The 57,671-nt window shown below is 37.0% G+C and carries 49 protein-coding genes, 3 tRNA genes, 1 pseudogene and 3 riboswitches; of the genes and pseudogenes, 9 read left to right on the top strand and 44 right to left on the bottom strand.

Annotation, left to right across the window (positions count from 1 at the left end):
- Nucleotides 1-11: 11 nt before the first annotated feature.
- The 18 genes from ACFQ18_RS09775 to nhaC all read right to left on the bottom strand — a co-directional run bounded on the left by ACFQ18_RS09775 (nt 12) and on the right by nhaC (nt 17,403).
- A complete protein-coding gene (locus ACFQ18_RS09775) occupies nt 12-935 on the bottom strand; it encodes an ABC transporter permease (RefSeq protein WP_047184281.1) in 924 nt (307 codons plus the stop codon).
- Nucleotides 935-1,870, bottom strand: coding sequence for an ABC transporter permease (locus ACFQ18_RS09770; RefSeq protein WP_047184282.1), 936 nt, complete (start codon nt 1,868-1,870; stop codon nt 935-937). The genes ACFQ18_RS09775 and ACFQ18_RS09770 overlap by 1 nt, the downstream gene beginning before the upstream one ends.
- Before the next feature lie 268 nt (nt 1,871-2,138).
- Nucleotides 2,139-3,812 (bottom strand): peptide ABC transporter substrate-binding protein, encoded by a 1,674-nt coding sequence (locus ACFQ18_RS09765; protein ID WP_204798195.1) that lies wholly within the window; start codon nt 3,810-3,812, stop codon nt 2,139-2,141.
- Nucleotides 3,813-4,197: 385 nt separating this feature from the next.
- Nucleotides 4,198-4,758: a GNAT family N-acetyltransferase gene (locus tag ACFQ18_RS09760; protein WP_047184284.1), complete on the bottom strand. Its 561-nt coding sequence runs from the start codon at nt 4,756-4,758 to the stop codon at nt 4,198-4,200.
- Between the two features lie 370 nt (nt 4,759-5,128).
- On the bottom strand, nt 5,129-5,428 hold the full coding sequence (locus ACFQ18_RS09755; protein ID WP_047184285.1) for a hypothetical protein: 300 nt from the start codon (nt 5,426-5,428) through the stop codon (nt 5,129-5,131).
- Between the two features lie 31 nt (nt 5,429-5,459).
- Nucleotides 5,460-5,918 (bottom strand): hypothetical protein, encoded by a 459-nt coding sequence (locus ACFQ18_RS09750; RefSeq protein ID WP_047184286.1) that lies wholly within the window; start codon nt 5,916-5,918, stop codon nt 5,460-5,462.
- Nucleotides 5,919-6,202: 284 nt separating this feature from the next.
- On the bottom strand, nt 6,203-6,496 hold the full coding sequence (locus ACFQ18_RS09745) for a hypothetical protein (RefSeq protein ID WP_052771648.1): 294 nt from the start codon (nt 6,494-6,496) through the stop codon (nt 6,203-6,205).
- Between the two features lie 74 nt (nt 6,497-6,570).
- Nucleotides 6,571-7,500: an RpnC/YadD family protein gene (locus ACFQ18_RS09740; RefSeq protein WP_047184287.1), complete on the bottom strand. Its 930-nt coding sequence runs from the start codon at nt 7,498-7,500 to the stop codon at nt 6,571-6,573.
- Between the two features lie 379 nt (nt 7,501-7,879).
- The gene (locus tag ACFQ18_RS09735) at nt 7,880-8,008 is read right to left on the bottom strand and encodes a PD-(D/E)XK nuclease family protein (RefSeq protein WP_204798194.1); all 129 of its coding nucleotides are present in this window, start codon (nt 8,006-8,008) and stop codon (nt 7,880-7,882) included.
- Nucleotides 8,009-8,031: 23 nt separating this feature from the next.
- Complete coding sequence (locus ACFQ18_RS09730) at nt 8,032-9,234, bottom strand: SEC-C metal-binding domain-containing protein (protein WP_379566249.1); 1,203 nt, start codon at nt 9,232-9,234, stop codon at nt 8,032-8,034.
- A 269-nt stretch (nt 9,235-9,503) separates the two neighbouring features.
- Entirely contained in the window at nt 9,504-10,706 is a 1,203-nt protein-coding gene (locus ACFQ18_RS09725) for an amidohydrolase (RefSeq protein WP_204798192.1), read from the bottom strand.
- A 79-nt stretch (nt 10,707-10,785) separates the two neighbouring features.
- Entirely contained in the window at nt 10,786-11,619 is an 834-nt protein-coding gene (locus ACFQ18_RS09720; protein ID WP_204798191.1) for a MetQ/NlpA family ABC transporter substrate-binding protein, read from the bottom strand.
- A 16-nt stretch (nt 11,620-11,635) separates the two neighbouring features.
- Entirely contained in the window at nt 11,636-12,286 is a 651-nt protein-coding gene (locus ACFQ18_RS09715; protein ID WP_204798190.1) for a methionine ABC transporter permease MetI, read from the bottom strand.
- Nucleotides 12,276-13,307 (bottom strand): ATP-binding cassette domain-containing protein, encoded by a 1,032-nt coding sequence (locus ACFQ18_RS09710; protein WP_204798189.1) that lies wholly within the window; start codon nt 13,305-13,307, stop codon nt 12,276-12,278. The genes ACFQ18_RS09715 and ACFQ18_RS09710 overlap by 11 nt, the downstream gene beginning before the upstream one ends.
- A gap of 162 nt (nt 13,308-13,469) precedes the next feature.
- A riboswitch (SAM riboswitch) is annotated at nt 13,470-13,571 on the bottom strand.
- Between the two features lie 248 nt (nt 13,572-13,819).
- Entirely contained in the window at nt 13,820-14,476 is a 657-nt protein-coding gene (locus tag ACFQ18_RS09705) for a LiaF transmembrane domain-containing protein (RefSeq protein WP_047184288.1), read from the bottom strand.
- A 204-nt stretch (nt 14,477-14,680) separates the two neighbouring features.
- Nucleotides 14,681-15,010, bottom strand: coding sequence for a branched-chain amino acid transporter permease (locus tag ACFQ18_RS09700; RefSeq protein WP_338113679.1), 330 nt, complete (start codon nt 15,008-15,010; stop codon nt 14,681-14,683).
- Nucleotides 15,007-15,714 (bottom strand): AzlC family ABC transporter permease, encoded by a 708-nt coding sequence (locus ACFQ18_RS09695; RefSeq protein ID WP_047184289.1) that lies wholly within the window; start codon nt 15,712-15,714, stop codon nt 15,007-15,009. Before ACFQ18_RS09695 ends, ACFQ18_RS09700 begins: the two co-directional genes overlap by 4 nt.
- Nucleotides 15,715-16,017: 303 nt before the next feature.
- Nucleotides 16,018-17,403, bottom strand: a complete 1,386-nt coding sequence (nhaC, locus tag ACFQ18_RS09690; RefSeq protein ID WP_204798188.1) for a Na+/H+ antiporter NhaC — start codon at nt 17,401-17,403, stop codon at nt 16,018-16,020.
- A 502-nt stretch (nt 17,404-17,905) separates the two neighbouring features.
- Here nhaC and ACFQ18_RS09685 point away from each other — a divergent pair.
- The 4 genes and pseudogenes from ACFQ18_RS09685 (at nt 17,906) to ACFQ18_RS09670 (ending at nt 22,627) form a co-directional block, all read left to right on the top strand.
- Nucleotides 17,906-19,906 (top strand): methyl-accepting chemotaxis protein, encoded by a 2,001-nt coding sequence (locus tag ACFQ18_RS09685; RefSeq protein WP_225344095.1) that lies wholly within the window; start codon nt 17,906-17,908, stop codon nt 19,904-19,906.
- A gap of 520 nt (nt 19,907-20,426) precedes the next feature.
- On the top strand, nt 20,427-20,555 hold the full coding sequence (locus tag ACFQ18_RS09680; RefSeq protein WP_255449150.1) for a hypothetical protein: 129 nt from the start codon (nt 20,427-20,429) through the stop codon (nt 20,553-20,555).
- A gap of 123 nt (nt 20,556-20,678) precedes the next feature.
- Nucleotides 20,679-22,145: pseudogene (locus tag ACFQ18_RS09675) on the top strand (sodium/proline symporter); the annotation flags it as partial.
- Nucleotides 22,142-22,627 carry a hypothetical protein gene (locus ACFQ18_RS09670; RefSeq protein ID WP_060668045.1) on the top strand — a complete coding sequence of 162 codons (486 nt, stop codon included), beginning with the start codon at nt 22,142-22,144 and terminating at the stop codon, nt 22,625-22,627. The pseudogene ACFQ18_RS09675 and the gene ACFQ18_RS09670, both read left to right, overlap by 4 nt.
- A gap of 206 nt (nt 22,628-22,833) precedes the next feature.
- On the opposite strand, the gene ACFQ18_RS09665 is transcribed toward ACFQ18_RS09670, so the two are convergent.
- The 6 genes from ACFQ18_RS09665 to ACFQ18_RS09640 form a co-directional block, all read right to left on the bottom strand.
- Entirely contained in the window at nt 22,834-24,006 is a 1,173-nt protein-coding gene (locus ACFQ18_RS09665; protein WP_052771649.1) for a M20 family metallopeptidase, read from the bottom strand.
- A gap of 740 nt (nt 24,007-24,746) precedes the next feature.
- Nucleotides 24,747-26,237, bottom strand: coding sequence for a sodium:solute symporter family protein (locus ACFQ18_RS09660; protein ID WP_204798187.1), 1,491 nt, complete (start codon nt 26,235-26,237; stop codon nt 24,747-24,749).
- A complete protein-coding gene (locus tag ACFQ18_RS09655; protein WP_060668047.1) occupies nt 26,234-26,434 on the bottom strand; it encodes a DUF3311 domain-containing protein in 201 nt (66 codons plus the stop codon). Before ACFQ18_RS09655 ends, ACFQ18_RS09660 begins: the two co-directional genes overlap by 4 nt.
- A gap of 95 nt (nt 26,435-26,529) precedes the next feature.
- Nucleotides 26,530-28,041: a CoA-acylating methylmalonate-semialdehyde dehydrogenase gene (locus ACFQ18_RS09650; protein ID WP_060668048.1), complete on the bottom strand. Its 1,512-nt coding sequence runs from the start codon at nt 28,039-28,041 to the stop codon at nt 26,530-26,532.
- Between the two features lie 26 nt (nt 28,042-28,067).
- The gene (gene ald / locus ACFQ18_RS09645; protein ID WP_047184298.1) at nt 28,068-29,207 is read right to left on the bottom strand and encodes an alanine dehydrogenase; all 1,140 of its coding nucleotides are present in this window, start codon (nt 29,205-29,207) and stop codon (nt 28,068-28,070) included.
- A gap of 25 nt (nt 29,208-29,232) precedes the next feature.
- On the bottom strand, nt 29,233-30,588 hold the full coding sequence (locus ACFQ18_RS09640) for an aspartate aminotransferase family protein (RefSeq protein WP_060668050.1): 1,356 nt from the start codon (nt 30,586-30,588) through the stop codon (nt 29,233-29,235).
- A gap of 182 nt (nt 30,589-30,770) precedes the next feature.
- Between ACFQ18_RS09640 and ACFQ18_RS09635 the strand changes: the two genes are divergently transcribed.
- Nucleotides 30,771-32,393 (top strand): PucR family transcriptional regulator, encoded by a 1,623-nt coding sequence (locus ACFQ18_RS09635; protein ID WP_047184300.1) that lies wholly within the window; start codon nt 30,771-30,773, stop codon nt 32,391-32,393.
- Between the two features lie 82 nt (nt 32,394-32,475).
- Here ACFQ18_RS09635 and ACFQ18_RS09630 read toward each other — a convergent pair whose 3' ends face one another.
- The 7 genes from ACFQ18_RS09630 to ACFQ18_RS09600 form a co-directional block, all read right to left on the bottom strand.
- Nucleotides 32,476-33,474, bottom strand: a complete 999-nt coding sequence (locus tag ACFQ18_RS09630; protein WP_047184301.1) for a zinc-dependent alcohol dehydrogenase family protein — start codon at nt 33,472-33,474, stop codon at nt 32,476-32,478.
- Between the two features lie 166 nt (nt 33,475-33,640).
- Complete coding sequence (locus ACFQ18_RS09625) at nt 33,641-34,879, bottom strand: Zn-dependent hydrolase (protein WP_204798186.1); 1,239 nt, start codon at nt 34,877-34,879, stop codon at nt 33,641-33,643.
- A 24-nt stretch (nt 34,880-34,903) separates the two neighbouring features.
- A complete protein-coding gene (locus ACFQ18_RS09620; RefSeq protein WP_047184303.1) occupies nt 34,904-35,113 on the bottom strand; it encodes a hypothetical protein in 210 nt (69 codons plus the stop codon).
- 18 nt (nt 35,114-35,131) lie between these two features.
- Nucleotides 35,132-36,607 carry an NCS1 family transporter gene (locus ACFQ18_RS09615; RefSeq protein WP_060668053.1) on the bottom strand — a complete coding sequence of 492 codons (1,476 nt, stop codon included), beginning with the start codon at nt 36,605-36,607 and terminating at the stop codon, nt 35,132-35,134.
- Nucleotides 36,608-37,325: 718 nt separating this feature from the next.
- Nucleotides 37,326-38,747 carry a dihydropyrimidinase gene (hydA, locus tag ACFQ18_RS09610; protein ID WP_047184305.1) on the bottom strand — a complete coding sequence of 474 codons (1,422 nt, stop codon included), beginning with the start codon at nt 38,745-38,747 and terminating at the stop codon, nt 37,326-37,328.
- 334 nt (nt 38,748-39,081) lie between these two features.
- Nucleotides 39,082-40,356 carry an NAD-dependent dihydropyrimidine dehydrogenase subunit PreA gene (gene preA / locus ACFQ18_RS09605; RefSeq protein ID WP_047184306.1) on the bottom strand — a complete coding sequence of 425 codons (1,275 nt, stop codon included), beginning with the start codon at nt 40,354-40,356 and terminating at the stop codon, nt 39,082-39,084.
- A gap of 31 nt (nt 40,357-40,387) precedes the next feature.
- Nucleotides 40,388-41,755 (bottom strand): NAD(P)-dependent oxidoreductase, encoded by a 1,368-nt coding sequence (locus ACFQ18_RS09600; protein WP_244987007.1) that lies wholly within the window; start codon nt 41,753-41,755, stop codon nt 40,388-40,390.
- Nucleotides 41,756-42,090: 335 nt separating this feature from the next.
- Here ACFQ18_RS09600 and ACFQ18_RS09595 point away from each other — a divergent pair, with 335 nt between their 5' ends.
- Nucleotides 42,091-42,423: a hypothetical protein gene (locus ACFQ18_RS09595; protein WP_047184308.1), complete on the top strand. Its 333-nt coding sequence runs from the start codon at nt 42,091-42,093 to the stop codon at nt 42,421-42,423.
- Between the two features lie 104 nt (nt 42,424-42,527).
- On the opposite strand, the gene ACFQ18_RS09590 is transcribed toward ACFQ18_RS09595, so the two are convergent.
- The 8 genes from ACFQ18_RS09590 to ACFQ18_RS09555 form a co-directional block, all read right to left on the bottom strand.
- A complete protein-coding gene (locus ACFQ18_RS09590; protein ID WP_052771650.1) occupies nt 42,528-44,396 on the bottom strand; it encodes a serine hydrolase domain-containing protein in 1,869 nt (622 codons plus the stop codon).
- Between the two features lie 198 nt (nt 44,397-44,594).
- Complete coding sequence (locus tag ACFQ18_RS09585) at nt 44,595-45,056, bottom strand: hypothetical protein (protein WP_047184309.1); 462 nt, start codon at nt 45,054-45,056, stop codon at nt 44,595-44,597.
- Nucleotides 45,057-45,239: 183 nt separating this feature from the next.
- The gene (locus ACFQ18_RS09580; protein ID WP_222115734.1) at nt 45,240-45,365 is read right to left on the bottom strand and encodes a DUF6254 family protein; all 126 of its coding nucleotides are present in this window, start codon (nt 45,363-45,365) and stop codon (nt 45,240-45,242) included.
- 162 nt (nt 45,366-45,527) lie between these two features.
- A complete protein-coding gene (locus ACFQ18_RS09575; protein WP_204798185.1) occupies nt 45,528-46,787 on the bottom strand; it encodes a cation:dicarboxylate symporter family transporter in 1,260 nt (419 codons plus the stop codon).
- 268 nt (nt 46,788-47,055) lie between these two features.
- Nucleotides 47,056-47,203, bottom strand: a riboswitch (cyclic di-AMP (ydaO/yuaA leader).
- Nucleotides 47,204-47,339: 136 nt separating this feature from the next.
- A complete protein-coding gene (gene gnd / locus ACFQ18_RS09570; RefSeq protein WP_047184311.1) occupies nt 47,340-48,746 on the bottom strand; it encodes a decarboxylating NADP(+)-dependent phosphogluconate dehydrogenase in 1,407 nt (468 codons plus the stop codon).
- Between the two features lie 20 nt (nt 48,747-48,766).
- A complete protein-coding gene (locus tag ACFQ18_RS09565; RefSeq protein WP_204798184.1) occupies nt 48,767-50,125 on the bottom strand; it encodes a gluconate:H+ symporter in 1,359 nt (452 codons plus the stop codon).
- Between the two features lie 220 nt (nt 50,126-50,345).
- The gene (gntK, locus tag ACFQ18_RS09560; RefSeq protein ID WP_047184389.1) at nt 50,346-51,878 is read right to left on the bottom strand and encodes a gluconokinase; all 1,533 of its coding nucleotides are present in this window, start codon (nt 51,876-51,878) and stop codon (nt 50,346-50,348) included.
- Between the two features lie 10 nt (nt 51,879-51,888).
- Nucleotides 51,889-52,614, bottom strand: coding sequence for a GntR family transcriptional regulator (locus ACFQ18_RS09555; protein WP_047184313.1), 726 nt, complete (start codon nt 52,612-52,614; stop codon nt 51,889-51,891).
- Between the two features lie 148 nt (nt 52,615-52,762).
- On the opposite strand from ACFQ18_RS09555, the gene ACFQ18_RS09550 reads away from it, so the two are divergent.
- Nucleotides 52,763-54,211 (top strand): carbon starvation CstA family protein, encoded by a 1,449-nt coding sequence (locus tag ACFQ18_RS09550; RefSeq protein ID WP_204798183.1) that lies wholly within the window; start codon nt 52,763-52,765, stop codon nt 54,209-54,211.
- Between the two features lie 59 nt (nt 54,212-54,270).
- Here ACFQ18_RS09550 and ACFQ18_RS09545 read toward each other — a convergent pair whose 3' ends face one another.
- The gene (locus tag ACFQ18_RS09545; protein ID WP_047184315.1) at nt 54,271-55,437 is read right to left on the bottom strand and encodes an MFS transporter; all 1,167 of its coding nucleotides are present in this window, start codon (nt 55,435-55,437) and stop codon (nt 54,271-54,273) included.
- 145 nt (nt 55,438-55,582) lie between these two features.
- Nucleotides 55,583-55,644, top strand: a riboswitch (Fluoride riboswitch).
- Nucleotides 55,645-55,687: 43 nt separating this feature from the next.
- Here ACFQ18_RS09545 and crcB point away from each other — a divergent pair.
- Nucleotides 55,688-56,080, top strand: a complete 393-nt coding sequence (gene crcB / locus ACFQ18_RS09540; protein WP_047184316.1) for a fluoride efflux transporter CrcB — start codon at nt 55,688-55,690, stop codon at nt 56,078-56,080.
- Nucleotides 56,077-56,445 carry a fluoride efflux transporter FluC gene (locus tag ACFQ18_RS09535; RefSeq protein ID WP_047184317.1) on the top strand — a complete coding sequence of 123 codons (369 nt, stop codon included), beginning with the start codon at nt 56,077-56,079 and terminating at the stop codon, nt 56,443-56,445. The genes crcB and ACFQ18_RS09535 overlap by 4 nt, the downstream gene beginning before the upstream one ends.
- 240 nt (nt 56,446-56,685) lie before the next feature.
- Here the strand turns inward: ACFQ18_RS09535 and ACFQ18_RS09530 are convergent, their stop codons facing one another.
- The 4 genes from ACFQ18_RS09530 to ACFQ18_RS09515 form a co-directional block, all read right to left on the bottom strand.
- Nucleotides 56,686-56,799: a putative holin-like toxin gene (locus ACFQ18_RS09530; RefSeq protein ID WP_222115733.1), complete on the bottom strand. Its 114-nt coding sequence runs from the start codon at nt 56,797-56,799 to the stop codon at nt 56,686-56,688.
- A 514-nt stretch (nt 56,800-57,313) separates the two neighbouring features.
- Nucleotides 57,314-57,398 (bottom strand) — tRNA-Leu (locus tag ACFQ18_RS09525).
- A gap of 11 nt (nt 57,399-57,409) precedes the next feature.
- Nucleotides 57,410-57,483 (bottom strand) — tRNA-Cys (locus ACFQ18_RS09520).
- Nucleotides 57,484-57,519: 36 nt separating this feature from the next.
- Nucleotides 57,520-57,594: transfer RNA gene (locus ACFQ18_RS09515), tRNA-Gly, on the bottom strand.
- Nucleotides 57,595-57,671 lie beyond the last annotated feature (77 nt).

Genomic DNA, 57,671 nt, shown 5'->3' with positions numbered 1-57,671 from the left:
TTATCCTCCCATTATTTCCTTACTTTTGGATCCAGTGCATCCCGCATGCCATCACCAATCACATTAAATGCCAACATCGTTAAACAAATAAAAAACGCTGGGAAGAACAACTGGAATGGATAATATTGCAATGCTGGTAACGCATCAGATGACATCGTACCCCAACTGGCAAGTGGTGCTGGAACACCAAGTCCAAGATAACTTAAAAATGCTTCCGTAAAGATCGCATTTGGAATCGTCAATGTTAATGTAACTAAAATTGGCCCTAATGTATTAGGTACAAGATGTTTAAACATTAATCTTGTATTACTTGCCCCAAGTGATCTTGATGCCATAACATATTCTTCTGACCGTAGCTGCATAACTTGTCCGCGTACAATCCGAGCCATATTGATCCAACCGGTAATGGTCATCGCGATAATTAATGTCCAAAGTCCTTGGGGTAAAATAACCATCAATAAGATAACGACTAGCAAATACGGAACACCATATAAAATATCAGCAATCCGCATCATATATTCGTCAACCTTACCACCAAAAAAGCCGGCAATCGCTCCCCAAATCACTCCAATTACAAGGTCGATAAAGGCAGCCATCAGTCCAATAAATAACGAGATCTTTGCTCCATACCATGTTCTAGCAAAAACATCACGACCAAGATTATCCGTTCCGAACCAATGTTCAGCAGAAGGAGATTGGTTCGCATTCATTAGGTCATTTTGATAATAGTTTTGACCCGAGATCGGCCCACCAATAAACGACAAAATTCCAAGTATAATGATAATAAAAACACCAAAGATAGCTAATTTATTTTTACGAAAGCGACGCCAACCATCTTTCCAATAAGATGTACTCTCACCAGCTATTTTTTCAGCGTCGGAATGATCAACTTGTAGGGGCTCAAAGTCAGATTGGTTTAATTGTACTTGTGACATTATTTTTCGGCCCCCTTATCCGTAACTTTAATTCGTGGGTCAACTAACCCATATATTAAGTCAACAATAAGAATCGATACTAATAGTAAGACACTAAAGAAGACTGTCGTTCCCATAATAACGGTATAATCCCGGTTTGTAACACTAACAACAAATTCGTTTCCTAATCCCGGAATACCAAAGATTTTTTCAATAATAAAACTTCCTGTTAAAATAGACACAACCAATGGGCCAAGGTACGAAACAACAGGCAAGATCGCATTGCGAAGACCGTGTTTATATGTAACAACTCGACTGCTCAATCCCTTTGATCTAGCTGTTTTAATGTAATCAGCATTTAAGACTTCTAGCATGCTTGAACGCATTAACCGAGCAATAAATGCTAATGGTGTTGTAGCAAGCGCTACTGCTGGTAGAATCGTATGGGCAAAAGATTCAAATCTAGCTACAGGTAATGCTTGTAGTTTAATCGCAAAGATATATTGTAAGATTGTTGCCATAATAAAACTTGGAACGGATATACCAAGTACAGCGATAACCATTGCAGCATAGTCCCCAAATTTATTATGTTTAAGCGCAGCAATAACACCTAATAACACCCCAAACGATAGTGCCAGTAAAATAGCTTCAGCCCCTAAAATTAAGGAATATGGAAAACTTCTAGCAATAATATCGGTAACTTCCTGTCCAACATATTTAAATGATGGACCGAAATCTAATGTAATTGCTCGTACTAGATAATCGAAATATTGTACATGTATCGGATCGTTCAATCCATAAGCTTCATTCATTTGTGCTTCAATTTCTGGTGGTAACTTTCTTTCTGATGCAAAAGGCCCCCCTGGCGCTGCCTGCATAAGAAAAAATGTTATGGTAATAATAAAAAATAGTGATACGATGATATAGCCTATTCGCTTTAGTAAATATTTGGCCAAGAGCTTACACCTCCATATTCCCTTGTTAACTTTTTGTATAGCAAGGGATGATATAAGAACATCCCTGCAAATTGGCTAACTATATCTAAAGATCCATAGATAAAGAAAGATATAGTAATAGAGGGATGCTAGATAAATAGCTTTAGTATGTGAAGATTTTTGAAAGGGGTTAACCGTTTGCTTTATTTGAACATTACCAATAGGGTTAATGGTTAATACAAGGTATACAGAAAAATCTATATACCTTGTATCTCTAATTCAGTCACTCTTATTCAGAAATATATCCCCATTTAAATTGCATCGTTCCAATTGGAGAAACAGTAATATCTTTGACATTATCTTTATTTACCCAAACGTTCGTATAGAAATAAATTGGGGCAATTGGCATTTCATCCATAAAGATTTGTTCAGCTTGACGAAGAATGTCTCTACGTGCAGCTTCATCTGTTTCAGCTCTCGACTCTTTAATCAATTTGGCATAATCTTCATTTTCCCAGTTCGTGTAGTTATTACCACCAACAGATTCAAAGATTTCTAAGAAATTGATGGCATCATTGAAGTCGGCATTCCAACCCATTCGGCCTACTTGGAAGTTACCTTCACCCATCGTATCAAGGAATACGTTCCACTCTTCATTATTTAGTTCAACTTCTACACCAAGGTTTTCACGCCATATATCTTGAACAGCTTGAGCGATTGCACCATGTGCTTCACTTGTATTATAGGAAATTTTAATTTTAGGTAATTCTTCTAAACCTAACTCTTCCAGACCTTTTTCAAGATACTCTTTCGCTTGTTCAACATCGTTATCCTTGAAATAGCCTTCATTATTTTCTTCAAATATTGATGGAGGTACTAGTGCCGTTGCCGGTTGTTGTTCACCTTTTGTAATGTTTTCTACAATCCCTTGACGATTCAGAGCAAGTGAAAATGCCTTACGTATATTCACATTATCAAATGGTTCTTCTTCCGTGTTAAAAGCATAGTAGTATACACTAGCTAATGGAGTAATATTTAATGTTCCCTCATCTTTTAATGCCGGAATTGCAGATAAAGGAATTACATCTGTTGGTGATCCAGTCCAATCCAATTCATCATTGTTATACATTTGTAATGCTGTATTTTCATCGTCAATCATATACATGTTAATTGTTTCCAATTTAACTGTGTCGGCATCCCAATATTCCGGATTTTTCTTAAGTACAATTTGGTCTTTATGTGCCCAAGAATCAAGCAGGAACGGGCCATTTGTTACATAATCCTCCGAGACGTCCAGAGCCCAATCGTCTTTACCATCGACAACTTTATGGTTTACTGGATAATACGTGTAAAAAGCAGTTAAATCTAGGAAATATGGTGTTGGATGTTCAAGTTCGACAACTAATGTTTTATCATCCTCAGCTTTAACACCTACATCATCTAAGGAACCGCCATTTTCTTTGGCATCTTCAGCACCTTTAATAACATAAAGCTGATATGCATAATCAGTATCTGCGTTATTTGGATCCAATACCCATTTCCATGCATATTCAAAGTCCTTGGCTGTTACAGGATCACCGTTTGACCATTTCGCATCTTCACGAATTTTAAATGTGTATGTTAACTTGTCTTCGGAAACCTCATAGGATTCTGCCATCGCTTCTTCAGGTTCATCATCCTGATTCAACCGCATTAAACCTTCAAATATTTGTGTAAGAACAGCATTTGACGTTGTATCTGTTGCCTTACCTGGATGTAACGAAGGCGGTTCGGTTTTAATATTTATATTCAATGTTTGGTCGGCAGCCAATGCCGTACTACCTTCATCCTTGGAATCTTCTTCCTTAGCCGAATCTTCTTCCTTGGCCGATTCTTCCTTACTAACATTTCCACCACAAGCTGCTAGAACCATGCCTATGGCTAACATAACTACGATAAGAAAAGACCACTTCTTCCATTTCATAGATTTATCCCCCTTATGTAACCGTTTTTATTTTACAGATAATTTAGTGTTATTAAATTAATCTGTATTTATATTATACTATCATTTCCCAAATATTCCACCACTTTTTTAAAAAATGATTGACCATTCATTCATAAATTTTATATTCTACCAAATATGTTTTACAAAAACGTTGATTTATCAATACTTTTTATAAATTAAAGGGTAAATCTATTATCGTACTATTCCCTTAAATTACCATTTTGTATCTGAAGTCTAATTTACTTATTTAGCGACATAAAGTGATTTATGGTAATAAAAAAAAGCTTCATTGCTACGCGATAGCGACGAAACTCTTTTTCTATTTAAGTATGGATTTTTAAAAAGTAGAGTATTATAAATAACGCTACATATTACTGACTGATAGTTCATTCCATTCACTTGCTAAAATCCCATATACCGTATGGTCAACATAATGGTCATATAGCCACTCTACTTGTCTAATAGTTGCTTCATTTACAAAACCCAATCTTTCTGGAACGCTCCTGCTCTTTTTATTCTCCACGGCAGCTCGTATTTCCACTTTATTTAAGTTGAGGTGATTAAAAGCATAGTCGGTCAATGCTTTAGCAACTTTCGTCACAATCCCTTTTCCTTGAAATTCTTCTCCAAGCCAGTAGCCAATATATGCCGTCTTGTTGGACCAATTTACACTGTTGAAGCCCGCTACACCCACAATTTCTCCATTGAATAAAATAACGGTATTTAAACTTTTATTTTCGGCATAACCTTTTAAACATCCTCGGATAAATTCTTTTGTATCTTCCACATTCTTGGTGAAGTCAAGCCAAGGCAACCATTCTTTTAAATAATTTCTCGATTTGTCAGTTAGTTCAAAAATACTTTCAGCATCATTTAATTCAATTAATTTTAGTGAAACATTCTTGTCAATATTATGTATGAACATAATCTGTCCCCCTATTTTTGCTATTTTTTACTTACTAGCATTGTATAAATATAGTTTAAAAATCCTGCAAAGTCTATTCCAGAAATTTTTGCCAAAAAGGCAAAGGTCAACTAAAGTTTAGGATGAAACCTCTGAATCTGATAGACAAGATCCAGAAATATGGTAGACAAGATAGAAGGAGCGATTTCGTTATTCTTACACGATAGTCGTGACGCACTGATGGATTCAAAACCCAGCAACTTGGAAAAATATTTTTCTATTTTTCATTATTTATATTGATAGTTTTTTCTTAGGTAGATACATATTGTTAGGATTATGTATCAAGGAGAGATAAAGAACGGATACGTTTGTATCCACTCTAAAACTGAAGTTAATACATCCATCGCTGATATACTTCATTCTCTAAATCTTTTTCATTGAACATATTTAATTCCCTTTTTGCAATAAAAATCAGATATTCATCGTCGCCATAATTGAAAGTCTTATATATTTCCTGATTCTTTTTATGGAACTCGTGAATCAACTCTGTTAACTCAAAATACGTTAATTCTCCGGATTTCCATTGTTTAAATTTCTCAAATAGAGGTTCAAGTTCTTTTTCAGTCAAATGTCGATGGTATAAATCTAATATTTGGCGATCACGTTTCCGTTCTTCTTTTGTTTTTTTCATTTTAAATAGGATCCTTTCTTTTCTATTTCTTTTAAAATGGTAGATCCCAATTATCAGAATATATTGGTATGAAGTTTTTTTCAGGTTCTGTCACTTTCGACTGTTCTCGTTCTTCCCATGTTATCCCAAAAGGAGCACCGCCATCCGTATATCCTGCAATAAATGCAAAAGTTTCATCGCTATCTTCCCAAAGGTCTTCTTCCATAAATTCCTGTTTTCTCTTCCTAGCTTTACGCTTTTCTGCTTCCTGTTGTTTTTGAACAGCCGCTCTCTTCAACTCTCTTTTATAATGTTCGCTAGTACGAAATCCTAATAATTCCAATTCTTTTACTGCACATAGCTTATCAACGGCATAATGTTTACTATACCCATAAACTAGATTTTTTCCTTCGTATTTTGGAACCCAATGCCTAGCAGACTGCAAACGGCTATTACGATTCATGCGTTTATGACGTGGAATATTTGTCTTTTTTCTTTTTAATTTCCCCATATGCATATCACCTTAATCTTAATTGAAACATTCACTAAAGTGGAATTATAACATTTGTAAAAAGCGCTGGGAAACGATATAGTTTTACCGCCTTATTGAGAAAAGGGGGGCATACAGGATGGATAGTACGGAGACCAAACTTTAGAAAGTATTCCAGGAAATAAAACAGCTGAAAGGGGAAAGCAATCATTTAGTACAGAAAAACCACTTATTAAAACACCATTACAAACATATTCAAACAGAATAAATTTTTCAAGGATTGCTCCAAGCTACCATACCTAAAGTTACAATTCCTTCAATTCTTCTACTTGTTCCTTAGATAGATGAGTAACCTTTGCTACAAATTCAACCGGTGATCCTTGTTTTAATAATTCTTTAGCAATGTTCTGACGCTCTTCCATTTTTCCTTTTTCAATACCCTTTTCCATACCTTTTCTTTCCCAGGAATTTGACAGTTCAAAAATCTCCTCTGCATTATCCAATTCTTTAATTTCTTCCATTAATTGCTCCTTCTCTTGGTTATTCAGGGTTAAATATACATCAAAGAATAAAGAATCTGGATTTTTATGATTAGACACCTAATTTCCTTTTGTTGTTCGACCAGTACCTTATTTCACTTTTCCGGAACCCCGAAAGACTATCATACTTAAAGTTACAATTTTCCCTTTAATTCTTCTACTTCTTCCTTAGATAAATGCGTAACCTTTGCTACAAATTCAACCGGTGATCCTTGTTTTAATAATTCTTTAGCAATGTTCTGACGCTCTTCCATTTTTCCTTTTTCAATACCTTTTTCAATACCTTTTTCAATACCTTTTTCTATCCCCTTCTCCATACCTTTTCTTTCCCAGGAATTTGATAGTTCAAAAATTTCCTCTGCATTATCCAATTCTTTAATTTCTTCCATTAATTGCTCCTCCTCTTGATCATTTAGGGTTAAATATACATCAAAGAATCCAGTAATAAACCTTTGTTTTGCTGGATTAAGTTTCATTCGGACTAACATTTTTAAAAATTCCAATTTAACTTCTATCTTTTCTCTTTCCGTATAACCCATTTTACTTAACAATGCTGCTGCAACAGGGTTATCTGATTCAATATATTCGCGCCAATTCTTTTTCCTTAATTCCAGTGTTAAAAAATTAAATGTCAATACATGAAAAAAAGGAAAGCTTATAGAAAATTCATCCTGTTCATTTCTTTTTTCATTATAGCTAAAAACAGCAATTGGTAATATTGGCTTCTGATACTTATTATACAACAGACTGAAATAGTGATACATACGCTCATGAAAATCATTTTCAACGTAACTTTGGGGTTCAACATGGATAATAAGAATCGTTTCTTCTCCCTTTAATTTAGTTTCAATCACAATATCCAGCTTTCTATTTCTTCCTTGAAGAATATCCGTGTAAACTTCCTCTGATAATGGACGGATTTCTGAAAAATCCACACTTTCATGGACTTCTGGAAAGAATGCTTCAAGAAATTCCTCAAAAAAGTTGTAGATCAATTCTTTTGCCAATTGATCGTGATGGGTGTATTTTGTATTTTCTTCACGTATTAATGTAATTTGAGTCATGAGTAGAGGCCTCCTAGGGGATGTAATGAGGAATAATACAATGATGTGTGAACTAGGTATATTATACTAAAATATTCTAATAAATAACAATTAATCTCATTTTATTTATGGCTTCCTCTCAAATCAAATATCCCTCATCACGCTATATCTGCATGTGAGGGATTATGTTCCTTCTATTCTAATGCATAGTTCCTTAATTCCTAATTTCCAATCCACCTAGAATCGTAAGGCAGTTAAATTTTTAACAGGGCGATATAATGATTAGAGGGGTTAGTATATAGCGGAAATCTATAACTCTATCTGAAAATAATCAACTATCTCCAACCAAACCTCTTTAATGAATCTAACACCTTCTCCGCATCATTCTTGTTAAAACAAACTAGAAAACCGTCACCATATTTACCGTCCAGACAAGATGATGATTTTCTTTTAAGTTTAACAACCATGCTAAAATATTGGAATGACGTATTTCGTAATTTTCTAACTCAAACAAATCACGAATTTCCATTTTGGATCACTCCATTTTTTAAACTATCTTCCACAACACTTCTTATACTTTTTCCCACTACCACATGGACACGGTTCATTTCTGCCTACCTTCACAACTTTTTTCCCTTCACGTAATTTAGTCTCCGGTAATGGTTGTAATGCACTTTTTTTTCGATCTGACAGCTCTGTTGGTGTATAGCCTTTAAGAAACCATTCTCTTGTATTATTCACTAGAGAAACAACTAGATCAGCAAAAGCTTGAACCGTTTCCATGCTATCAAATTCCAGCTCGCTACCTAAGAGTTCCAAAACCTCATTCAAGCTATCCCCATTTCTAATAGAGGTAACACAGTCTTCTACTAGAATATCCGCTTCTTCTCTACTAAGTTCATAATTTTTCCTTATAAAATTGACTAGTTCGATATAGCTTTCATTCCTATCAACAAAATTAGCTTCACTAGCCTTTAGGATTTGAATCTTCTTAAAAGGGTAAAAAGAAAGACTTTTCCTCATCCTGTGTTCTTTTTTTACCGTTTCGGAATCATCTACATCACGATGGGAGTAACCATGCGCATCGACATAAACATCTTTATGATAGGATATCGCCTCATGCATGACCATAATATATTCGTGTAAAACAAAAGGTTCTTTCGTATATGTCTTAAGCAGTTCTTCTATTTGAATTAGACCTAATGTTCCGTAATAATATAAAAAACCAGTTGTAAGCTTAATCCACTCCGTATTCCTTTTTATGACAGATCTTATGTTCAAATGATTGGCCAACGATAATATAGGTTCCATTAATTCATTCGGTATTACTAAAGCTTTTTCACCATTATACGTGCCAGAATACACCAAACCACTAGCTCGGAAATAGTTAATTTTATGAAATTCGTAATCTGCAACATGCATATAGCCACCATTTTTTGCTAAATTGATTAATAGATTAAACCGTTCCTCATCCAATTGAAGACAAAATTTCCCAAGTGATTCGGGTATTTCTTCTTCTAACACTGCTATTAGTTCAGCCTTCTTTAGACTACTCACGCCCTTTAAGTCTAAATACCTTCTTATATCGTCTAATTCATATTTTGTATAGCCGGCTAGTCCTTCATGTAAAGTGAAAGGAATAGTTATTGTTTTTCCCCAGTATCTCCGTTCTTGGTTCTTCAATTGATCCACTTTCATTTTTTCTAATCCTACTTGAAGATTTTTAAATGCTTCTTTTAATTCTTTCTCGTTCATCATTTCACCTCTTAGGTTGATTATACAGAATTTGTCACTAGAGAGATAGGATCACTATCAATAAATGCTTCTGACTTTAACAGCTTTCTTTGCCTTCTATGGATTAAAAGAAGTTCCTAAACAAAAAGAGGAGTTAACCTATCTAGTCAACTCCCCCATTTAAAATCCATTATTCACTTTTTATCATACGTTAATTTCAGCAGCTCGTTTTTTATCCCTATATCCAAGTATTTGCTATTTTCTAATGGGAACTTCTCAGTGCAGTCTTCTCACCCTTGTTCTGCATGTTTTCTTTGCTTGAAATCCTTTTTAATAGCAGCTAATGTGTCTGGCTCCATAATCAGTCGTAACGCCGTTATGCTGAGCGCCTTTGCGCCTGTGATAAGGGCATGATCCCCTTTATCGGACACAGCTGCTTCTCTAAACGGAACGGTATGTGGAACAAGACTGCTAGAACCAATTTTAATATAAGGGTGAATGGTTGGAACGACTTGGCTGATATTCCCCGCATCTGTTGAACCCATTCCGTCTCTATCACCATCTACATTTTCTCCCAATTCTTCCATAACTTCTTTAAAAACCTTATTATAGGAATCATTTAATAACAAGTTATCAACTTCATTTTGGAAAGCAATCACATTTAATTTGGCACCTGTTGCAAGTGCTGCTCCTTCTGCAATTGCTTTTACTCTTTTTGTAACTTCGTTTAATCTTGTACGTGTGGCAGCACGGATATAAAATCTTGCTTTTGCATAATCTGGAACAATGTTCGGAGCATCGCCACCATCTGTAATAATTCCGTGAATACGGACGTCATCAGTTACATGTTGTCTTAACGCATTAATCCCATTGAAAAGTTGAATCACAGCATCTAATGCATTAATTCCTTCATGTGGAGAAGATGCCGCATGGGCAGATTTTCCTATATATTCAAAATCAAGTGGATCAACAGCTAAGGAAGGAGCAGTGAGACTTGTCTTTCCCGCTGGGTGAATCATCATTGCTGTATCGATTCCTTCTACTAATCCATGTTTAACAAAGCTACCTTTTGCACTACCATTTGGACCGCCTTCTTCTGCAGGTGTTCCAAAAACCACGACTTCTCCACCCGTTTCGCAAATAACTTTACTTAATGCAACCGCTGCAGCAACACTCATTGTTCCAATAATATTATGTCCACATCCATGACCAAGGCCTGGTAGCGCATCGTATTCTGCTAAAAATGCAATGGAAGGTCCCGGTTTTTCTGATTTATATCTGGCAACAAAAGCAGTCTCGTGGCCGGCAACAGCTTTTTCAACTATAAATCCTTCATCTTCAAGAATTTGTGTAAGTAAACCAGAAGCAAAAAATTCCTCATTGCCAATTTCAGGATTCGCATGAATTTTATGACTTGTTGTGAGGTAACGTTCCTTGTTGGCCTCAATATTTTCTTTTAATACTTCCTTAAAATTTGTTGTTACATTTGTCATTACAATGCCCCCTATTTTTAGAAAAATGGGGAAACTAAAAGTCCCTCTCTTTTTCTCATTCAATGGTATTTTCTATTTCCTACCAGCCAATTTTATCTAATGGTACAAAGGTTGGTATTAATGTCCCACCATATTCCTTTTCGACAAATTCAGCTGTATCTTCTTCTTGGAATAATTCGACAATTCTATTCAATGTTTCGTCATCTTTATCTTCTTCATTTACCGCTATAATGTTAAGGTAGTCATAAGCTGTTTCGTCTTCATGGAAAATGGAATCATTAAGTGGATTTAGTCCAGCATCCCTTGCAAAACCATTATTAATAACACCTGCATCTACATCAGCTAATGCTCTTGGTATTTGGGCAGGAGCCGTTGGAATAAGCTCAATATTTTTAGGATTTTCAACAACACTTTCTTCTATCGATCCAAGGCCATCGTAATTGTCTACAAGTTTAATAAAGCCAGCCTCTTGTAGTAAAACGAGTGCTCTTCCTTGATTTGATACATCGTTTGGTAGTGCAATTTTAGCACCCTCTGGTATATCTTTTACGTCTTTGTAATTATTTGAGTAAATTGCCATTGGTGCAAGATATGTTGTTGCAATTGGTACAAGATCTAAATCATGTTCTTTAATAAATTCATCAAAATAAGCAACCGTTTGGAATGAATTAGCATCAAGTTCGCCGTCTGCAAGGGCTGTATTTGGTTGAACATAGTCGCTAAAAGAAACAATTTCAATGTCAATTCCTTCTTTTGCTGCCTTCTCAGATACATAATCCCATGTCTGTGTATCTGTACCACTAATACCAATTTTCACCTTTTTTGTTTCTCCCCCACTTGTATCACCTGAGCAAGCTGTTGTAATAGCAATGAATACAATAAAAAGAAAAGTTAATAGAATTTTTTTCTTCATCCTGTTTTCCTCCTGATTATCTTCTACGTATTTTTCTTGATAAATAGTTTCCTAATGATTGTAGTCCTTGAACCATGATTATTAGGATGATAACCGTAATAGCCATCGTTGTCGTATCAAAACGCTGATATCCATATGTAATGGCAAGGTCACCAATTCCTCCTCCACCTACCGTTCCGGCCATTGCTGATGCTCCGATTAACCCGATGGTTGCAATAGTGAAGTTGACCACTAAAGAGCTAAGTACTTCTGGTAATAAAAAGCGAAAAATCGTTTGAAACGGCGTTGCACCCATGGCATTTGCTGCCTCAAGCACACCTTCGTCAACTTCTAATAACGAGCTTTCTACTAATCTAGCAATATATGGCCCCGCATAAAAGACAAGTGGAACAATTGCTGCAGCAGTGCCAATAGACGTTCCAACAATCAAGCGAGTAATTGGAATGATTGCTACCAGCAAAATAATGAACGGAATAGAACGGAATATATTAATAATTCCATTTAATACCGCAAAAATTGGTTTGTTTTCAAGTATTTGTCCATTACGAGTTACGAAAAGTGCAATACCCAACGGTAACCCAAGGATGATGGAGAAAATAAAGGATATACCTACCATTTGTACTGTTTCAATTATTGCTTCTATAATTTGTTCGGAATTAACTAGCATGTGATGTCACCTCCCTGAAGCTTATTTCTTTTGCGTGCATGTACGTTAATGCTCGTTTCACCTCAGATTCAGACCCTTGAAATTGAACAATCAAATTTCCAAATGGGATTCCTTGAAGTTCCGTAATACTCCCAAATAAAACATTGACATCTAAATCAAATTTTTTAGCAAGCTGTGATAAAAGGGGCTTACTTGTCGATTGATTGATAAAATTAATTCGGAATATATTTTGTGACCCATTGTTATTATCAATCATGTCTAAAATGGAACTTGGTATTTGATCATTCATGACAGTACTGACAAAGTTCTGCGCTGTTTTTGTTTTAGGCGCTGTAAAGACATCGAATACATTGCCTTCTTCAATAATTTGACCCGCTTCCATGACTGCAACTTTATCGCAAATTTCACGAATAACGGACATTTCATGGGTGATCATTAAAATCGTAATATCATATTCCTCACTGACCTTTTTCAAAAGCTGTAGAATAGAACTTGTTGTCTGCGGATCAAGAGCAGATGTTGCCTCGTCGCAAAGTAAAATGGAAGGCTGAGTTGCCAATGCCCTTGCAATACCGACCCGCTGCTTTTGCCCACCAGAAAGTTGGTCTGGATACATATCTGCTTTATCGGATAAGCCAACAAACTCTAGTAATTCGTGAACTCTTTTCTTCATCTTTTCCTTTGGTACCTTTTCAAGCACAAGTGGCATTGCCACATTTGCATACACAGTTTTGGAGTTTAGTAAATTGAAGTGCTGAAAAACCATCCCTATTTTTTTCTTCACTTTACGGATTTCTTTCTCCGATAAAACAGATAAATCATGACCATCCACAATGACTTTACCTGAAGTTGGACACTCTAAATAATTGACGCAGCGAATAAGTGAGCTTTTACCAGCACCACTATAACCAACAACTCCGTAAATTTCTCCTTTGTTGATTTTTAAGTTTATATTGCTTAAAGCATGAACCTGCTTTCCACCACTATCATAAACCTTCCCAAGATTCTGAAACTCTATCATGTTATTATCCCCTTTCTTGCCTCTATGATGCCTGGCGCCTCCTGATATTAGTCGAATAATGTTTTCATCGTATAAAAATCATAAAATAGAACAAAAAATCCTTCTTCATGGAAGAAGAAGGATTCAGGAGTAATATAAAAAATATTATATGTACTGAAATTCCTCTTATCTTCCAAGCTTTTCGCTTGCTGGAATTGGCACGGTACTTATATGTCCGTTGCCGAGGTATCATCGGGCCAGTCCCTCCGCCTCTCTAGATAAGAACTAATATATTATGAAATTAAAAGATGCCTATCTCCGACATTTGCCAGAATTTGCAAAGTAATTAATATAACAAAAACATTACATTATACTTTACATTCAGAAAATAAAATTGTCAATATCTTCCCTAGAAGATTGTATATTTAGAATATTGTACTACCCCAACAAACTAATGAGAATAATTTACTTAAGAGATCGTACCGTTACTCATTTTAGGTTACCGTATACAAAAGCCAATTATAGACAATCTATTAATTCCTAATTTCCAATCCACCTAGAATCGTAAGGCAGTTAAGTTTTAATACAACAACTTCTTCACTTTCTCCATGTTTTCTTGTACTATCTTCCCATCCACCCAAAATGGGGATACCAGATATTTCAACCTGAACATTTTCTGAAACGATGATGCTTATCCCTCCCAAGATAGAAGTGAAGTCAAGCATAGCTCCCTCTGCAATGACTGCATCACGGAGGTCAATTTCCACACCGCCCATTATTGTCACAACGCTACCACCTTGAAAATTTTTCGATTGACTTTTAATCTCCGCACCTGAAAATAACAAGAATGTGCTTAGTTTATCGCTCGTATGTTTAGTTTTTCCACTTTTAGCCCTGGTAAGTATGATAACGAAACCAATGAAAATGAAAATAAGCGGCCACAAATAAAAAATTAAATGAAGGTCAAACCATTGATTGATGAAAAATAAGACACCAACCAATAAAAATAGGAAACCTGACACTGTACAAGAAAGTGTACGATTGATTAGCTGAATAATACCAATAATAATGAGTATGAGCGGCCACCAAGTAGACAAGACTTGCGACATGTCAATGATATCAGCCTGATGCAAAAGAAAGCCAAAACCAAATATAAGAAAAAACAAACCCACCCATATTCTTCCCGACATAGGCATCCCCCCTGAGACTACTTTATGTATCACGGGGCTTTTTAATGATTAAAGGGTTTAGCATTATAGTGGAAGTCTTTATAACTCTATCTAAAAATAATCAATTTCCTTCGACTCTATCCATAAAAATTTTTAATGAATCTAACATTTCCTCCAAAGCGGCTCTTATATATCCTGTTATCCTAATAGGCATCATGCTTATTATCAAAAGGATATGAATTGTATTATTAACATATAACATATTGTCCCACTTGCTATTGAAAGAAACATATTTTTCTTCCAATAATGTACTATTATGATTAAACCTATTGAAATTAATTCTGGTATCCCATGACTGCCAGATAAAAAAGAAATATCTCTTAATGAATAAATAACGAGTAAACCAAATACAGCAGGCGGTAAAGCATTACCTAAAAATTGAATATAGGGTGGTGTAGGCTTATCTGCTGAGAAAATTATGAAAGGTAAAAACCTTGTAATCACTGTTCCCAAAACAACTGTACCAATCGTTATCATTTCTTGTGTAAAAGTCACCTTTCATTCACCACCTTTTTATTTTCAATATGACCTCGTAAAGGCGTTAAAATCACTAACATGATTATCATCGCAGGAATAGTAAAATATTCTGGGCCAAATATGATGAGTGCTAACACCGAAACTCCAATTCCTATTAATGAACTGTAATGTTTATCTTCTCTCATCCATTGATCTAAAAAAATCACAACGAACAGTGCAGTCATAACAAAGTCTAAACCTTTCGTATCAAAGCTAACAATAGAAGCTATTAAACTTCCTATCATCGCTCCACTGACCCAATAAAACATATTTAATAGCGTGACATAAAACATAAACCAACCTCTGTCCACATTGGAAGGAATCGTTGCAGTACTATTTATCACAAACGATTCATCACACATACCATATATGAGATAAAATTTCTTTTTTCCGGTTCCCTTAAATCTCTCTAACATCGAAATACCATAAAATAAGTGCCTTCCGTTTAGCATTAAAGTTAAAAATAAAACATAAATAGGATTAAATTCTCCAAGCAATAACGTAGCAGCTACAAATTCCATTGAGCCTGCGAAGATAAAAAAGCTCATTATAAAAGTATAAATAGGCTCAAAACCCAGAGCATGAACATACATACCATAGGCGATCCCTATAAAGCTAAATCCTGCCAGAATCGGAATAGTATAGGGAAAAGCTGTTCGTAACGCATTTATGTGTTTATCCATAAGTTCACTTCCTTTTTAATTTTATAATTATATTTGATGGTAATAAACAACGCATTTATAAAAATGAAGGCAATTCAATTGTAAAGTGTATCATGATTATTCATTATTCTTAACCATCAAACCTTTTTAGGAAAAAATGTATTCTCATTCACAAAAGTAGAATCCGTTCTAATCAATGCTATGTAATTTACATTGGCTTATTTGATAAGGGTTAATATCTACAACCGGAATAAGTGGGTGAAAAAATACCCACTCAAAAAGAGGAGTTAACCCATCTAGTCAACTCCCCCAAATTAAAATCCATTATTCGCTTTTTGCATAAGTTAATGTTTTACCAGTGAATCCAAATAAGATGGTCAGCACTGGGGATAGTAAACAGAAAAACGCAAAAGGTAAATATTCAAGTGTTGGGACTCCGAGAACTTTTGTTATAAATACTCCACAAACACTCCAAGGAACAAGAGGATTCACAACCGTACCCGCATCCTCTAACACCCTTGATAAGTTTTTATTAGTAAGTCCTACCTTTTTAAAATTAGACTGAAATGCTTCTCCTGGTAAAAGGATGGATAAATATTGTTCGCCGATAAATACATTAACCCCAATAGCAGTACATGCAGTAGCAAAAATAACAGAACCAGCGCTATTCAATAATTTCCCTACAGATTCTAATACTACTGGAATGATGCCTAAAGTAAAGAGAAGTCCCCCCATACTTAAAGCTAAGATGACAAGGGCAACGGTGAACATCATACTATTAATCCCACCACGAGTTAACAAACTATCAATTGCTTCATTTCCCGTCGCGGATACATAACCATCAAAAAGTATTTCAAATAATTCTTTACCAGATGGTATGTGATGAAATAGTGATAGGAAAATAGAAAAAATAGAAATAAAGGCTAACGTAATAAAGGCTGAAACTTTTTTCAAAGCAAAAATAATAAGAATCACGACCGGTATTAAGCTATACCAATGAACTAAGTTAGTTTCTAATAAACCAGCTTGAATAGATGCTAGCCTATCAAAGTGAACGTTTGTTACATTAGGCGAAATAAACGCATAAATGATAAGACTTATCAAAAAAGCCGGAATGGTTGTCCAAGCCATATTTCGAATGTGTTCAAATAAATCTACCTTTAATACACTTGATGCAATATTCGTTGTATCGGAAAGTGGCGACATTTTATCTCCAAAAAAGGCTCCGGATACAATCGCGCCCGCTGTGACTGCTAAAGAGATATCAAGCGCTGTTGCGATCCCGATAAAAGCTACTCCTAATGTGGCAGAAGTCGTTAACGAGCTTCCGACTACCATTCCTACGATAGCTGTAACTACAAAAACAATCAGATAGAAGAAATGAGGCGTAACCAATTCAAAACCAATGTAAACAAGTGTTGGTATGGTTCCAGCAATCATCCATGTAGCAATTAACAAACCTATTAGAAAAAAGATAAAAATTGCTGGTAAACCTGATTTAGCACCATTCACCATTCCTTCCTCCAACAAATGAAACGGTACTCTTTTCACTAAACCGTATAGGATTAGTAGAAAAATAGATAATAAAATTGGAATATGTGGAGGTGCTGAAAATTTGATGATGCTTATACTAACCAACCCTACTATAATTAGAAGAAGGATCAAAGCCTCTCCAATGGTTGGTGAATATGCTCTCTTCGTTGTAAACATGTGTCCTTCCCCCTATAATGTATAAAATAAAAAAAGCATTCTCATCCCAATATTAGGGACGAAGATGCTCTCCGCGGTACCACCCTAGTTAATGATCTATGTCATTCACTCTTATTCCCATTTTTTCCACGGTGTATTTCACTTCTACTGCTGCCTGAATTTCCAGCATCCATTCAGTCTCTTCCTGCTGCATCCAATAGAATTACTTTTGTCCGTTGTATGGGTGTCATATTAACTTTTATACATGAACGCTTTTATGCAATAAATTATTTGTCTATTACTATACCTGTGTCTAGTGAATTAATCAAGTACCATTTTTTGGGCAAGTAAAAATAATCGTAGGTACATTACCTTCACCTACCATTTTCTCTAATTTCTTAATAAATGGAATTAACTGTATTTTACTTTTTCCTTAAGAACCTAGGATTCTTTGTCGATACAATATAAGTAAGTAAAAATCTAGGTAAAAAGACCTGAAATGAAGAGATTGGAGGAAAGAGATTTGAAAAGAGACAAAAAGAATAAGGCGAAAATTTCACTAAGCCTAAGAAAAAAATTAATCATATCATTTTTAGCAATTTTATTAATACCAAGTATGTGTATTGGCTTTGGTTCATATGTAACTTCAAAATCCAATACGGACCAAAGAATAATTGATACAGCCCAAGAAAATGTAAACATTGTTAATCAAACCATTGATCAATTCATTATTGCACAAATGGAAAATGTTGATTATTTGTCTAATTCCATTGATGCAAAAAATATCAAAAAAGATAAAGATGCTAAAACGAGGGAAATTTTAGATACGATTCAAAAAGCCAAAGAAAATGTGATCGAGCAAACCTATGTGGGTACGGAGACAGGGGATTTCATGAATTCACCGACTTCATTTCAAAACCCACCAGACTATGATCCACGTGAACGACCTTGGTATCAGGAGGCAATGGATAATAAAGGTAATGTCATTATTACCGATCCATATGTCTCACAATCGTCCAATGAAGTAGTAGTTACATTAGCAAAGGCAACTGAAGATAATCACGGTGTAGTTGCGGTTAACTTAAAACTAGGGAGCCTTACAGATATCATTAGTTCCGTACAACTTGGAGAAGAAGGCTATTTGTTTGTGTTAGATAAAACGGAACATTTTATTAGTCATCCAACCAATGAAGCCGGCAGTGAGGCGGAAGAAGATTTTTATGACAAACTATACGACTCGGACTCTGGAACGTTTGATTACAAATACGAAGGTGAAAAAAAATTAGCATTTGCAACGAATGACATTACTGGATGGAAGATTGCTGGAACCATGTATCAATCCGAGGTGAACGAAGCCGTTAAACCAATTTTGCATTCTACCCTTGCTATTCTTGTTATTGCACTTATCCTCGGAGGAGTCACTATCCTGTTCATCATTCGCTCCATTACTAAACCAATTCATCAATTGGTTGACGTAAGTGAGAAAATGAGTCAAAGAGATTTAAGTGTTGGTGTTGAAATTAATTCAAATGATGAAATAGGGACATTATCTGAATCCTTTAATCGTATGAGAGAAAATCTTAATGAAGTTATCACAGAGGTTCGTGATAAGTCTCATCATGTAGCTGCAGCATCTGAACAATTAAGTGCGAGCACTGAACAAAATACTCAAGCAACCGAACAAATTTCGTCATCCATTCAAGAAGTTGCGGTAGAAATGGACAAACAGACAAATAGTATTGAAAATAGTAAACAAATGGCAGAAGAAATGGCTGGTTCCATTCGCCAAATTGCAGCAAGCTCTGATGAAGTTTCTACAACTGCAGAAAATACAATGTCAGCTGTAAACGAAGGGAACAAAGCCTTGGAAACAACTGTCAATCAAATGGAATACATCAAGAAAAACACACATGATTTGTCAAATAATATCCAGGGATTAGGCGAATTATCTGGACAAATTAGCAATATAGTAGATGTTATAACAGAAATTTCCGACCAAACTAACCTGCTTGCGCTAAATGCTGCGATTGAAGCCGCTAGGGCCGGAGAACATGGAAAAGGATTTGCCGTTGTTGCCGACGAAGTACGCAAACTTGCGGAAGAATCCTCTAAATCGGCAGACCAAATAAAAGAAATGATAGGCAAAATTCATACAGAAACGAGCAATACAGTGAAATCCATGGAAACAGCTACCGTGCAAGTTGAAAAAGGTATTGACGTTGCGCATCACGCAGGAGAATCATTTACAACGATAACAGGATATGTTGATACAATAACGGAACAAATTATGCAAGTTACGTCTGAAATTCAAGAAATTTCTTCTAGTACAGAACATTTCATTCAAATATTTGAAGACGTTGCAACCATTGGCGAGACCATATCAGGTCAGACACAAAATGCCTCTGCATCAACTCAAGAACAGCTTGCATCCATGGAGGAAATCTCAAACTCAGCTTCCTCTCTAACAAAAATAGCGGAAGATTTACAAAAGGTAGTTGAGAAGTTTAAATTAAGCGATAAATGAGTAACTTAAGATTATTGGTGTCAATCATCCACTTTGATAAAATGTTTTAAAATATAATTTTGATGCCTGTCCCTTAATGTGGATACTTTACCACATTGGAGGACAGGCACTTTTTTTGACTGTCACCATTTGTTTACATTAATCCGGTTTTCGTTTGAAGTATTTCAACATTCATTTGCATTAATCCGACATTCCGAGCTTATTCAGTACTTAAAACACATATTTAATATCCCCTCTATTACTAAAAACGTTCAAACTAATAAAGGCTCTTAGTTATAATTTTAACATCATCATTCCTTTTTAATACTAATTGAATAGAACCATTTCGAACCTAAATTTCCTCTTCACCGGATATTCACAGTACCAACCTAGTATCAGGGCACTGAACCATCTCTCTACGCCCCGCTTTTTAACAAAGTGTAAAATAGCACTCTCTTATTCATGACATTATGTAAATTATATCTCGGTTATCTAAATAGTATAATTATTCAAACCATCTTTTTAAATAGGAGGTGATAGTTTGTTGGGTTTGCCGGCTGAAACATTTTGGCTCATTCTTCCTTGGCCATTTATTTGGGTTGGATTAGCTTTGGTCATGTATTTTAAGATGAAGCGTGAAGATGATGCAGAAGAAAATGGGAATAGCTGATAGGGGGAATTTGTCTTGAGTTTGGACGGTGTTATATTTATTATTTATATTCTAACGCTGTTAATGATTGGCCTTTGATTTTCGCGAAAATCATCGGAGTCCTCAGAACAGTATTTACTTGGAGGAAGATCTCTTGGACCAGCTGTTACAGCAATGACGATGCAGACGACCGCTATGAGCGGATATATGTTCATGGGGGCGCCCGCACTTGCCTTTCAATATGGTTGGTACGCAGTTTGGTATGCGATTGGGGATGCAGGAGGATCGATTGTTAATCTATCTGTTCTCGGTAAACGGATGAGAAGAATGTCCGAACTTTTGGGAGCGCTTTCACCCATTGAGTATTTAGAAAAAAGATTTGAACATGCAAGTGTTCGTGTGGTAGGATCTATTATTTCTATCGTGTTCCTCTTCGCATATGTTTGTGCACAATTTATTGCTGCAGGAAAGGCAATGGCTACACTAACGGGATTTCCATATGAAATGTCCCTCATTATTGGTATCAGTGTGATTATTATTTATACGGTGGCAGGCGGTTATTTAGCTGTTGCCTATACAGCCTTTGTACAAGGTATCATCATGGTAGCCGGAGTTGTGGGGATTGGGGTTCTAGCATACATCCACGTAGGCGGATTGACCAGTTTAAATACAGCCTTAGGAAATATTGACCCAACCTATTTAAGTATCTGGGGTAAAGATTTAGCCTTTTATGGCCAATGGGGAGTTGTGTTAGGTGCGATTTTAATTTTTTCAATTGGATATATGGGGCTCCCCCATGTCGTTGTCCGTCATATGTCTATGCAAAGTACAAAGACCGTTAAAGGCGCTATTTTAATAGGAGCCATTTGGAATCAATTTTTTATCTTTGTTCCATACATCTTAGGACTTGCTGGTATTTTACTGATCCCAACAATAAGTGATCCAGAAATGATCATTACAGAATTAGCTTATACGCTATTCCCAGGCTTTTTTGCTGCACTCCTTTTATCAGCAGTTATGTCAGCCGTTATGTCTACCTGTGACTCTTTACTAATACAAGCAGGTACAATTCTATCACGTGACGTCTATCAAAGGTTTATAAATAAAAATGCAAAAGAGAAAACAACCGTTCTAGTGTCAAGGCTGTGTATTCTTGGTGGCGGGATTGTTGGAATTGTTGTTGCAATTTTTGAACCGCCTTCTATTTTTGGATTGGCTGTCTTTGCTTTTGGTACACTAGGAAATGCCTTTCTTGTACCTTATGTAGCATCTGTTTATTCTAAAAAAGCCAATTATATCGGATGTTTATGTGCGATGATTGGAGGAGCTACGACAAATATTATTTGGACTTCTATGGATCTGGAGGCTGTAACAGGACTTCATCCTTTCTTAGCTGGATTATTAGTTTCGCTTATAGGCATGATCATCGGAAGCCGATTTGGACGAAAACCATCACAGCCAATCTTAACGATATTTGAACAATCGAAAAACAAACGCTCCTTCTCTACGCAATTTGATCAAAATATTGCTCGTAGTCTTGCACCAGAAGCTAAAAATATTTCTAAGTTTCTTGCAAAAGAATCAGGAAGCGTAAGGAATAGTTTCTCATGAGTCTGATCTTAACGCAGGAACCACAGTTTGTTCAGCAAGAGGTACTCAAGGGATTACAGCAATATGATAAACGAGCAAGTGTTCAGGTAAACACGATGATTCTTTATCCATACTATTTCTTAGAATTTGAAGTCAGTGCTAAAAGTCTGCTTAAGTTCAACGGGAAAATCGCCTGTACGATTGACGCGATCAGCGGACAAGGGGCAATTATTGATGTACAGCCGGAATTTATACAGCGACCAATTGTTGACGAGAAAATCCTCCCTATTGAGATTTCAGAGAAAGAAGCGGAGCAGCTGGCTGAGAAGTTTATTTTTCAAGCAGCGACACAAAAAGCTAAATTCATAACGATTCCTACGGTGACCATCCATAGCACAGCTTTATTTTACCGTCCGTTTTGGCTTGCAGAATACAACTCAAAAGTAAGCGGAGGCCGGGAAGTCATAGTGGATGCGATTAGCGGAAGTTATCATCCTTTATAATACTAGGAAAATTAATACTATAAGAGCCAGTTTTAATGATTGCCCTTTTTTTGTAATAAAGATATAAGTTATAATTTTTTTACCCTCCATTAACACCAAAAGATAGGGTCATAGCTTTGACCCTATCTTTCTACTATCCCACTACTACACTTTTAATAGATGGTATTTTTCAAGGAAACATGGGACAAATACACTGTCATAAGCCATTACTGGGACGTTGAACCTGTCCCTGCTTCCAGCACCATCTCCGTTAACACTTCCGTACATAAATCAATTTGTGCAATCTCAACAAATTCGTCTATAACATGGGCTTGATCTAGATGCCCGGGGCCAAATACTAAAATATTACGATTACCAGTCCTTAATCCAATCATGCTAGCATCTGTATATGCAGGGAATCCTGTTTTCTCTAGCTCTTTTCCTGTTACTTTCAAATAAGCCTTTTCAAAAGGAGCGATTAATGGGCAATTCAAATCTGTCTCGATTGGCGGTCGTTCCCAGCCATAATGTTGCACCTTTGCTTGAGTTCCCTTTACATTTGCACAACCTTCTTCAACGGCACTTGTAACTATTTGGTTCGCCTCTTCTTTCGTCAACGGTGGAGCAAGACGGAAGTCGACTTCGATACGACAGGAACCCGCTACCATGTTCGTTTTATGTCCTCCACCAATCGTACCTATTGAAATAGTGGATTTACCGAAAATGTCATGATCATAAGGTAACTTTTTCACTTTTTCTTTTAACTTAACGATTATTTCCGCTGCTGCATGGGCTGCATCTGCGCCTAAATGAGCATTTCCTCCATGCGAGCTTTTACCTTCGACTAAGATTTCATACCAAATTGTTCCTTTATGAACCGTAGATAAGGTTGCATTCGTAGGTTCTGTCGCTATGATTAGAGCATCATTAGGGATAATTTGTTCATCCACAAGTGCGTTAACACCCTTCATATAAGGACCTTCCTCATCAACGCATGCAATAACATACAAATCTCTATTCAAAGGAATATTATTTTCACTGATATGCTTAATCATTATTAACGCACAAGCTAGGCCACTCTTCATATCACATGATCCACGACCATACAATTTTCCTTCCACAATTTCTGCCCCAAAAGGATCCACCGTCCATTTTCCTTCTACTGGAACAGTATCCATATGAGCAATAATAACAATTGGAGGTAAATCGGATGGATTACCCTTATACTTCGCAATCACATTCGTTCTACCTTCCTCTACTCGTTGTGTCGTAACATTGACATTATCTAGTTCTTTCAAATAATTCTCTACAAAAGTAGAACATTCGCGCTCCGAACCATTTGGATTTTCTGTAGGTATTTGAACGAGCTGTTGTGTTAACCGGACTGCTTCTGAAAACATCATAAATCCCTCCATTATTAATCATCAAAAATATGCGCTAATCACTTAAACGTCTTCTCATCTTATTTCTTCAAATTTTCTATCAATTCGGGGTGATACTCTTTGTTATAGTCGTAACGTACATCATCAAACCGTTTTACCACGTTTTGATCTGTTCGTTTTAGAATTTAGCTAATTGTAACGAATAAATTTCATTAGGTCACGGTGGAGCTCGTTTGTGTTTTAGGGTTCTAAAGCAACCATTTATCGCTAAGCGGAAAATAATAAATGTGGCAATGATTAATACACCAATCATTATCTATACTCCTCCTATATATCATTTAGATTCTGTGTTCGTTTATTTGCCTCCCCAATTCGTTAAATAACAAAATCCAAATAATAAAAATGGAATGCTGAAAACAAATGTTTCTGCTTTATTCGCTAACACAATCATTGGTGTTTCCATCATAATGTTGAGGTGAATGATCAAGCTATACAACTATTTTTTCGAGGATATTTAGACAACTTAGAAAATCTCTTTCCTTTCTTTTACGTGTCAGCGGGGTCATAATTCTCTGTCCTTATCATTCTAGTATCATCACTACTTCACATTTTTTGTTAAAAATAACGATCTTCGATATCTTCTTTTGATAAGCAAGTCCAGTGACACCATTCTTTTCTTATCTTCCAAATTGACTAAACTGTTCAATTAATGATTTTATATGTGGTAAATTACATGTTTGCATACCATTAAACCCTTATTAATAATTTATTACTTCATCTGGCATATTAGATTGATTTTGTTTACGGACAATCGAATTTGTTAACAGGCTGACAATCACACCAACAGCGATATTTACAAGAATTGCTACAAACCCTATATTAATATCATTGATTACACTCGGAATATTAGGAAAAATGTTAACAAGTTTAAATGATGTTACCGCATTAAACAATACGATGAAAACCCCTGTTAAAATCCCCGCCATTGCACCAAATTTGTTCATATACTTTGAATTGAAAAAGTTGAAAGCCATTGCTGGTACTAATTGTGTGATTAACCCGTACGACATAATGTTTAAAATAGCTAATGCATTACCTCCTTTCAACACAAAAATATACGCAGTTAAAATAATCAATACAACAAACACTTTTGACACAGTTAATTGCTGACGATCGGTTGAATTTGGCTTGATTAACTTGTAGAAGCCCGTCATTAAACCAATTGCCCCTGACGTTATCATCACTGATACCGGTACAAGCGCCGTTAGCAAACCCGCACCACCGACAATTCCAACAAACCACGGATCAAATGTTTGTGTCACTAAACGTAATAGTGACAAGTCACCATCAGCCCCTTGAAGCCCCGGTACTTGCACAATCGCCGAAAATCCGATAAAGAACGCAAATAAAATTAAAATTGTATACAAAGGTAATGTCACAGCATTTTTCTTTAATGTACTTGGGCTCTTCGCCGATAAAATTACAGTGAATGTCTGTGGCAATAAATAGAATCCAAATGCATTTAATACAATAGTCGAAATAAACCATGATACACTGTATCCCTCTGGGGCCAGTGTAAGCGCATCTGGTTTTACTGCTTGGACCGCTTCAAACATCGGCTGAATCCCACCAAAGTAATGATACGGAATATAAATTCCTAAAAATACAATAACAAATAAAATCATAATATCTTTCAATATTGCGGTCCATGCTGACCCATGAATACCAGAAATCACAACATACATTGTGACAATGACTGCACCAATTGTCGATGCCATTGTAGGTGTGATAGCTCCGTATGATGCTTCCGAGACGATAATCCCTAATCCTTTTAGTTGGATCACGATATACGGAATTAATGCAATAGTTCCAATAAACGCTACAACAATCCCTAACCCTTTACTGTTATACGACTTCATAAAATATTGTGGCTGTGAAATGATGTTATTTTTTTTGGCAAAGATCCAAACTTTTGGGATAACCCAATACGACAACACATATGCTAAGCAAATATACATTGGGACATAATAAGCCGCTGAACCGTTCGAGTATGCCCATCCACTACCACCTAGAAACGTAAATGTCGTGTATACTTCCCCTGCGATTAATAAGAAAATGAATAACGTACCGAAGCCTTTATTGCCAACAGCGAATTCATCAACATTCATTTTCTTTCCAAATGTAGCCCTAATCCCTAAATACAAAGCTATCGCTGCAAATAAAAAAATAATTATTAATGCTGAATTCATTCAGTTTCACTTCCTTCATTTTCAGGGTCTAATTTATACACGATAAATAAAATGAATGAAGATAGGAGCATCCATAAGACAATCCAAAATAGTAAAAATGGCAACCCTAACACATATGGTTCTACACGATTAGCCCATGGTAACAACACACACATTAAAAAAGGTACAATTAATAATAACTGAAAATACTTTCTCATACTTTCACCTCACAGCCTTAAATTTATATAATGATATGTAATCGTTTACAGTAATTTAAACAAAACAATATTGGGTCAAAACGACCCAATATTATTTAACTACTAGGAAAATCAAAGTTTGTTTCACTATCTTTATCGTCTAAATCAAACCATCGTTCTGAAACAGTTTTCGTTTTTGTAAAGAAGCGAGCGGTATCTGGTCCAAACATTTGTCCTTCCCCATATCTGGAGCCTTTCCAACCACCAAAGTTATGATAGCCAACAGGAATTGGAATTGGTACATTAACTCCAACCATTCCTACTTCAATTTCTTGTGTGAATTTCCGTGCATGGCTGCCGCTATTCGTAAATACTGTTACACCGTTTCCATATTGGTGATCATTGATTAAGTGAATCGCTTCTTCTATGGTATCCACATTCACAATGATACGCGCTGGTCCAAATACTTCTTCCTTATACATGTTCATTTCTGGTGTAACATGATCAAGTAATGTTGGACCAAGGTAGAATCCTTCATTATTCTCTACTTCCGGATTTCTACCATCAACAAGGATATTCGCTCCTTCTTTTACCGCATCGTCAATGGATTGAAGGATACTTTGTTTCGCTTCCGCACTAATGACAGCACCAAAGTCAGCATGTTCATCATCATACGTACCGACTTTTAAATTTTCGACTTTTGCTTTCAATTTTTCTGTAAAGACTCTCGCTGTTTTCTCCCCTACTGGCATCGCAACTGAAATCGCCATACAGCGCTGTGAAGCTGCTCCATAAGCTGCTCCGATAAAGGAATCCACTGCTTTATCAATATCTGCATCTGGCATAATAACCATGTGGTTCTTTCCACCACCAAAAGCATTGACGCGTTTGTGATGTTTGGTACCTGTCTCATAAATAATCTCAGCGACCTTCGTAGAACCAACAAAACTTATAGCTTCAATGTCTGGATGAGTAATAATAGCATCAACTGTATCTTTATCCCCGTTCACAACATTCCATACACCAGAAGGTAATCCAGCTTTTTCCCATAGTTCCGATATAAAAAGGGCTGAGCACGGAACCTTTTCAGATGGTTTTAGGATCATCGCATTTCCAACCGCAACCGCCATCGTACTCATTGCTAATGGGACCATGACTGGAAAGTTAAAAGGAGAAATACATGTCACAACACCTAATGGTTGTTTCATAGAATACGAATTAATATCGCCACCAACATTTACTGAATGTTCTCCTTTGATTAGATGTGGTGCACCAATGGCTAGATCCACGGACTCAATGCCTCGACTAATTTCTCCTTTGGCATCTGAAATCGTCTTTCCATTTTCTTTTCCAATCAATTGGGCCATTTCTTCTGTATGCTCCACGAGCAATTGTCTGAATTTGTGAAGAACTTGTACTCTTTTGCCTACTGATGTTTTAGCCCACTCTATTTGAGCTTTTTTTGCAAGTCTTACCGTTTCATCCACTTCTTCCTTTGTTGCATAAGCTACGGTAGCAATCTTCTGTCCTGTTGAGGGACTGTAAACAGCCCCATAGCGATTGCTTTTTCCTTCTACTTTTTCCCCATTAATATAATGGGGAATAGATTCTACTGTAACAGCCTTCACTTTCGTCCCCCCCTACTTTATAATTTCTACTTACTTCCAACTTTTTCTTCCCTTTGAAAAAGAGTACTTGCTTCTCGATAATCTAACCCATGTGCTTCTGCAACTGCTTTATATGTTACATGTCCTGCCACTGTATTAATTCCTTTATATATTGCCTCATTATCTTGTGCCGCTTTCTGAATTCCTTTATTGGCAATGGTTAACGCATAAGGCAAGGTTACATTCGTTAAACTTAGTGATGCTGTTTTAGGAACCGCACCAGGCATATTGGCTACTGCATAATGGACAACACCATGTTTTTCATAGGTTGGATTATCATGTGTTGTGATTCTGTCCGATGTTTCGAATATTCCACCTTGGTCAATGGCAACATCTACAATGACAGATTTCTCCTTCATTGCTTTTACCATCGATTCTGTTACGAGTTTCGGAGCTTTTGTTCCTGGAATTAATACTGCTCCAATTACAAGATCTGCTTCAGCTACCGATTCTGCTATATTTAGCGGATTCGACATCATCGTTTGGATTTGGTTTCCGAATAAGTCATCGAGTTCACGTAAACGTGCCGGATTTAAATCAATGATGGTGACATCCGCTCCTAAACCGATAGCGATTTTAGCCGCATTCGCTCCTACTACGCCACCACCAATAATCGTTACTTTCCCGCGACTAACACCTGGCACACCACTTAGTAGAATCCCTTTTCCACCCTTTGGCTGCTCTAAGAACTGCGCCCCAATTTGTGCGGCAATTCTTCCTGCCACCTCACTCATTGGCGATAATAATGGAAGAGAACCATCTTTTTCCTGAATTGTTTCATATGCAACACTTGTCACTTTTGAATCCGTAAGCGCTTTCGTTAATTCAGGCTCAGCAGCAAGGTGAAGGTAGGTGAATAGAATTTGATCTTCACGGAAATAGCCGTACTCCTCTGGTAGAGGTTCCTTTACTTTCATGATCATATCTTGTGACCAAACCGCTTCCCTATTTGCTTCGATTCGTGCACCAGCATCTTGATATTCTGTATCCGAGAACCCAGAACCTAAGCCTGCTCCTTTTTCAATAACCACTTCATGTCCTGCACCGACTAAGGCATCTACCCCAGAAGGTGAGATAGCTACTCGATTTTCATTGTTTTTTATTTCTTTTGGAATTCCGATTCTCATGTTTATACCCCTTTTCATTCTTATATTACATATTTTCTTTAAATACTTTCTTTAAAATTGCAATCATAAAATCAATATCATCATCGGTACTAGACAAAGGCGGGCTCAACGTTAAAATGTTATTATAACCGGCAACTGTGTCTCCATTTTTCCCAACAATTAACCCATTATCTTTACATGCTGCGATAATCGTTCCAATTCTTTCTTTCGATGCTGGCTCTTTTGAAATCTTATCTTCTACCAGTTCAATCCCAACCATTAAACCAACACCACGCACATCTCCTACATAAGGATGTGTACGTAATTCATCCAATTCTTGTAAAAGTCTATCCCCTAACTGCGCTGAGCGATCAAATAGGCCTTCTTCCTCCATGATTTCAATGTTCTTAAGAGCTAAGGCGCAAGCTGCTGGGTTGCCTCCAAATGTATTGACATGGCGGAAATGACTATTTTCTTCCCCACTCTTAAATGATTCATAAATATCCTTCCTAACAGCTGTTACAGATAACGGTAAATAGGCACTTGTAAGTCCTTTTGCCATCGTAATGATATCTGGTTTAATGTTAAAATGCTTATGACCGAACGCTTTCCCTGTTCTACCAAAGCCACAAATAACTTCATCAATAATTAACAGGACACCATGTTTATTACAGATTTCTTGAACCTTCTCTACATACACTGGATGTGGTATTAGGATACCGCCACCTGTAATGACCGGTTCCATAATAACTGCTGCAACCGTTTCCTTTTGTTCCCAAATAATTGTCTGTTCAATTTCCTCTGCACGTTGAATATTGTATTCTTCTATCGAAATTCCTTCTGGTTTACGGTAGTTATCTGGAGGACTGACATGTAAAAATCCAGAAGTTAGAGGTTCATATTTATATTTCCTTAACGCTTGACCAGTAGCAGACAATGCTCCCATTGAACTACCATGGTAAGCACGGTATCGTGAAATGACTTTATAACGATTCGGATCACCATTTTGCTGATGGTATTGTCGGGCGATTTTGAATGCTACCTCATTTGCATCGGAACCACTGTTGGAGTAGAAAATCATATAATCATCGTCAAGCATTTCGTTAAGCTTTTCTGCCAATTTAATTGCAGGTTCATGGCTTTGTGTCATTGGAATATATGCGATTTTCTTAATTTGTTCATAAGCAGCTTGTGCTAATTCTTCACGACCATAACCAACGTTGACACACCAAAGACCTGACATTCCGTCTAAATAACGGTTTCCTTGTTCATCAGTAATCCATGAGCCTTTTCCTTCTTTAATGACCATTGGTGGGTTCTTTTCACTATATGGGGATATATGATGCCAAACATTTTGACGATCCCTTTCCACTAATGATTGTTTCTTTTCTACTGATTCCATCTAACATCTCCTCCCTTATCTTGCTAAATAAACATAATGTCCATTTCTCTAAAGTATCAAATTTGACAAAATATTGGGCATATTACACAATTTATTCTATACTAAATAAAGCGACTTTTCAATTTACATTATGTTAAATCTTTATCATTTCTCTTTTACAATATGAAAGGGGTTACTTTAAGATGGAAAAATGGCAGGTTACAGTTAACGATGTTCTTTCAAGAGGATTATTTCGAGAGTGCAAACTGGTTGCGGGACATGGTGGGTTGAATCGCGAAGTGAAATGGACCCATATTTTAGAAATAAGCGAATTTGAGTCTTTCATTAATGGGGGAGAGCTGATTCTAACTACTGGTTCTAGTATCCACTTTGATTCACCAAACGGAATCATTTATCTTGATAAATTAAGAAAGAAAGATATTGCTGGTATTTGTATAGAACTTGGAACCCACGTGAAAACCATTCATCCAGATATTATCCAATATGGAAATGCCCATCATATTCCACTAATTATCTTTGATACTGTTGTGAAATTTGTCGATATTACACAAGATCTACATACACTCATTATTAATCACCACCATCATAGGTTAAATCAAATCAATATATTTTCCCAAGAAGTTAACAAGCTATCCTTAATGCCAAATGGTATTTTAAAAATTTTAAAAGAGTTATATTCCCATTTAGACATTCCAGTTATTTTTTTAACGGACGATTCCAAAACATACTATTATCCGCCACTTGTAAAGGATGACATTCCATCTATTAAGACATCCATTGGACAGAATGTAACAAACACTCCTTTATATGAAAGTAATTTTTTGCAAGAAACGGATTATACCAACTTCCCAATAAAAATAGTTGGAAATAATTGTGGTAACTTATTCGTTAAACGTAACAAAAAAGATTTAGATGAATTTTCCCATTCTTTAATCGATCGTGCAATTTTAGCCATCACGCAAATTATGCTCCGTAACCGAACAATAGAAGAACGAAAACAAAATCTAGAGGAAGAGCTCATTCGTAAATTATTACAAGGTAAAGATTGTGCAGCAGACGATATTCAAAAGGTTTTACCCGCTCAAGCAAAGAATTTTAATTATAGATTATTCCTCATAGAAACGGCCTCACCTGACATGGAGTTGAAAGATGGAGAATGGGAAGAAATCAAATTGCAACAATCTCTCATGATTCGATCTTTATTTAAAAGCTATGGTTTTATACCTTCCCTATCCGTTAGTAAAAATGAAATCACGGTCATTGCTTCTTTTTTTAAACAAGAAGAAGCAAAGAAGGATACTGAAAGATTTACAAGAATCATAGAAGAGATCGGAAATATCGAGGAGCAAAAAATATTAATAGGAAAGAACTGTAGATTCGGGATTAGTAATATTAAAAATGATTACACAGAATTAAACAAGAGTTATAAAGAAGCTAAAGATGTCATCTTTATTCAATCTTCTAACCTTTTACAAACATACTTTTTCGAAAATATCGGGGTTTATCGCATTCTATTGAACTTACTTGAAAATCAAAAACTAGAAGATTATATTCATGAATACTTGGGGCCCATTATTAGGCATGATCATGAAAACAAGAGTAACCTATTAGGTACACTATCAACATACTTAAATTGTTTGGGGTCAAAAAAAGAGACTGCCGAGCGATTATTTATCGTTCGTCAGACCCTCTACCATCGCTTGGAAAAAATTGAAGAACTACTCGGAAAAGGTTATATGGAACCAATAAACCGTCAAGCAATTGAACTTGCACTAGCAGCCCATTCACTAAAGAAACAGACATAGGGACAGGTTTACTGTCCCTAACCTTTGTTAAGACGATAAATCTGTCCCTTCGACCTGTTAAAGCATTTCAAACCTTAAAATCCTACCAACTATTTTTCAAAACAATTTTCCCTACTGCCTTGCCTGACTCCAAGTATTCATGAGCTTTTGATACTTCATCGAAGTTAAAAATGTTGGAATCTAAAAGTGGATGCAGCTTCCCTTCTTCAACCAATCCTGTAATCTTCCGCAAAATTTCTCCATAATGTTTATGCATGTCTTTGTTTAATATCTTTAACAACATAAAGGTAACATGAAGTGATAGTCCTTTTGAATGCACTGGGGAAAGGTCATGAGTCGAACGGGTAGCAATGGCTGTTACCGTTCCATGCACCGCTGCCGCCTCAAAAGATCGATCAAGATTTTCGCCACCCACCGTATCAAACACCACGTCAAATCCTTTTCCGTTTGTATAATTCTGTACATAGTCACGAACCTTTTCTTCACGATAATTAATCGTTCCATCAGCACCAAGACGTTTGCCAATCTCGAGTTTCTCTTGTGAAGAAGCAGTTGTATAGACTGTCGCCCCTCCCCATTTGGCAAGTTGAATGGCGATGTGTCCTACACCTCCAGCGGCTCCATGAATTAATATATCTTGCCCTGGTATAAGCCTTGTACGATTAAACAATGCTTCCCAAGCTGTAATGGAAACTAATGGTAAAGCTGCTGCTTCTTCCATCGTCAAATTTTTCGGCTTATGTGCAAGTAAATCAGCATCAGCTAGCATAAACTCTGCAAGTGCACCGCCGCTAGTCCCCTTAAATCCACCCGCACATCCAAACACCTCATCACCAATTTCAAACTCGGTTACTCCTTCACCAACTTCAGATACCACACCTGCCACATCTCCATGTAATACCGCTGGAAGCTCAGGTGCAACAGCTGGAACCGCACCAGCACGAACTTTCGTATCAATAGGGTTTACACTCGTAGCCTTCACTTGAATAAGTACATGTCCCGGTTTTAGTTCAGGTTTGGGTATCTCTTTCAATTGAAAAACAGATGGTTCACCAAAAGACTGAATAACTTGTGATTTCACGCTAGTCACTCCTATACTTGTCTAAAAATATGAATAACCTTCATTGTCTATTATTAATAGAGAAGGTATCTCTTAATGCTATTATATAAATTATTAGAATAGAATGATAGTTTACAGCACCGAATAGGTAGTTTTTGATATACCTTCGCTAAAAAAGGTCATAGAATCATCTATGACCAATTAAATCCAATACCGTTTGCAATACAACGTTAACGCCTTTTTCACAATCCTCCCAAGATGTAAGCTCATCCTCTGCATGGCTCTTTCCATTAACACTCGGAACAAAAACCATGGCGGCTGGAAGATAAGTGGCAATAAACTGTGCATCATGACCAGCACCACTCGGCATACGCTTGAATGTATATCCCAAGGACGTGCAGGAATTCTCCAATGATTCCACAAGTTCTTCCTTAAACCAAACCGTATCACGATCCCAAAGTTTTGTTGCGGTCACCTCACATTTTTCCTTACCTTTTGATTCGGTAAGACCTTGAATAATATTCTCTACTTGCCGAATAGTGTTTACTTCTTTATGACGTGCTTCGATTGTAAATACAACCTTATTTGGAATAACCGTATGAATATTAGGACTTACATCCATTCTCCCAATCGTATAAACGAGGTCTGAATCCAATTTACTCATTTTTTCACGTATTTCATTTATTAAATGATTTGCTACAAAAAGAGCGTCCCTTCTCATTGGCATTGGAGTTGTTCCAGCGTGGTCAGAATCCCCAGTTACTTCGATTTCATAACAACACATCCCCACCACACATTCAACCACTCCGATATCCGTTGCTTCATTTTCTAATACAGGACCTTGTTCAATATGGAGTTCAATGAATGCCTTTGCATTCTGTAACCGATTCGCCTTATCCCCTTCATAGCCACTTGCTTTTAGGGCTTCCCCAAATGTAATCCCTTGTTTGTCAGTAGACTGGAGCATCATACCTTTATCGAAACGGCCCGACATCACGCCTGATGCCATCATAGAAGGTTCAAATCTTGCGCCTTCTTCATTGGTAAAATTCGCGATAACAATTGATACTTGTGGTTTAATGTTATTTTCAACAAGGGTACGTACAACTTCTAAACCTGTCACTACACCAAGAACACCATCAAATCTTCCCCCCTTTTCCACTGAATCTAAATGGGATCCCATTACTATTGGGGGGCTATCCTTATCTACTCCCTCTAGTGTCGCATACATGCTCCCCATATCATCCCACTTAACTGTCATTCCAAGCTCTTCACATACAGACCTGAAATGATTTCTAGCTTGAATATCGATATCGGTTAGCGCCAATCGGGTGACCCCGTTATTTTTTGTTCTTCCAATGTCCGCAAATTCTTCCAATGTATCTTTTAATCTTTCCCCGTTTATAAGCACTTTTTGCTTTTGCATGACTTCTCCCTCCATCTATAATCTTTACTTTCCCTTAATCAATAGCGTCGTCACATACTTTCTACTATCAGGATTGGTTAGTCGAATGGACTTCCTAGCAGCGGTGTTACCTAGCTTTTCAAACTTAACTACATCACCTTCTAAGGTTCCTTGAATGTTTTTAATAACATAATTTTGTTTTACCAATTCATCAATCACTTGTTTTTCTTTTATAAAATCCTCATAGTTCGACAAATCGATCCCCCTCCTACCTTACTTTCCTTCTTCACTCTTATAATCAAGGTTTGAATCAGTTACAATAAACCAATCCCGTCCTACAGTAATCCCTAAATAGTCATTATCACTCGGATAAGAAATTTCAGCTTGCGGGAATTTCCTAAAGTACCAATATTTCGAAAATATATAGTAGATGACAGCTGCAATCACGAAACCAATGATAAAGGAATACGTCATAAATATCGTTGCAATCACACCACCAACAGCCCAAGAAATAAATCCAACAATATTTACGCCCCCATTAAAGCGATACTGACCTTCTGTATCAAAAAGATCGGGGACATTCACCCTTCGTTTTCTTAATAAATAATAATCGGCAAAGAGAATTCCACTAACGGACGATAACACAGCACCGATAATTAAAAGAACTTGGGTCAATATTTCATAAACACTCCAAGGCTGTATAATCGTACCCACAATTCCAACGACAAAGACAGCAATCGCATGAGAAACTTTCGGACCCAACACATTAGAGAATATTGCAGCAGCGGGCAAAACATTAGCTGCAGTATTCGTAGACCATTGTGTTAAAACAATCATAAGAAGTAACATTGCCAACATCCAACCAGATGCAGTATCTTGAAGAGCCGTAACCGGATTAGAAGTACCCGCCACAATAAAAGCAGCCGCACCAATCATAATCATAAATGCTTCTGTTATAGGCATAGCAATGAGAGTTCCAATAAGCGTTGTTTTATTTCGCTTAAACCAATTTCTTTCATATCTAGGCGCCTTAAAATGACGTGAAATGGTCGGGATATCACATCCCAGCGTTGCCCAAAATCCCATATTCGCAAAAATAACTACCATAAACGCAGTAATAGCAACCCCTCCAGTCACCGGACTTGCTACCCAGTCCCAGACATTACTTCCTTGCCTGGTGATTTCCGTCGTTAGTGTTTGATATATTATTAAAGAAAAAATGACAATAATCGGGGCTGCTAAATCAGCAAATCGTTCCACCCACTTAATTCCAGATGCCGTATTAATCAGCTGGAATAATGCAAACACAATGTAACACAAAAGCCAATTATCAAAACTCGGATTCATCGTATTTAATATCGCATTGATAGCAGTTGATCCAAAATACGTATTCAACCCAAACCAAAAGGAAGCTGTTACCGCCCTTGTAACGGACGGAATGTGTGTCCCCACTGTTCCAAACGGTGCCCTCATATAGACTGGAAATGACAATCCATGTTCTACCCCGATATCACCAATTAGAGAAATAAAGGCACCGATAGCAACACAACCGATTAGCGTTGCCAACACAACCCATGGCAACGAAATACCTTGTATACCTGATGCACCAATGTCGAAAGTTGCCAGCAGAATCGCCATCCCAATCCACATCATAAAAAATCCCCGAACACCTATCTTTCTCTCATTGTGGTGGATTGGAAGCAAGTCTTTTGACTTCAAGTAAGAACTACCCTTCTTTTTCTCCTGCAAGACAATCGACCTTCTTCCCGTTTATTTTTTTCTTAGGTAGGAAAATATGAATCTTTCTCTTCCCACCTAAGTGTAACCTTGGCATTCACTAAATAGGGAATGCCATGTTTTCCAAACCCGCCAGTTGTTTCATTACGGGTGGAGATCAGGTAAGCTACTCGGTCAAATTTAATCGGTTATGCAGAAAATAGTTTAGGAAGTTTACAAGATAACTAGATTAGTTAACTAATCATATTCTGTATCTTTGTCTTATTCGGGTGTTCATTGAGTTGATGAGTGGCCGATTGACACAGTTTCTTTTCTGTTCGGGCAGTCATCATCTTCATGAGTGACCGTACGACGCGGATTCTTCTTTATTCGGGCACTCATCACCCTCATGAGTGACCCTACGACGCGGATTCTTCTTTATTTGGGCACTCATCACCCTCATGAGTGACCGATTGACGCGGATTCCTCTTTATTCGGGCACTCATCACACTTATGAGTGACCGTACGACACGGATTCTTCTTTATTCGGGCATTCATCACCCTCATGAGTGACCCTACAACGCGGATTCTTCTTTATTCGGGCACTCATCACCCTCATGAGTGACCCTACGACGCGGATTCCTCTCTGTTCGGGTACTCATCTCATCCATGAGTGACCGAATAACCGAATAACGCGTTTTCTCTCTGTTCGGGTACTCATTTAAAGAGTCATTCTTTTTATAGTATAAGATTATCGACCTGTAGCTGTTTCCTCTTGTCGCTGAAGTGCATCAGAATTGTATTTTTCACGTTTTAAGAATTTACCTGCTCCAGGTTTACCTACAAACTCCTTATCCTTCACGACATATTCACCGCGAGATAAAACCGTTACAGGCTCTCCTGTCACTTTCATTCCTTCTAGCGCACTATAGTCAACAGCTGAATGGTGTGTATCTACAGAAATGGTACGCTCTGCATTTGGGTCAAATAAAACGATATCGGCATCCGCTCCGGGAGCAATTGTCCCTTTACGCGGGAATAAACCGAACAGTTTTGCACTTTGAGTCGACACCATATCTACAAATTGATTTATCGAAATACGTCCTTTTTTCACACCTTCTGAGAATAGAACACTAAACCGGTCTTCTACAAACGGTCCACCATTAGGAATTTTTGTGAAATCACCTTTCCCTAAATCTTTTTGTCCATCAAAATCAAAGGAACAATGGTCCGAACCAATCGTTTGTAGCTGCCCACTCTTCAGTGCATTCCAAAGTACTTCTTGGTTGGATTTGTCTCGTAATGGAGGTGACCACACATATTTCGCACCTTCAAAATCAGGTTGATCCAAATAACTTTGATCAAGTACTAAATATTGTGGACACGTCTCTCCGAACACATTAAATCCTTTACTACGCGCCTCGGCAATTTGTTCCACCGCTTCTTTACAGGTAACATGCACCACATATAATTGTGAGTCAGCAAGCGCGGTTAGCTTCGCCGCACGTCCTGTCGCTTCCCCTTCTAATTCAGGCGGGCGGGTTAATGCATGATAAATAGGTTCGGTGTTTCCATTACGCAAAGCTTCTTTTGTCAAATGTTCAATCACATCCCCATTTTCTGCATGAACCATCACTAAGCCGCCATGTTTTTTCGCAGTTGTCAACGTTTGGTATAATGTTTCATCATCAGCCTGTAATACATTCTTATACGCCATAAATACTTTAAAAGACGTGACACCTTCTTCTTCAATTACAACAGGAATCTCCTCCAAAACGCTTTCATTTGCTTCTACAATTTGCAAATGGAATCCATAATCAATAACCGATTTATCTTTTGATTTTTGATGCCACGTACTTAGCGCATTCTTTAATGTTTTTCCTTTTTCCGTTAAACAGAAGTCAATAATCGTTGTTGTTCCCCCATGTGCAGCCGCCATCGTTCCTGTTTCAAAGTCATCCTTTGTTACTGTCCCACCAAAAGGCATTTCCATATGGGTATGTGGATCAATTCCTCCAGGAAATACATAAAGCCCTGAAGCATCAATCACTTCAGCGTACACATCACTTAACCCCTGGCCAATTGCTTTAACTTTTTCATTTTCAATTAAAATATCAGCCTGGTACGTATCTGTCGCCGTGACAATCATTCCATTTTTAATAATTTTCTTCATCTAAAATTCCTCCTTTGATAATATTACTTAAAGTACTTGTTCAAAAAGGAGGATGAAAAGGACCAAGGTCGGCTAAAAGCGCAACGTCCTGTTGCAACGCCGACACTAGCACGTCCTGTGCGTCGCAGTTCGAGGCGGCGTAGCTTTGAGCACTAGAAAAAGCTTCTCCGATTCCACATCGCACGCAGGAAAAGTGCACTTCTTTTCCAAGGAACGGAACGTATGCAATTAATACGTGAGTAGCGGAAAAGCAAGCCAACGAAGAAATGCGAAGTGTCATTTTCACCGGACTTTTTGAACAACCTCTTAAAAGTTTATTTTTTCATCGATATCATTATGAATCAGCTTTCTGTAGCATTTGAATAGCTGCTTGACGATTATTCCATGACATTGGTGGCTCTGTTGGTGTAAGGTCAATCATATCAATTGCTCCATCTACAGGACAGACTATAGAGCAGAGATTACACCCTACACAATCATCCTCTCTTACTTTTAGATAATCATTTCCATTCTCATCTGTTAACATGTCAATGCATTGATGGGAGGTGTCCTCACAGGCAATATGACATTTATTACAATTAATGCAAATATCATTGTTAATGCGGGCAACGACTTTATGATTTAGATCTAAATCACTCCAGTCTGTATATTTCCGGACAGAAGCCCCGATGATATCACTTAATGAATCAATTCCTTTTTCATCTAAATAATTCGATAATCCTTCCGTTAAATCCTCGATGATTCGAAATCCATGATGCATTGCTGCAGTACAAATTTGTACCCCCCCTGCACCCATCAGCATAAATTCTACGGTATCCTGCCAAGTTGAAATTCCGCCGATTCCTGAAATTGGGATATTAATTTCTGGATTTCTAGCACAATCTCCAACCATATTTAAGGCAATTGGCTTCACGGCTGGACCACAATAACCACCATGTGCACCTTGCCCATTCACATGGGGTACCGGATTCCATGTATCTAAATCAACACCTATCAGACTATTAATCGTATTAATCATACTAACTGCGTCTGCCCCACCACGGACTGCCGCTTTCGCTGTTTCTCTAATATCGGTAATATTTGGTGTTAATTTTGTAATAACGGGAACTTCGGCAGCTTCCTTCGCATACATTGTAGTCATTTCTACTAAGTCAGGATGCTGCCCCACAGCCGAACCCATTCCGCGCTCTGACATACCATGTGGACAGCCTAGGTTTAACTCAATTCCATCCACCCCGACATCCTGTACCTTTTTCACAATTTCATGCCATTTTTCTCGTGTCGGCTCAACCATTAATGATGCTATAATAACGTGTTTAGGATACATTTTCTTTGTTTCATAGATTTCCTTTAAGTTTACTTCAAGGGGACGATCTGAAATTAACTCGATATTGTTAAATCCAGCCACACGCTGACCATTAAAATGAAGCGCACCAAAGCGAGAGGTAACATTTAATATCGGTTCGCCTAATGTCTTCCATACTGCCCCGCCCCAACCTGCTTCAAATGCACGCTGGACTTGATAACCGGTATTTGTCGGTGGTGCCGATGCTAACCAATATGGATTCGATGATTTGATTCCAGCAAAATTAATACTAATATCAGCCATATTCATCCTCCTGTTTAAGGTTTGTTTATTCTCAAACTTGCTCAGCCGTATATTCTTTGAAACGTTGGTGAATGGATAATGCGGTTTCTTTTCCTTGTTGGGCTGCAGTAACAACCATCGCTTCTCCAATCCCTTTACCAAAAATAACATCCCCAGCAGCATATACGTTTGGATTAGATGTTATAAAAGACTCCTCGTCTACTTTTACAACTCCACCAATATGTTCTAAGCCAAAACTTTCAATCATCTTCATATGCCTTGTTTGTCCAATTGCTTTTACAACGATATCGACATCCATCAAAAACTCTGAACCTGCTATTTCAACCGGTCGTGGACGTCCATCACTTTCTGTGGCTTGTAATTCCATCCTGACACATTCCATTTGTTTGACATGCCCATTTTCATCGCTAATTAGACGCTTCGGATTAGTAAGCCATCTAAATTCCACACCATCTTGTTTGGCAAATTCATATTCAAAATCATAAGCTGTCATTTCTTTCTCTGTTCGACGGTAAAGTATCTTTACATTTTCTGCCCCAAGTCTGACAGATGTTGTCGCTCCATCAATCGCAGTATTACCTGCACCTATTACTGCAACCCGCTTTCCAATAAACTCTTTTTCATAAATCCCATTTTTCGTACGTTCTACGAGGTCAATGGCATCGTAAACTCCGGCTAATTCTTCTCCTTCAATGCCTAACATTGGTACCTTAGACATTCCTATTGCAAGTACAACAGCATCGTATTTCTCCAATAGCTCGTCAGCAGAAATATCTTTACCTACTTCCATATTCGTTCGAATGGTGACACCTAGCTTTTCCACTTGCTCGACTTCCCAAAGTGAAATATCTTTCGGAAGGCGGAAAGGAACAATTCCAAATGTATCAAGACCACCCGCTTCACTTTTCGCTTCAAAAATAGTAACTTCATAACCTAAACGAGCTAGCTCACGAGCAGCAGATAACCCTGCTGGCCCACTACCGACAATAGCAATATGTTTTCCATTGCTTTTTCCTGCTTTAAATAAAACTTGCTCATTTTTAATTGCCCAATCCGTTGCATACCTTTGTAAATCACCAATTGGAATTGGCTTAGTAGAATGATTAAGTACACAAGCGCCTTCACACAACTCTTCCGTTGGACAAACCCTCCCACAGCTTGCACCGACAGGATTAGCTTCCATAATCGTTGTTGCCGAACCCTTCATATTTCCAGATGCAATTTTTTTAATAAAACTTGGAATGTCAATACCAGTCGGGCAAGCTGTTATACAGGGTGCCTCATAACAGTACAGACAACGGTTTGCCTCGTCTAGGGCTTCTTGCGAATTAAAACTTGGCTTAGCTTCTTCAAAACCCTTTGGACCTCCTGATATAAGACTTTTTAACAAATCACTCAATGGAAAACCTCCTTTAAGCATTGATACTACTACAATATATATGCAGTAGGATTCACATTAGGCTAACATTATTAAAAAAAGGGATACAGGGACAGGTTTATCATAATTAGAAATATTACAAATTTATGAATAGAATAATACAACCCTCCACCTATTCATCCTGATAAAACCTGCTTATTGATGGGTCTCAAAGCGTCAAAAACCTACTAACCCCATTTCCAATTCTTGCCATACTTTTGTTATTAGGTTGTCATTGCTTTACCACAGTTTTTTTACAATGCTTTGTTATACTTTAGTAGAAGTTAAAAATCTGAGACTGAGAGAGGAGACCTAAAATGAAATTTAAAAACATCATCGTAGGTGCAATTTCTATCGGTACTGCATTGACTTTAGCTGCTTGTTCAGGAGAAACGAATGAGGATGAAAATAAGGATAATATGGAACCCCCACCAGAAACGGAAGTAGATCCTGGTACAGGTGAAACAAATCCTGGATCAGAAACAGACCCTGGATTAGAATCCGAACCAGAACAAGAGGATCCTGCATCTGATCCTGATTCCGACGTAGAAGAACCAGAGAATCCTGAAGATCCAAATTCTGAACAAGACCCAGAATTAAGTCCCGAGAATCCCGACTCTGGATCAGGTTCTGAATTACAACAAGAGTAATTTTAATAGGACATAAGTACTTCCCACTTTCATTTAAAAAACTGTCTACAGAAATGTAGGCAGTTTTTTTAAATGAAAGTGGGAAAACCTATCCTTCCATCCCATTAAAAATAAAATTGCCAATATATAAGTAACGTTATCAGAAGCATACTACTTAACATGGACAAAGAATAGACAATAACACGCCATTTCGTCAAAGTTTCTTTCCTCCAATTCCATATAACGAAAAACATAGAAAGAAGACAAGTAAAGGTAAAAAGGTAATTTAAGGTAAAGTGAATGATGATTTCAGAATAAGCACGATTACTATTCACTAACATTCGTCCCATAAGTACCATCACATTCACAACTAATGCCATTCCTGATAGGTGCAATGCAGCATTCCACCTCATCATGATTGAAAAAGCTTTTTTCTTCCGCCAATGTAAGGAACAGCGAACCAACAGAATCAGTGCAGTAACAAGAAAAAACACGATACAATATAGAAATAAAATACCATGTGCGGCAAGCATTTCACCCTTTTTATCCATTGGTAAAAAATCTGAATAAGTTGTGGAAATTTGGTTTACCACCCCTTCATCCACTTGAAAATAAAGTGTCTGCATTGGGAGAAAAACAGAATCCCCATTGACGAATCGATACGTATAAGGTTCTTCTTGAATATAATTCCCCTTCATTCCCATCACGCTTATTTGGATTTCATTCTCATTTAAAGATTTGACCTTTAATGGTGTCAAATAATAATAAAGATGGAGAAATCCACTATCTGTTCTACGTGCACTTATATAGGTTCCTTCTACATCGAAAGAATCTGGGGCATTTGCTACAGGATGAAATACACTCTCACCTATTAATGCTTTAGTCAACCCAAACGTTATATCCGCTTCCCCAGCTTGATTCGTTAATACAATAACAGCAAAATTTTCTTCTGGTACGATGTGAAAGTTACTAGAAAAAGCAGCGGTATTTCCTGAATGAGCAAAACCTTTTTTCTTCCCATCAACTTCCCAAAAACCGTGAGCAATTCCCGGTACATTGTCGTTTGCAGAATAACTGGTAGATAGCATTTGTTCTAACGTGTCTAATTCATCAAATAAAATACTTTTTTTATTTCCTTGTGGCATCAGTGCCATCGCAAATTTTGCTAAATCGTCTGTCGTACCATTCATTCCACCACTCGGATACATCGACATATAAAATGGAGTGGATTCTCGAAATTCTCCAATTCCTATAAGTTCATACCCCTTGGTGACATGCTGAATAATCTCTTCATTTTCCTCTTTGGGCAAATGAATCAACGAATGGTTCATATTAATTATTTCTAAAATGTTTTCAGAAACATATTCATCAAATTCCTTTTCTGTTATCCGCTCAACAATATAAGCTGCAAGCGATGTAGAAAAGTTAGAATAAGCAACCACTTCACCTGGAGGATAAATTTGATTCGGTTCTGCCTTTTTCAACCCCTCTTCTAAAGACTCTACCTTTTCTTTCGAAGCATAACCAAGGTCAAATATCCGATCCTCGAACCCAGCACTATGGTTCATCAAATGCAACATCGTTATCGGTTCATCATACGTTAATTTCGTCAAAAAGCCATCAGGTAGGTAATGGCGAATGTCTTCATTCAAATCGATTTTCCCTTGCTCCACCAATTGCATGACCGATACCCAAACAAACAATTTACTTACCGAACCCCATTCCAAGATAGAAGTTCCTGGATCCATTGGAATTTTGCTTTTTATGTCAGCATATCCATATCCTTTTGATAAAACGATCTGGTTATCTTTAACGACTACAACATTAGCACCCGCTGTTGTTTCTCCAATAAATTCCTCTACATACTCATCTACATAACTTTCCAAATCCTTAAGTGGAATACCTGATGGTGTTAGATTTTCATTTGCTAATACAACTCCAGGAATAAAAAGTGCACAATATAGGATAAGTGCCATGACAGTTAAATTCCTCATCGACAACCTCCTTTAAGAATACAATACATGAAAATCCCTTTGCAGAATAGTCTTATTTTTATAAAAAGGACTTCCATCAGTGGGGACTTTTATTCCACAGAAGCTTGAGGTGGGAGTTTTACTGCCCGTTTAGGTGGGATAAATATAAAAACCCCTTTAAATGTTGAGTTTAAACATTTAAAGGGGTTTACATTCCCGTTAACTATTGCTTAATTCCAATGTCTCTTCAAATAGTTTACCCGGAAAGGAATTATGTCGAAGTGTTCTTTCTAGAGTTCTTGTCGTGCCTTTTACATGCATGGAGCCACCAGTTGGGACCTCTACAATGATATATTGGGTTTCTGCAGAATTTAAGTTTATTAGATTCCTTAACTCATTTTTATTTAAAGCGCAAATGGTTTCTTGCCCACATACCAAACATAAGAAGACATTATTTGTTTTTTTCATGACATGTTGTATCGATTGCATTTCGGAAACGCTAAATTTAAAGTTCCATGGTGAAGACTTCTTCGTTAAATATTTCACAAATAATCTAGTATCCTGATTCACTAAATAATGACCGTACTCTGAATCTACTTTTTTCAAAGCATGAAAGGAAGGATGCTCCGAAATTTGTGAAAGAACCGCTCCATGATATAAATCTTGTATTTGAATTTTCATTATACTCCCCTCCCTTTTTTAATAGATTACGAATAAATCGGCTTAGAAAATTGTACCATAAATCTTCACTTTTGCATGATTAATCTATTAAAATTAGGTGGAAGTCTTACCGCCCGTTTAGATAGATAAAGACAGGATTTAATCACCCTGTCTTCCTAACCATATAAGTTACCCCTATAAATGTCACTTACTTTCATTTTTCCCTGCTTCATCAGCTAATTGATCAAGAGACTTCACTTGACCATGTGGGTTTTGCGAATTTTTACGACCTCTCCATTGTCTTTCTTTTCGTGATTTTGGTCGGTTCATGATATTCGAACTCCTTTATAAAGTAATCATTAAGGTAAATAACTTGTCCCCTTATTTGATTATTATTAGAAGAGAGCAGGGAAATATACACTACCAATAAAAACACTCCCAAACATTGACTTAATCAATATTTGAGAGTATTTTTATTGGCATGGATTTTATTTAAGATGCTTCATGCATTGACTCTTCAGCCGGAGGATTTAATTGTCCTTCCCACTTAGCTACTACAAGAGCTGCTAAAGAGTTACCTACAACGTTTACTACTGTACGACCCATATCGAGAATACGGTCGATACCAGCAATAAATGCTAAGCCTGCAGCAGGTAAACCAACTGTACTGAATGTAGCTAATAAAACAACAAACGATACACCCGGTACTCCTGCCATCCCCTTAGATGTAACCATTAGAACTAACATAAGGGTTATTTGTTGCCAGATACTTAAATCAATACCATACATTTGCGCAACAAACAAGGCTGCAATCGCTTGATACAAAACAGATCCATCTAAGTTAAAAGAATAACCTGTTGGAATAACAAAGCTTACGATATGTTTTGGACTTCCTGCCTTCTCCATTTTTTCCATAATTCTCGGAAGTACTGTTTCTGAACTTGAAGTAGAGAATGCCAACAGTAATTCTTCTTTAATTAAATTCAATAATTTAAAAATATTAAATCCTATAATCTTAGCTACTATCCCTAGAATAACGATAACAAAGAAAATCATCGTTCCATAAACCGTAATTGCTAATTTACCTAAAGGAATAAGGGATTCGAAACCATATTTAGAAATCGTAACCCCAATTAATGCAAATACACCAACCGGAGCATATTTCATAAATAAGTTCGTCACATAGAACATCGCATGTGCCATACCCTCGAAGAATCTTAGAACTGGCTTACCTCTGTCACCTATCGCAGCTATACCTAAACCGAATACTACAGCAAAGAAAATAATCGCTAGCATATCGCCCTCAACCATTGATTGAAATGGATTGGTAGGAACAATGTGAAGGAGAGTATCCGCAATCGATTTCCCTTCCTGTTCTTCTGTTGTATCTACGTAACTTGATATGTCACTTTGCTCAAGCTCGTCCATATTTAATCCCGTACCAGGGTGAAATAAATTAGCTGAAATTAATCCAACAGCAATAGCAACTAATGTCATACCTATGAAATAACTTAATGACTTAATCCCTAGTTTCCCAACTGCCTTTATATCGCCTACGCCTGCTATAGCAACGATAATACTTGATAAAACAATAGGAACTACAATCAGTTTAATCAAGCGTAAAAATAAATCACCAAATGGTTGTAAAACACTTTGCGCCGTTTCACTTCCATAAAAAATCCCACCAACGATAATACCTAGAATAAGACCAATTAAAATTTGACTAGCCAAACTTAATTTAAACTTTTTCATAAAACCCCCACCTTCTTGATGATTTTGATAAATACATAACGTACAGGCAAGGAAAACAAGATGATCCAAATTAACACTGTTTTTGAGATTATTAGAAAACTTTGCATTTGCCAATCCTTTGGGTGATGCTTAGTTGCGCTTTTGCAATTCTTTAAGATGGGACGAGTAATCGGAGCCCCAAACCGGAAAGATTATTATACTTTCCTAACCGCAAAAAAAAAGACACCTGCGTGTCAAGCACTGTGTAATCTCAAAATATGTTTCTCGCTTGTTTCCTCTTAAACGCTGACGGGGTTAGCTTTCGGGTTAGGACTAAGAGAAAATAGAAGCCCTTCCTTTTAAAGGATTCACCCACACGGATATATCCGTAATTAATTGGGTCCCCCGCTCTTAAATAGATTTAGCGATAATTATAGCTACTCTACTATAATATCTTAACTACCCCATAATTGTAAATAGTAGATTTCTTCCAAAGGTTAAACTACTAAAAATAAAAAAATAAAGAAGGCATGATATAGTAATGCCTTCTTTAAATAAAAGTCTACTTACTCTTTAGTTTTGCCAGTTTGTATGGAAAATTCCTTCTTTATCAATGCGTTCATAGGTATGAGCTCCAAAGTAATCTCTTTGAGCTTGGATAAGATTCGCACCACTGGAAGCGGATCGGTATCCATCATAATAGGTTAAAGAAGTCGTCAAACATGGCAAGGATAGTCCAGCTTCAAATCCTTTCATTACAATTTTTCTTAAGGATGCTTGATGACGACTAGCTCTTTCCACAAAGTAAGGGGCAAGCAATATGTTACTTAACTCAGGGTTTTCTTTAAACACATCACTAATTGTATTTAAAAAGTCAGCTCGAATAATGCATCCGCCACGGAAGATTAAAGCAATTTCCCCCAAATTGAGAGACCAGCCATACTGACTAGAAGCCATACGATATTGATAAAATCCTTGTGCATAAGCGCAAATCTTACCCATATACAGCGCTTCTTTCACAACATCAATCCAATATTCTTTATCAAGTCCAGCTTCCGCCACTTGAGGACCTACTAAACGTTCAGAGGCGTACACCTTTTCCTCCTTCATTGATGACAAATATCTGGTAAATACAGCTTCCGTCATAATCGTTGATGGAACCCCAAGGTCTAATGCCTCTTGGCCTGTCCATTTTCCTGTACCTTTTTGACCTGCTTTATCTAAAATCACATCGACAAGCGGGTTACCAGTTTCTTCATCTTTTCTCGTTAGAATATCTGCAGTTATCTCAATAAGATAGCTCTTTAATTCCGTTTCATTCCAAGATGTGAACACTTCTGAGATTTCCTGAACCGAAAGTCCAACTATTTCACGCAAGAATTGATAAGCCTCCGTAATTAACTGCATATCCGCATATTCAATTCCATTATGAACCATTTTTACATAATGACCTGAGCCCTTTGGTCCTATATAGGTACAACATGGTTTTCCATCCACCTGTGCTGCAATTTTTTCCAATATAGGTGCAACTTGTTGATATGCCTCTGGATCACCACTTGGCATTAATGCCGGTCCATTTAAGGCCCCTTCTTCACCGCCGGAAACACCAACACCGATGAAATGAATTCCTTGTTTATGAAGTTCCTCATATCTTCTGTTTGAATCATGAAAATCAGAATTTCCACCATCCATTATGATATCCCCTTTATCTAAAAGAGGGACAAGGGATTGAATCACTGAATCAACAATTGGACCTGCAGTGACCATTAAAAATATTTTCCTTGGAGTTTCTAAAGAACGAACAAATTCCTCTAATTCATAGTGGGCTTCTATATCATAATCAGGAAACTCATTCTCAAATTTATCCGTTAAGTCAGGTGTATAGTTATATATCGCAACCTGTTCACCCTTATTTGCCATATTCCTTGCAAGACTTGCTCCCATTACTCCTAAACCATATAAACCTATTGTGTTTTTCATGATAGACACTTCCTTTTCCTTTAAACAAACATATTAATAACTAAAACGCCAACTAGACCTACTACAGATATGACTGACTCTAGTAATGTCCAGGTGGAAAACGTTTCTTTTAAAGTTAAACCAAAGAATTCTTTAAACATCCAGAAACCCGCATCATTTACATGAGAAGCGATTAAGCTTCCAGCACCTGTTGCAAGTACCATTAAAGCCGGATCTATGCCACTTCCCTGCATTAATGGAATAACCAAGCCCGCCGTTGTTAGTGCTGCAACCGTTGCAGAACCGAGCGCGATCCGTAAGATTGCAGCAATTAGCCATGCCAACAATAATGGAGACATATGGGAGTCCGCAAATAATGCTGCAACAGAATCACCAACACCGCCATCGATTAGTACTTGTTTTAAGACACCACCGCCACCAATAATTAGTAGCATCATACCAATGGAACGGATGGATTCTTCTGCTGAAGCCATTACTTGTTTCATTGGAATATTCCGTTTTACTCCCATTGTATAAACAGCAAGCAACACAGAGATTAATAAAGCAGTCGTTGGCTCGCCAATTAGATAAATGATTTTAAAGAATACGTTATTTTCAACATGACCAAGGTCTTGAATCAATTCAACAACCGTTGAAATAGCCATTAATATAACCGGTAATAGAGAGGTGAGCACACTAATTCCAAAGCCTGGTGTTTCTTCTATTTTAAATGTTTTTGTTTCACCAAGCGAGTCAATATTCCCTGCTTTATTGAAAGAATCAGGAATCATTTTTTGAATGATTTTTGCGAATAAAGGACCTGCAATAATAACGGCGGGAATGGAAATTATAATACCAAAAACTAATACCATTCCAATATTTGCATCATATTGCTGGGCAATTACCGTTGGACCTGGATGTGGCGGCAAGAACCCGTGTGTAACAGATAATGCAGTTGCCATCGGTATTCCTAGATATAATGGGGATACCTTTAATTGTTTTGCAATCTGGAAGACAATTGGAATTAATAGGACTAATCCTACTTCAAAGAACAAGGCAATCCCAATAATAAAGGAGGCAATAACAACCGCCCATTGAATTTGTTTTTCACCAAATTTATCGATAAGGGTACCCGCAATTCGCTGCGCGCCACCTGCATCAGCAACCAACTTACCTAAAATGGCGCCAAAACCAAATATAAGAGCGATACTTCCGAGTGTTCCTCCCATACCGCCTTGAATGGATTCAACAATTTCCTCCAAAGGCATACCTAATCCTAAAGCAACTAGAAAAGCTGTAATAACAAGTGAAATAAATGTATTTATTTCTAATTTCGTAATTAGAAAAAGTAAAACTACAACACCTAATGCGACAACAATTAGGGGTAATATATTTTCCATGATTTATAGCTCCAATCTTGATGTATAGGGTACACTAAATGTTATTTTTTCTATTAGATAAGAATTATGCTAATTAAAACTTGTCATAAGGAAAGCCGCGTACAGCTTCAGAGCTAAAGCCGAAGCAAGACTCCCTTCACCTCCGTACGTCGTTTCAAGCACAGAACGTGTGAGTAAAGAAGTTGCGACAGGACATCGCGTTTTTAGCCTGTAAGGACGCTTACGCTTTTGTTATCTCTGACTGGTATTGTGCAATTTTTTCATATTCAATCTCTAAAGTTCGGGAAAGACTGATAAAAATTGGGATTAATTTCCGATATTCTTTAACATGAGATGGGTTCGGTTTATGTTTGTGTGTTTCCCCAATCAAATCTTCCACGATTTCAAAGGAATCAATTTTCCCAAGTGCAAATAACCCTAATAAACAAGCCCCTAAACAAGATGATTCATAGCTTTCTGGAACAATTACCTCTTGATCAAAAATATCAGCAAGCATCTGCCGCCATAATTCAGACCTAGCAAATCCACCTGTCGCTTTAATAGTTGTAACGGGCTCATCCATTACTTCCGTTAATGCTAAAAATACAGAATACAAATTATAGATAACCCCTTCTAAAGAAGCTCGGATTAAATGTTCTCTTTGGTGACTTAAGGTTAAGCCAATAAAGGAACCGCGAACATCTGCATTCCATAATGGGGCTCTTTCCCCCGCCAAATAAGGATGGAATAATAACCCGTCCGCACCAGGTCTTACCTGACTTGCAATTCGGGTTAACACATCATACGGATCAATTCCCAATCGTTTTGCTGTTTCCACTTCACTTGCCGCCAACTCATCGCGAATCCAACGAAATACAATTCCACCGTTATTTACTGGACCGCCGATAACCCAATGATCTTCCGTTAACGCATAACAAAAAATCCGTCCTTTTGGATCCGTATGTGGCTTTGGAACGACCGTTCGAATGGCACCACTTGTACCAATCGTAACCGCAACTTCACCTTTTTTAATAGCATTTACACCTATATTGGAAAGCACACCATCACTGGCACCAATAACAAATTTGGTCTCTTTTAATATCCCCATCTGTTCCGCATAAGAGCTTTCACATCCAGTAAATACTTCCTTCGTCGAAACAATCCGGGACAATTTATCCTCTGTAATTCCGGCTACCTTCAATGCTTCTTTATCCCAGCTCAAAGATTCTAAATTCATTAATCCAGTACAAGAGGCAATCGAATAATCTACCGCATACTCATTGAATAATTTATAAAAAATATATTCTTTTATCCCAATATATTTTTTTGTTTTACTAGAAACCTCAGGTACCTCATTCTCCATCCAAGCAATTTTGCATAATGGGGACATTGGATGAATGGGTGTTCCAGTCCTAGAATAAATAGCATGTCCATTAAACTCTTCATTTATTTTCTTAGCCCAGTTGGAACTACGATTATCGGCCCATGTAATACAACGTGTTATGTTTCGGTCATTTTCATCCATAGCTATGACACTATGCATCGCACTGCTAAATGAAATGAAAGTTAAATCTTCGGGATTAATCTGAGATTTTTTCATCACATTCCCAATCGATAGAAGAACCGCTTGAAGGATTTCTTCTGGGTCTTGTTCAGCTGTATATATATCTGGCTTATACAAATCATATCCATTATTCTCGTTTGCAATAACTTCTCCTGTTTCACGGAATAACACAGCTTTTGTACTGGTTGTGCCAATGTCAACCCCAAGCATGTATTTATTTTTATCCACGATACTCACTCGCTTTCTTCAATGATTCTGGATCATCCCATAAACCATCTGAATTTTTCTTGACATCTTTAAAATTTTTATAAAAAGCTTCATCCATCATTTTTTTATCCTTTTGTTGAATGCATTGTATCAGAAGTGCATGATTATGTATGACCCGATGAAAGTCTTCATAGTTTTCCTCCATTCGGTGTCTCATATCCAATAAAATAAAACATTCTACAATTGGCTTTATATTCGACCAAAGAACGCTTATATAACGATGATTAATCGCATGAATGATCGTTTCATGAAATTGCACATCTTTAAATGCAAATTCATCTGCATCTTTATATTTAAATGCAACTTTCATCATTTCTAATATTTTATTTAACTCTTTGATTAACTCATCATTAATATCTGCTTCCAATAAATGATTAAAAACAAAGGATTCTATTATAAGTCTTACATCATAAATTTCATCAATATCTTTCTCAGTAATCCCTACAACCTTTGCCCCCATTCTCCTTAACTGAACTAACCCTTCTTTTTCCAGTACCTTTAGAGCATCCCGAATAGGAGAACGGCTGACATTGTATTCTTCAGATAATTTATTTTCGGATAAAGTGCTTCCATTTATTAGATCCTTTGAAATAATTCTCATTCGCAAATCGGCGACGACCACTTGTCCAATAGAAGAGTCTAATAATTTCTTTTCGGGATAAAGCCCTTTCAAATACATCACTCCCCAAAAACCAGTATACTTGTATACAAGTATACTAACATAATTTCACAAGATTAACAAACGGTTAAAACTATTGTATTTTTTTATGAAAGGATATAAAATGATGATGTAAACGTTTGCGCCATCATACAAAGGGGGAGTTAAGATGGTTACATTTTTAATTGCCATAGCTTTATTGGTTGTTTCTTATTTCACATATGGAAAATATGTTGAAAAAGTCTTTGGCCCTAACGAAGATAGAAAAACACCGGCTTATGCAAATCGAGACGATGTTGACTATTTGCCAATGAACAAACAGAAAAACGCACTAATTCAATTATTAAATATTGCCGGAACCGGGCCTATCTTTGGTCCAATCATGGGAGCTTTATACGGACCTGTTGCCTTTTTATGGATTGTGTTAGGTTCCATTTTTGCAGGAGCTGTACATGATTACCTAACTGGTATGATTTCAATTCGTAATCGAGGCGCTCACATTCCAGAACTTGCAGGGAAATTTTTGGGGAATATTTCCAAACACTTAGTAAACATTTTCGCTTTACTTCTATTATTACTAGTTGGTACCGTGTTTGTTACGACACCAGCATCCTTATTACACAATTTAATAGATGGAAAGATTGCCTTAATTGCTATTATTTTAATGATCTTCGGCTATTATTTCTTATCTACCATTCTACCAATTGATAAAATTATCGGACGAGTATATCCGTATTTTGGGGCAGTTTTATTAATTGGTACCATTGGGGTTGGCGCTGCATTATTACTCTCAGATTATAAGATTCCCGAAATATCTTTAACAAATATGCATCCGGCTGGCTTGCCAGTTTTACCGATATTATTCTTAACGATTACTTGTGGTGCTTTATCTGGCTTCCATGCTACCCAGTCACCACTTATTTCTAGAACAACACAAAATGAGAAACAAGGACGTTATATTTTCTACGGAATGATGGTTGCAGAAGGTGTTATCGCCATGATATGGGCTGCTGCAGCTATGAGTTTATTTGATGGGCAAGGGCTTCAAGGGTTAATTAATGAAGGTACAGCTTCCCTAGTGGTTAATGAAGTTTCAATGACCCTACTTGGTGCGATTGGTGGTACCATTGCTGTTCTTGGCGCAGTAGTGTTACCAATTACATCTGGTGATACTGCATTCCGTGCAGCACGTAATATCATTGCCGATTATATTAAAATGGATCAAACGAAAGTAGCAAAACGTTTATCTATTGCGATACCAATGTTTGTGATTTCTTATTGGTTAACGACAATTGATTTTAATATTTTGTGGCGTTACTTCTCGTTTGCCAACCAAGGAACCGCTGCACTTGCTCTTTGGATTGGTACCATGTATCTATTTGTGAAGAAGAAAAATTATTTCATTGCTCTAATACCAGCACTATTCATTACGGATATGGTATTAACCTATATCTTATATGATGGCAATCTTGGTTTTGGCTTACCATATCATGTATCACATATCGGTGGAATCGTCATGACCATTCTAATAACTGCTTTGTTCTTCTGGAAAGGGAACAAAAATCGACGCGAAAACCTTGTTGCGGATATTGAATTAAAATCCGATGATGCAGCTTAAAATAAGTATAGCAAAAACCGTATTCCTTCTAATCACAAGGAATACGGTTTTTACAATGTTTAGGCCTCTTGTTGTTTCGGTTCTTTCCATGCAAGTGTAAGCCCAATTCCGATTGCTAAAATAATGGTTGCAAAGTAAAACGGATAATTAAGCTCGATATCGAATAATAGCCCGCCGATTATAGGGCCAATCACATTCCCGATACTTGTAAACATCGAATTCATCCCAGCTACAAAGCCCTGTTCCTTACCGGCAATTCTTGTTAAATAGGTTGTTACAGCTGGGCGCATTAAATCAAATCCAATAAACACAGTAATGGTAACAAGTAAAACGGAAAAATATTCATGAACAAGCGTCAATACAAAAACAAGGATGGTTGACAGGATAAGACTATATCGGATTAAACGAATTTCACCTAACCATCTCGTCAAGCGATCAAATAACACCACTTGGAAAAAAGCCCCAATAATGCCCCCACCTGTTATTGCGATAGCTATATCCTTCGGTGTAAAACCGAATTTATGATCGACAAACAAGGAAAACAGCGATTCAAACGAAGATAGGCCAAACGAGAATATTAATATAATCATAAATGATATAAAATACATCGGAGCAAATATTCGTCTCAAACCAGCTTTTTGTCCCAATTCATTTTCTTCATGTTCAGGGTTTCTTTCCGGTTCATGAAGTAAGATAACTGACAAAACGGCTGCTACCAAAGCAAAACCTGCCGCAACAAAAAACGGCAAACGAGAATGAATTTCTGCTAAGAAGCCTCCAATACCCGGTCCAATAATAAATCCAGTTGATATAGCTGCCGACATATAGCCCATTGCTTTGGAGCGTGTATGGAGCGTAGTAACGTCTGCAATAAAAGCTGTTACGGCTGGCATAATGAATGCTGCACTTACGCCTCCAAGCATACGCGAAATAAAAAGAACGCTAACTGATTTTCCGATACCAAAAAGCAACTCTGAGAAACAAAAAATAATCAAGCCAATGACAATCATTCGTTTACGACCAAATTGATCAACCCATCGACCTGCAATTGGCGATGCAAGGAGTTGGATAAAGGCAAAAGCGGCAACCATATTGCCGACAACTGACCCAGATAAATGCAATTCATTCATGATGCTAGGAACGACTGGAATAACAAGGCTAATTCCCAAAAACGCTATAAATATATTTATTAATACAATAGTTAATGCCATGTTGTGTTTCTTCATATTGCTCTACTCCCTTAAAAACATCTATACCATAATTTAACTTCCCCTAAGAGGAAAGTCAATGCATTAATACTTGTTTCATAATAAATATTAATGGATAAAATCTTGACGTACAATCAAAAACTGACTAATGTATATTATATCATTCTAAATAGACGATGGAGTTCGCCATTAACCGTCTTTTCGACTAATCACTCCTGCCAGTTTATTAATGGCAGGAGTCTGTTTTATTTTAAGGAGGTTAACGACTATGCAACACGTTTTACTTGGTATTGCCGGTTCAATTGGAGCAATTTTAAGATACATGATCTCCATACTTTTTTCTACTAACCAACTACTAGTCTTCCCCTTTGCAACCGTTACAGTCAATTTATTGGGCTGCTTTATTTTAGGGTTATTATCTTCTGGTTTAGAGTTAATGATAAAAGTTGAACCTAAATATCTAACTGCCTTCAAAACAGGTCTAATTGGATCCTTTACAACCTTCTCAACATTTAGCGTCGAAGTTATTCAACTGTTGCAACATAATTATTATTTATACGCTGTTACCTATATACTGGTCAGCGCAATCTTTGGGTTAGGTTTTGCAGCCTTAGGACTGAATCTTGGGAAACGCCTCGTGGAAAGGAAGCGTTTATTATGATAGACTTATTCTTAGTTGCTACTGGCGGATTCCTAGGGGCAATATCACGTTCCATTATTTCTAAAAAATTAAATAATAAATTTCCCCTAATCTATTTAGGTACTTTTGTGGTAAATATATTAGGATCATTGTTACTTGGCTTTCTAGTAAATATTCATCTTTATACAAGCGTAAACCTTTTTATAGGCATCGGATTTTTAGGCTCGTTTACGACGTTTTCAACTTTTAAGGTTGAGAACATCACTCTGATCCAATCAAAACAAAATAAGCAATTTCTTATTTACTTATTTCTGACATATATAATAGGAATCCTTTTTGCATTTATTGGATTTTGGATAGCGAGAATTTATTTAGGTTGGGGTTAAGTTTGCTTCTATAGATACTATTATACTACTGAATATTAAAGGAGTATTTTCAATTGCTGTTAAAATATATTTCCGTCTCACCGGTCTCCTTTTACATCGCGATTGTTTTAGGCTACTTATAATCGTTTATTATAATTAGAAGCACATATAAAAATAAAGACCGCACCATGCAGTCACATGGAATGGTCACAATAAACATAATCCCATTAGGGTGGCGCAATTCAGAGTAAAATAATCCCTTCACATGCCGCTTAGGATATGAGGGGTTATTTTTTTTGTATCTTTTTCTGACATAATAAACGCTATTAACGCTCCAAAGGAAATCATCAGAGTCAATACATCCTCAATTTCCATAGGCTTCACCTCCCCTCTTTTGGAAAATCCAAAGAAGGTAAACCGGTGCGCCACCCCTCATATGAAGTTAATCTATTGTAAAGTCATTATAACATAATACTTTTCTTTAACAATTTCTTTCTGAACTTCCTTTTCATATTGTTATGCTTTTTCATCTCCTTCACAATAGAAGAAAAGTAGATAATTTCTTTGGAAGTTTCATAGATTTATGGGAAGTATTTACTTATAAATACTTGATGTTTTCTAATTGAGGTAGTTACGGCTCGGTTATCTGTTCATTTTCTGTTATACAAAAACCTGCTGGTAAATTTTCTTATAGCCCTAATTTTTATTAAATTGATTATGTTGTTCTTAAAGTCGAAGTCTTTTCTAGTTACTAAAATGCGTAAAAGGATTAAAAACATGTCATGTTCAATCGTATTTCATAATAAATAGAAGAAGCTCATAAACCCCTTTATATCAAGGTTTATGAGCTTATCTGTTACTATCAATCGTAACTTAAATCATTTCAAGATACCGGTGGTCGGGGTCGAACCGACACGTCCTTAACGGACACGGGATTTTGAGTCCCGCGCGTCTGCCAATTCCGCCACACCGGCAAAAATAAAAATGGAGGCGGTAACCGGATTTGAACCGGTGATAAAGGTTTTGCAGACCTCTGCCTTACCACTTGGCTATACCGCCGTATAAAATATACGTTATACTATATTCAGATTTTATTGGAGCGGAAGACGGGATTCGAACCCGCGACCCCCACCTTGGCAAGGTGGTGTTCTACCACTGAACTACTTCCGCAATTGGCTGGGCTACTAGGATTCGAACCTAGGATACACGGGATCAAAACCCGATGCCTTACCGCTTGGCTATAGCCC

The sequence above is a fragment of the Oceanobacillus caeni genome, assembly GCF_042678465.1.
In the GTDB taxonomy this organism is placed as follows: Bacteria; Bacillota; Bacilli; order Bacillales; family Amphibacillaceae; genus Oceanobacillus; species Oceanobacillus caeni.
Note: the sequence above shows the minus strand (reverse complement) of the source record. Positions and strands in the feature narration are given on the sequence as shown.

Bases quoted from the DNA above. Each gene is read 5' to 3' on its own strand.
- ACFQ18_RS09775 (WP_047184281.1), bottom strand. From the start codon at position 935: ATGTCACAAGTACAATTAAACCAATCTGACTTTGAGCCCCTACAAGTT.
- ACFQ18_RS09765 (WP_204798195.1), bottom strand. From the start codon at position 3,812: ATGAAATGGAAGAAGTGGTCTTTTCTTATCGTAGTTATGTTAGCCATA.
- ACFQ18_RS09760 (WP_047184284.1), bottom strand. From the start codon at position 4,758: ATGTTCATACATAATATTGACAAGAATGTTTCACTAAAATTAATTGAA.
- ACFQ18_RS09755 (WP_047184285.1), bottom strand. From the start codon at position 5,428: ATGAAAAAAACAAAAGAAGAACGGAAACGTGATCGCCAAATATTAGAT.
- ACFQ18_RS09750 (WP_047184286.1), bottom strand. From the start codon at position 5,918: ATGGGGAAATTAAAAAGAAAAAAGACAAATATTCCACGTCATAAACGC.
- ACFQ18_RS09740 (WP_047184287.1), bottom strand. From the start codon at position 7,500: ATGACTCAAATTACATTAATACGTGAAGAAAATACAAAATACACCCAT.
- ACFQ18_RS09735 (WP_204798194.1), bottom strand. From the start codon at position 8,008: ATGGAAATTCGTGATTTGTTTGAGTTAGAAAATTACGAAATACGTCAT.
- ACFQ18_RS09730 (WP_379566249.1), bottom strand. From the start codon at position 9,234: ATGAACGAGAAAGAATTAAAAGAAGCATTTAAAAATCTTCAAGTAGGA.
- ACFQ18_RS09725 (WP_204798192.1), bottom strand. From the start codon at position 10,706: ATGACAAATGTAACAACAAATTTTAAGGAAGTATTAAAAGAAAATATT.
- ACFQ18_RS09720 (WP_204798191.1), bottom strand. From the start codon at position 11,619: ATGAAGAAAAAAATTCTATTAACTTTTCTTTTTATTGTATTCATTGCT.
- ACFQ18_RS09715 (WP_204798190.1), bottom strand. From the start codon at position 12,286: ATGCTAGTTAATTCCGAACAAATTATAGAAGCAATAATTGAAACAGTA.
- ACFQ18_RS09710 (WP_204798189.1), bottom strand. From the start codon at position 13,307: ATGATAGAGTTTCAGAATCTTGGGAAGGTTTATGATAGTGGTGGAAAG.
- ACFQ18_RS09705 (WP_047184288.1), bottom strand. From the start codon at position 14,476: ATGTCGGGAAGAATATGGGTGGGTTTGTTTTTTCTTATATTTGGTTTT.
- ACFQ18_RS09695 (WP_047184289.1), bottom strand. From the start codon at position 15,714: ATGGATAAACACATAAATGCGTTACGAACAGCTTTTCCCTATACTATT.
- nhaC (WP_204798188.1), bottom strand. From the start codon at position 17,403: ATGTTTACAACGAAGAGAGCATATTCACCAACCATTGGAGAGGCTTTG.
- ACFQ18_RS09670 (WP_060668045.1), top strand. From the start codon at position 22,142: ATGAGTCTGATCTTAACGCAGGAACCACAGTTTGTTCAGCAAGAGGTA.
- ACFQ18_RS09665 (WP_052771649.1), bottom strand. From the start codon at position 24,006: ATGTTTTCAGAAGCAGTCCGGTTAACACAACAGCTCGTTCAAATACCT.
- ACFQ18_RS09660 (WP_204798187.1), bottom strand. From the start codon at position 26,237: ATGAATTCAGCATTAATAATTATTTTTTTATTTGCAGCGATAGCTTTG.
- ACFQ18_RS09655 (WP_060668047.1), bottom strand. From the start codon at position 26,434: ATGAGAAAGTATTTTCAGTTATTATTAATTGTACCTTTTTTAATGTGT.
- ald (WP_047184298.1), bottom strand. From the start codon at position 29,207: ATGAGAATCGGAATTCCAAAAGAAATAAAAAACAATGAAAATCGAGTA.
- ACFQ18_RS09640 (WP_060668050.1), bottom strand. From the start codon at position 30,588: ATGGAATCAGTAGAAAAGAAACAATCATTAGTGGAAAGGGATCGTCAA.
- ACFQ18_RS09635 (WP_047184300.1), top strand. From the start codon at position 30,771: ATGGAAAAATGGCAGGTTACAGTTAACGATGTTCTTTCAAGAGGATTA.
- ACFQ18_RS09625 (WP_204798186.1), bottom strand. From the start codon at position 34,879: ATGCAAAAGCAAAAAGTGCTTATAAACGGGGAAAGATTAAAAGATACA.
- hydA (WP_047184305.1), bottom strand. From the start codon at position 38,747: ATGAAGAAAATTATTAAAAATGGAATGATTGTCACGGCGACAGATACG.
- preA (WP_047184306.1), bottom strand. From the start codon at position 40,356: ATGGCTGATATTAGTATTAATTTTGCTGGAATCAAATCATCGAATCCA.
- ACFQ18_RS09595 (WP_047184308.1), top strand. From the start codon at position 42,091: ATGAAATTTAAAAACATCATCGTAGGTGCAATTTCTATCGGTACTGCA.
- ACFQ18_RS09590 (WP_052771650.1), bottom strand. From the start codon at position 44,396: ATGAGGAATTTAACTGTCATGGCACTTATCCTATATTGTGCACTTTTT.
- ACFQ18_RS09585 (WP_047184309.1), bottom strand. From the start codon at position 45,056: ATGAAAATTCAAATACAAGATTTATATCATGGAGCGGTTCTTTCACAA.
- ACFQ18_RS09580 (WP_222115734.1), bottom strand. From the start codon at position 45,365: ATGAACCGACCAAAATCACGAAAAGAAAGACAATGGAGAGGTCGTAAA.
- ACFQ18_RS09575 (WP_204798185.1), bottom strand. From the start codon at position 46,787: ATGAAAAAGTTTAAATTAAGTTTGGCTAGTCAAATTTTAATTGGTCTT.
- gnd (WP_047184311.1), bottom strand. From the start codon at position 48,746: ATGAAAAACACAATAGGTTTATATGGTTTAGGAGTAATGGGAGCAAGT.
- ACFQ18_RS09565 (WP_204798184.1), bottom strand. From the start codon at position 50,125: ATGGAAAATATATTACCCCTAATTGTTGTCGCATTAGGTGTTGTAGTT.
- gntK (WP_047184389.1), bottom strand. From the start codon at position 51,878: ATGCTTGGGGTTGACATTGGCACAACCAGTACAAAAGCTGTGTTATTC.
- ACFQ18_RS09555 (WP_047184313.1), bottom strand. From the start codon at position 52,614: ATGTATTTGAAAGGGCTTTATCCCGAAAAGAAATTATTAGACTCTTCT.
- ACFQ18_RS09550 (WP_204798183.1), top strand. From the start codon at position 52,763: ATGGTTACATTTTTAATTGCCATAGCTTTATTGGTTGTTTCTTATTTC.
- ACFQ18_RS09545 (WP_047184315.1), bottom strand. From the start codon at position 55,437: ATGAAGAAACACAACATGGCATTAACTATTGTATTAATAAATATATTT.
- crcB (WP_047184316.1), top strand. From the start codon at position 55,688: ATGCAACACGTTTTACTTGGTATTGCCGGTTCAATTGGAGCAATTTTA.
- ACFQ18_RS09535 (WP_047184317.1), top strand. From the start codon at position 56,077: ATGATAGACTTATTCTTAGTTGCTACTGGCGGATTCCTAGGGGCAATA.
- ACFQ18_RS09530 (WP_222115733.1), bottom strand. From the start codon at position 56,799: ATGGAAATTGAGGATGTATTGACTCTGATGATTTCCTTTGGAGCGTTA.